Below are 57,671 nucleotides of genomic sequence, written 5' to 3'. Positions count from 1 at the left end.
GCCTTTTTCTTCTGCAATCGCGTTCAGAGCGTCCGACTTGTCATTGTAGTACTGGATTTTGCCGTCGCCGTTCTTGTCTTCCCAGTCCAGCAGACCGGTTTTCTGCCACGTGGCCATCCAGTCATAGCGCGCGTCATTGTCGATCTGTTCAACCGAAACAGCGCCACCTTCGATGCCACCATTCGGCCACATCATTTCACTGATGTTCAAACGGGCCATGGCACCAACAGCAGGAGCGGTCAGGTACAGCAGCGCGATGAAGACCAACGCCCAGCCAGCGGACCAACGTGCGTCAGACACTTTCGGTACGGTGAAGAAGCGCATGATGACGTGGGGCAGACCCGCAGTACCGATCATCAGCGACAGGGTGAACAGCACCATGTTCAGCGTGTTCGAGTGGTGCGTGGTGTATTCGTTGAAACCCAACTCGGTCACGATGGCGTCCAGCTTGGTCAGCAGGGGTTCACCGCTTGCAGTGTCACCAAACAGACCCAGCGCCGGAACAGGCGTGCCGGTCAGTTGCAGCGAGATGAAGATTGCCGGGATGGTATAGGCAGTGATCAGCACGCAGTACTGAGCGACCTGAGTGTAGGTCACGCCTTTCATCCCACCAAACACCGCGTAGGCAAAGACAACACCCGCGCCAATCAGCAGACCGGTTGTGTTGGACACCTCAAGGAAGCGGCCAAAGGCCACGCCAACGCCGGTCATCTGACCGATAACGTAGGTAACCGAGGCAACGATCAGACAGATCACCGCAACGATACGGGCCGTTTGGCTGTAGAAGCGGTCGCCGATGAATTCCGAAACGGTGAACTTGCCGAACTTACGCAGGTAAGGGGCAAGCAGCAGAGCCAGCAGCACGTAGCCACCGGTCCAACCCATCAGGAAGGTCGAGTTGTCATAGCCGGTGAAGGCAATCAGGCCCGCCATCGAGATGAACGAAGCCGCAGACATCCAGTCCGCCGCTGTCGCCATACCGTTGGTGACCGGGTGAACGCCGCGACCGGCGGCGTAGAATTCAGATGTGGACCCCGCACGGGCCCAGATCGCGATGCCGATGTATAGCGCAAAGGATGCGCCAACAAACAGCAGGTTGATGGTAAACTGATCCATAATCCCCGCTCTCCCTTAGTCTTCTTCCACGCCGTGTTCGGCGTCCAGCTTGTTCATGCGCCAGGCGTAGTTGAAGATCAGCACCAAAAAGACCAGGATCGATCCCTGCTGGGCAAACCAAAAGCCCAGATCGGTGCCGCCAACCGAGATGCCGGACAGCAGCGGACGCAGCAGAATGCCGAATCCAAAAGACACCAGCGCCCAGATCGCGAGGCTGATGTAGATGAGACGCAGGTTGGCCTGCCAATAGCCCTTATCGGCCTCGGCAGTCTGCGCGGAGTTTGTGGTGTTATCCGCCATTGCGGGTTCCTCCTTCGCTACCTCGTTGGCGGCCCGTTGCCCAACTCCTCCAGTGCGTTGGACCGCTTCTCGAATGTGCCAAACGCCCCGTGACGTCCGGCAAAACTTCTCTGGTCCGCCAAGGCGGGTCCATTGAAGTATTCTGTTTTAAGGATCAAAGCCCGGTTTGGGCTTATCTCCTCCCCTTAACTCATGACCCCGCGCACAAGCCCTTGCAGGTCGTTGGCGATGGCGTCGATTTGGCCCATGGCATCAATGCCTTGCAGCACACCTTGGGACCGGTAGTAGTCAATCAGCGGCGCCGTCTGCGCGTGATACGCGGACAGGCGCGACGCAACGGTTTCCGCGTTGTCATCCGCGCGACGCTTGAATTCGGTGCCGCCGCAATTGTCGCATTTGCCTTCAACAGCGGGCACTTTGAACGTGTCGTGATAGCCTTCTCCACACATGGCGCAGGTGTAACGGCCCGAAATGCGCGCGACCATTTCAGCGTCCTGAACCTCAAGACTAATCGCCGCGCTGATCTTTTGATCCGATGTGGCCAGCAGCCCATCCAGCGCCTTGGCCTGAACGGTGGTGCGGGGGAAACCATCAAGGATGACCCCTTTCTGGCAATCCGGCTTGGCCATTCGGTCGCGCAGGATGGCGATGACGATCTCGTCGCTGACCAGATCGCCCGCTTCCATAACGGCTTTGGCGGCTTTACCTGCCTCGGTGCCTGCGGCAACGGCCTCACGCAGCAGGTCGCCGGTGCTGAGCTGAACCAGACCGAATTTATCTTCCAGCATCCGGGCTTGCGTGCCCTTCCCGGCGCCCGGAGGGCCGAGAAGGATCAGAACAGCGGGGGTGGTGGTAACGGCAGCGTCCATCATTCCCTCACTTATTCGCCCGGTTTTCGATCAGGTCTTCGACGACCGACGGATCGGCCAGTGTCGAGGTGTCGCCCAGAGAGCCAAAGTCATTCTCGGCGATCTTGCGCAGGATTCGACGCATGATCTTGCCCGAGCGCGTCTTCGGAAGGCCCGGCGCCCATTGAATTACGTCCGGCGAGGCAATCGGCCCGATTTCGGTCCGTACCCAGGTGCGCAGCTCTTTCATCAGCTCATCTGAAGGTTCACGATCATTCATCAAGGTGACGTAGCAATAGATGCCTTGCCCTTTGATTTCATGCGGGTAGCCGACCACGGCGGCCTCGGCCACGGCCGCATGTGCCACCAGTGCACTTTCGACCTCGGCCGTGCCCATACGGTGGCCCGAGACGTTGATCACGTCATCAACGCGGCCTGTGATCCAGTAATCGCCATCTTCGTCCCGACGGCAACCGTCGCCGGTGAAGTAGTAGCCTTTGTAATCCGAGAAATAGGTCTTCTCGAACCGTTCATGGTCGCCCCAGACGGTGCGCATCTGACCGGGCCAGCTGTCCTTGATGCACAAAACACCTTCAACGCCGTTGCCGTTGATTTCGACACCGGATTGCGGATCCAGCACCACGGGCTGCACGCCAAAGAAGGGTTTCATCGCCGAGCCGGGCTTGGTCGCATGTGCGCCGGGCAGGGGGGTCATCATGTGGCCGCCGGTTTCGGTCTGCCACCAAGTGTCTACGATGGGGCATCTGCCCTTGCCGACAACATCATTGTACCAGTTCCACGCCTCTGGGTTGATCGGCTCACCCACAGTGCCCAGCAGACGCAGATCGCCGAGGTCGTGCTTTTCAACGAACTCATTGCCCTGACCCATCAGGGCACGGATCGCAGTAGGGGCGGTGTAGAACTGATTGACCTTGTGCTTGGCGCACACCTCCCAGAAACGACCGGCGTCGGGATAGGTGGGCACGCCTTCGAACATCAGCGTCGTCGCACCGTTGGCCAGCGGGCCATATACGATATAGCTGTGGCCCGTGACCCAGCCCACATCCGCCGTACACCAATAGATGTCGCCCTCGTGGTAGTCGAACGTGACCTCATGAGTCAGCGCGGCATAGACAAGATAGCCGCCGGTTGTATGCACGACGCCCTTGGGCTGACCGGTCGACCCGGAGGTGTAGAGGATGAACAGAGGATCCTCGGCATTCATCTCAGCCGGGGCGCAATAATCGTCTGCCTCAAGCGCCATTTCGTTGTAATCATAGTCGCGATCGGCAATCCAAGTGGTTTGACCATTGGTGCGCTTGACGACCAGACATTTGACGGTGTCCTTGCAATGCAGCAATGCCGCATCCGCATTGGATTTCAGAGGGGTTTTGCGGCCACCGCGCGGGGCTTCATCCGCGGTGATGACAACCTTGGCGTCGCACCCATTGATCCGCGCTGCCAATGCGTCCGGAGAAAATCCCGCAAAAACAATCGAGTGGATGGCGCCAATACGGGCGCAGGCCAACATGGCATAGGCTGCTTCGGGGATCATCGGCAGGTAGATGACAACGCGGTCGCCTTTGCGCACGCCCAAGGATTCCAGAATGTTGGCCATCCGGCAGGTGCGGCGGTGCAACTCGGCATAGGTGATGTGCTGAGCCGCGTCGTTTGGATCATCCGGTTCCCAGATGATGGCGGTCTGATCGCCGCGTGTTTCAAGATGGCGATCCAGGCAGTTGGCCGAAACGTTCAGCGTACCATCAGCATACCAGTTGATGCCAACCGAACCGAAATCATAGCTGACATCCTTGACCTGCGTGAACGGTTTGATCCAGTCGACACGCTTTCCCTGCTCGCCCCAAAAGGCGACAGGGTCGTTGACGGAGGCTGCGTACATCTCGGAATATTTGTCAGCATCGACATGTGCACGCGCAACGGTTTCTGCAGTTGGCGGATAAGCTTTGGCATCTGCCTGGGCAGCGGTTGTCATTCTGAGGCTCCTCCCTCTAGGACTGAAATTGACGGGCTCGATTTTGCCTGCTGATTTGGCAATGTCGACCCGCATCCTCCCCGTACCGAATAATACGGAGAACTGAAAACAAGGGAATAAATTACAGAAAACTAAGGATTAGTTTGTAAATAAATTTCTTGATTCCCGTCAAATTAGAAAACAAATTTATAAAATGGATGAAAAATAAAATAGAAACATATAGTTGATTGTAACAAGTGAAAAGCGTGACAGCTGGCTTCTGATCCATAGGCAATAGGTATTAGAAACTCATCTTTTAGTTGTTAGCGCCAAACGGAACCGAGGAACACGGGCACGCGTCCCGCTCTGGGGGTTGGCACTTTAAGATGTTGGCGCTAGCTTTGCTTGCAAGCGCCCTGGAGAAGGGGCGCAAAAAAGGGAGAGATCACAATGAAAAAGATGCTGAGCGGTGCGGCTGTTGCCGCTTTGACCGTCGCCTTCGTGTCTGAGGCCGCAGCAACCGAATGGAGCGCTTCGGTCTGGGGTAAACGCCGCGCCTTTACTGAGCACGTTGAAAAACTGGCCGAGTTGGTCAGTGAAAAGACTAATGGCGAGTTCACCATCAATGTCAGCTATGGCGGCCTGTCCAAACCGCGCGAGAATCTCGATGGGATTGAGATCGGCGCGTTCGAGATGGCGCAATTCTGCGCGGGCTATCATCGCGACAAGAACCGGGCCATCACGGTGCTGGAGCTACCGTTCCTCGGGGTGAACAACCTGGAAGAAGAGGTGGCCGTCAGCCACGCTGTTTACGATCACCCGGCGGTGAAAGATGAGATGGCTCAGTGGAACGCGCGTATCATCATGACCTCGCCCATGCCGCAGTATAATCTGGTCGGCACCGGCGATCCGCGTGACAAGCTGGCTGATTTCGACGGCATGCGTGTGCGTGCGACCGGTGGTCTGGGTCAGGCATTCGAAGCGGTCGGAGGTGTCCCGACCTCGGTTCCCGCGACCGAGGCGTTCAATGCGATGGAATCGGGCGTCGTCGACACGGTGGCCTTTGCCCAACATGCTCACCTGTCTTTCGGCACAATAAACGAGGCTGATTGGTGGACCGCAAACCTCAACCCCGGCACAGTCAACTGCCCGGTGGTAGTAAATATCGACGCCTATGAAGCCCTACCGGCCGAACATCGAGAGGCACTGGACAGTTCGATTGATGAGGCGATTGATCATTACCTCGCCAACTATGGTGGCCTGCTGGAACAGTGGGACAGCGTCCTATCCGAGAAGGGCGTCGCAAAGGTCAAAATCGACGATGCGGTGATCGAAGAATTCCGTACCAAGGCGGCAGATCCGATCCGCGAGCAGTGGATAGCGGACATGTCGGCCCAAGGTCTGCCTGCGCAGGACCTCTATGATCTCGTTCAGGCCACGCTGAAACAACAGCGCGGCGGCAACTGATCGTATCGTCCGGGTGCCTCATCGGCGCCCGGACACCCATAAAGACAATAGGGGATCACCGGCATGGCAGGACAGGCCACGGTGCTTGAGGATGGCAGTCGTCTCAGCCGTCTGGATCATCAATTATTGCGATTGGAACGGTTCCTTGCCCTGATCAGTGGGATAGCTGTATTTGGGTTGATGGTTTTGGCCGTGGTATCGGTTAGCGGGCGTAACGCGTTCAACGCACCTTTGCCTGGCTATGTGGACTGGATCGAACAGGCCATGCCACTGATCGCGTTCCTTGGCATTTCCTTTGTCCAGCGGGATGGCGGGCACATCCGAATGGATATCGTCATCTCGCGCCTGCACGGGCGGGCGCTGTGGCTGTTCGAACTGATCTCGGTCGTATTGATCCTTGTTCTGATGCTAGCCCTTGTCTGGGGCAGCTGGTCCCACTTCGACCGCTCGTTCGACTTTGGCGCACCGTTGTGGAGCCGTGACAGCTCAATCGACATCGGTATTCCGCTCTGGCCTGCCAAACTGTTGGCTCCGGTTGCTTTCTCGGTGCTTTGCTTGCGGCTGATCCTGCAAATCTGGGGTTATGGCCGCGCCTTTGTCTTAGGGCTGGAGAAACCAGTGGCCGTGCCGCTGATACAGGATGTCGCCGCCCAGGCGGCTGCCGAGGCCGAGCAATTCGAAGGGCAGGACTAGATGGACACGATTGATATCGGCCTGTGGGTCACAGGCGGCCTTCTGGTTCTGGTCGTCACTGGGATGCGCGTGGCCTTTGCGGCAGGTTTGGCAGGTCTGGTTGGGCTGGTCTGGATTTTCTGGGCCAAGTTCGGCTATGATCCCGACCGCTTTGGCAAAGCACTGACCGTGGCTGTCAAAACGGCGGGGCAGGTGCCTCATTCCAAGGTTGCGGCCCATACGCTCAGCCTGATCCCGACCTTTATCCTGATTGGCTATCTTGCCTACTATGCAGGTCTGACCCGAGCGCTATTTGAAGCTGCCAAACGCTGGGTCGCCTGGGTGCCCGGCGGGTTGGCGGTGTCCACCGTCTTCGCCACGGCTGGCTTTGCGGCAGTGTCGGGCGCTTCGGTCGCCACTTCTGCCGTGTTTGCGCGCATCGCCATCCCCGAGATGCTGAAGGTCGGATACAATAAACAATTCGCGGCCGGCGTCGTCGCTGCTGGCGGAACGCTGGCCTCGCTGATCCCGCCATCTGCGATTCTGGTGATCTATGCGATCATCGTTGAACAGGATGTCGGCAAACTGCTGTTGGCCGGTTTCATCCCCGGCGCATTTTCAGCGGTCATTTACGGTCTGCTGATCGTTGGCATCGCCGTGATCTTCAAATCAGTTGGTCCACCCGTTACTGGGTTCACTTGGAAGCAGCGCTTTGCGGCACTGCCCGGTTCGTTCCCAATCGTCGCCGTGATCCTCATCATCATCTGCTTCGTCTACAACCCTTTTGGCGACAAGGCCTGGGGCACCCCCACCGAAGGCGGCGCGATCGGAGCCTTTATCGTCTTTTGTTTTGCGCTGTTTCACGGAATGCGCTGGACCGAGCTGAAATCGGCCCTGCTGGAAACAGCAAAGCTGACGGCCATGATCTTCTCGATCATCTGGGGGGTTCTGATCTATGTTCGGTTCCTCGGGTTCGCGGATCTGCCCGGGGCATTCTCGGACTGGATCACATCGCTTGAGATGTCGCCAATGCTGATCCTGATCTGCATCCTGCTGGCTTACGCGGTTCTGGGCATGTTCATGGACGCCATCGGGATGCTGCTGCTGACGTTACCGGTGGTCTACCCCGCAGTAATGGCCTTGAATGGCGGTGAAACCGTCAGCGCGGCTGAAAGCGCCTTTGGGATGTCTGGCCCGATGTGCGCCATCTGGTTCGGTATTCTTGTGGTGAAAATGGCCGAGTTCTGCCTGATAACCCCACCCATTGGGCTCAACTGCTTTGTGGTTGCAGGAGTCCGCCCGGACCTGAGCGTTCAGGATGTTTTCAAAGGCGTGACACCGTTTTTCATCGCAGACGCCGTCACCATCGCGTTGTTGGTGGCGTTCCCTGGTATCGTGCTCTATCTGCCGTCCTTGGCTGGGTAGCAGGTAATTTGCGAGGCTCTGCCTCGCGCTCCGGGATATTTTTAGCCAGATGAAAAGCGGATCCGTACTTCATCTGGCCCCAAATATCCCGGGGGAGTCGCCCGCAGGGCGGCGGGGGCAGAGCCCCCTGTTTAGCTTGCCCGCATCAGCATACCATAGAGATCTCGGGGATCGTCCGGGTCAGCGAGCATATCGAGAGCTTCGAAATAGTCGGTACCTTCGATTGCTGATTTGATATAGCAAAGGGCCGAGAAGTCCTCGATTGCGAAGCCCACACTGTCAAAAAGGGTGATTTGTTGGTTGTCCTTGCGACCCGCAGCTTGACCGGTCATGACCTGCCAAAGTTCAGTAACGGGATGATCGGGGTTCAGCGCCTGAATTTCGCCTTCGATGCGCGTTTGTTCGGGGTACTCGACAAAAATGTCCGAGCGGAGCAGGATGTCTCGATGCAGTTCGGTTTTACCAGGGCAATCGCCGCCGATGGCGTTGATGTGCACGCCAGGGCCGACCATGTTGTCGGTCAGGATTGTCGCGTATTTCTTGTCGGCCGTACATGTGGTGATGATCTGAGCACCCTCGATGGCGTCTTCGGGCGTTTTGCACAGCACAACCGTCAGGCCAGAGTTTTTTAGGTTCGCCGCACATTTTTCGGTTGCAGCGGAATCGGTGTCGTACAGACGTACCGAGGTAATTCCACACATGGCCTTGAATGCCAGGCACTGAAACTCGGATTGTGCACCATTGCCGATCATCACCATGGTTGTCGCGCCCTTTGGTGCAAGGTAACTGCCGACCAGGGCAGATGTGGCAGCGGTACGCAGGGCGGTCAGCAGGGTCATCTCGGTCAGCAGGGTAGGGTAGCCGGTATAGACGTCCGCAAGTAGGCCGAAGGCGGTGACCGTCTGAAGCCCTTCGGATGTGTTCTTGGGATGGCCGTTTACGTATTTGAACCCATAGGCCTCGCCATCAGACGTCGGCATCAGCTCGATCACGCCATGGGGGGAATGAGCGGGAATACGGGGCGTTTTATCGAAACTTTCCCACCGCTTGAAATCTGCTTCGATGCGGGCGGCGATCTGGGTGATCATGCGCTCAAGGCCGATATGGTGTACAAGGCGCATCATATTGTCGACTGATACAAAGGGCACGAGGGCTTTGTCTGAGGGTTGGGTCATCAGAAACTCCGGGTCGGGCGGTCGAAGATGCGCCGCCCCATCAGCGACGCAGCCAAATCGACCATCAGTTTTGCAGTACGGCCGCGCTCATCCAGAAACGGGTTGAGCTCGACCAGATCGAGCGAGCAGACCAGCCCGCTTTCGTGCAGCAATTCCATCACCAGATGCGCCTCGCGCTCGGTCGCGCCGCCGGGAACGGTAGTGCCGACCGCCGGGGCGATGGAGGGGTCGAGGAAATCAACGTCGAGCGACACATGAAGCAGGCCATTTGCGGCGCGGACTCGATCCAGAAAGGCCATTAGCGGGGCCTTGATCCCGTGTTCGTCGATGCTGCGCATATCGGCCAGCATAGCACGGTCCTGTTCCAGGCGCGCGCGCTCGGCCGGGTCTACAGATCGCAGGCCGATCATGCCAACGCGATCGGTCGGCACGGGGGTTGTGATCTTGGGAAAGGCGTCGAAACCCGATTGGCCGGTGAAATAGGCGACCGGGGTGCCGTGCAGGTTGCCGCTATCGGTGCTGTCGGGGGTATGGAAATCGCTGTGGGCGTCCAGCCACAGTACAAAGAGGGGACGGTTCAGCTGTTGAGCGTGCAGGGCCATGCCCGAAACGGTGCCCATCGACAGCGCGTGATCGCCACCCATGAAGATCGGCACGCCTTTGGGTGCTGTTTCAAGCGCGGCGCGCAGCAGTGCTTTGGTCCAGCCGACGCATTCCGGCAAAGCGAAAAGGTGCGCGTGTTCCGCCAGATCGGTTTGGTCGGGTCGGACATCTCCGGCATCGAGAACCGAGTGGCCGAGGTCTGTCAGCGCCGTCTTCAGCCCGGCGACGCGATAGGCGTCTGGGCCCATCCGGCAACCTTGGCGGCGTTTACCGGCATCCATGGGGGCACCGACGAGTATGATGTTTTCCGTGGTCATGTTTCTATCTAGCCATTCTCTTTGACTTGCGAAAAGCCATCAAATTGTTCAAAATGAAAGCTGGTCATCCGAAATGGGAATGAGCAATGGACGATCTGGACAATCGCCTGCTGAGCGCTTTGCACCGTGATGCCCGTGCCTCTCTGTCTGAGCTGGCCGAGACGTTGGGCGTGACCCGCACAACGGTGCGCAGCCGGTTGCAGCGCCTCAAGCAATCGGGCGAGATCGTAGGGTTTACTGTTCTCACCCGGCGTGACGTGGCGCAAAGTCCGGTGCGCGGGTTAATGATGCTGGAAATCGAAGGGCGCGGAACCGAACGCACCATGTCGCGAATTGCCGCGATGCCACAAGTGCGCGCGGTGCATTCCACCAATGGAAGCTGGGATCTGATTGCCGAGATCGGAACCGATACGCTGGCCGAGTTGGACGCAATCCTGTTCCAGATCCGCCGGATGGAGGGGATCACCCGGTCCGAGACCAATCTGTTGCTGTCCACGCGGAAAGGCCGGGTGTAACCCCTTCTGACGCTTTGCGCTTTTGCGAAACTATGCGAAGGTCCCCCTGCGCGACTGTTGCGCGCCAATGACGATTGTCACGCCTTTGAGCAGAGGGATGGAATGACCACGCAGGACACTGAGCAAGAGCTCTGGGCTGTACGCTGGGCCGAGAAGATTACCGGCTTTCTGGAAAAGCCGCTGGTACGGATCGCGGTTCCGATTCTGGTGACGTTGATCGCACTGGTTGTTCTGCATGAACTATCTGCCCACGTGAAATGGGGGGATGTTCAGACCGATGTGGCGAACACATCGTGGAAGCTGATGTTCTTCGCTCTGTGTTGGACGGCGTTCAGCTTTCTCGCGTTGTCGATGTATGATGTTCTGGCGGTGCAAAGCGTGGCGGATGGTGAGGTGCCGTTGCCGGTGGCTGGGATGGCGGGGGCCTGCGGCTATGCCGTGTCGAATTGTCTGGGCTTTTCCTACATTACCGGGACGGCGATCCGGTATCGCATCTATGCGTCGCTGGGGCTGGACCTCAGCCGGGTGGCGGGTGTCATTGCGACGTCGTGGATTGCGTTCTGGTCAGGCATGGTGCTGCTGCTGGGCACACTGCTGACCATGCACCCGGACGGGATTTCGAAAATCCTGCCGATCAGCCCAACGCTTGAGACCGTGATCGGCGTGACGCTTCTGATCGCGCTGGCGGTTCTGCTCTTCTGGCTGGCTAAAGGTGGGCGCAGGCTGGCTTATGGAGGGCTGGGCTTCAACCTGCCCGGAGGTCGGCTGGCCGGGCTTCTGACCGTAGCGGCCATCTGCGATCTGTTCGGGGCGTCGATGACTCTCTACGTGCTGATGCCGGATGATCTGGGCGTTGGTTTCCCGTTCTTCTTTGCGATCTATATCGGCGCGATTGCGGTTGGAATTCTCAGCCATGCGCCGGGGGGTATTGGCGCCTTTGAGGCGACGCTGATCGCTGGTTTGGGCGCCTCAGGGCGCTCGGACGTGATTGCGGCATTGTTGCTTTATCGTTTGGTCTATACGTTCTTGCCTTTTGCCATCGCCGCTGTCTCGATCGCTGTGGTTTCGGGGATCAGCCATCGACGCCACATCACGGGCGCAGCCACATGGGTTTACCGCCTGATGCGCCCGATCGTGCCAATGGTTGCCGCAGGCGTGGCCGCCGTGGCTGGGGCCATATTGCTGCTGTCCGGTGCGCTGCCTGCGAGCAGTCAGAAACTGGGCGTTCTACGGGATGTGCTGCCCTTGTCCTTTGTTGAGGCTTCCCACCTGGCTGGCAGCGCCATCGGAGTTCTGTTGCTGTTGGTTTCGCGCGGGTTGTTTCGCAAGCTCTACCGCGCGTGGATCGTCGCCATGCTGTTGATGGTGGCGGGGTTTGTTGCCTCGTTGACCAAGGGGCTGGACACGCATGAGGCGATTGGCATGGTCGCGGCCATCGCGTTGCTGGCCACGTTCAAGGACGCGTTTTATCGGGTCAGCGGCGCGTCGATCTTTCGCCTGAACATCCCCTGGCTGATCAGCGTTTTTGCCTTGCTGGCCGTGATCTTCTGGATCGGCCTGTTTGCCTATTCTCATGTGGAATACCAAAACGCCCTGTGGTGGGAGTTTGCCTGGAACGGTGACGCCTCGCGATTCCTACGCTCCAGCCTTGTGGTGGCGCTGATCCTTGGGGTGGTGGCTGTGATGTCTCTGTTCGGGCGTGAAATCCCTGTGCCGGAACGCACCGAGATCCCTGCGGTGGTCGAACGGTTGGTGATGGAGAGCGAGGATACCGAATCCCAGATTTCCCTGACCGGGGACAAGCAGTTCCTGATCGCCCCCGATGACAGCGCCTTTCTGGCCTATGCCGATACCGGCAACGCGCTGATCACCAAGGGAGAGCCTGTAGGCGATGAAAAAGCGGGGCAGCAACTGATCTGGCAATTGCGCGAGATGGCGGATCGCGAAGGCAAGCTCTGCGCGTTCTACAGCGTCTCGACCAAATACCTGCCGACCTTTCTGGACCTCGGCCTGTCGATCCTGAAAATAGGAGAGGTCGCGCGGGTGCCGCTGAAAGATTTCTCGCTGGACGGCAAGTCGCGCAAGCGCTTCCGGCAGGCCAAGAACCGGGCCGAGCGCGAAGGTTATGTGTTCGAGATCATCCCGAAAGAGGACTTGGCCCCATACCTGCCAGAACTGCGTCAGGTTTCAGACGACTGGCTGGCGCAGAAAGCGGGCGAGGAAAAGGGCTTTGCCCTTGGTGGGTTTGACGATGCCTACCTGTCCTATTTCGACCACGCCGTGCTGCGCGACAAGGAAGGGGGGCGGATCGTGGCCTTTGCCAACCTGTTCCAGGGCGGTCAAAAATCCGAGCTATCGCTGGACCTGATGCGCTATGAACCCGATAGCCCCAGCTTTGTCATGGACGCGCTGTTCGCCGAGATGATGTCATGGGGCTCTGAGCAGGGCTTCCAATGGTTTTCACTGGGCGCGGCACCGTTTTCGGGGATTGAGAACCGGCAACTGGCCTCGATCTGGAACCGGATCGGAGGGTTCGTTTATGAGCATGGCGAACAGTTCTATCACTTCGAAGGCTTGCGCAGTTTCAAGCAAAAGTTTGATCCGGAATGGAGCCCGAACTATCTGGCCAGCCCCGGTGGTCTGGCTGCACCTCGTATTTTGTATGAGGTGAATATCCTGATCTCGGGCGGGTTGCGGGGCCTCACCAAATAGGCGCTAATTCAGGCTGGCTTGCTGCGGTGTCTCCCGCAGCAAATCACCCCAATCGGTTCGATAGGCCATCTCGGCCAGAACCGTTTCGGGCAGGAATTCCTGATTTTGCCGAATCTGCCAGCCGCCACCCAGCCCTTTGTAGACCGCTACCAGATTGCTGGACACCTGCTGACGCGCTTCGATCAGGTTTGCCTGCGAATTCAGCAGCGCGGTCTGCGTGTTCAGGATGCGGGAATAGTCCGCGATCCCGTCTCGGTATTGATCCACCGCGATCTCGGCTGCCCGGCGCGAGGCGGCGACGCTGTTTTCATAGAACCCCACCTGTTTGCGCGATTGGGTATAAGCGACCATGGCGCTTTCGACCTCGGAATAGGCGGTCAGCACAGTGTTCTGATAATTCGCGATCAGCGCCTGATAGGCGGCGTCCTGCGCCCGGACATTGTTCTTGATCCGCCCGTAGTTCAGCACGTTCCACACCACGCCCGCATTGGCCAGTCCTGTGGAACTGGCCGAGGTGAACAGGTCACGCCCACCGGACGCCTGCACCCCGATCGAGCCGGACAGGATGAACTGCGGATACAGATCCGCCATGGCGATCCCGACCTGCGCAGATTGCGTGGCTGCCGCCAGTTCCGCTGCGCGCACATCGGGACGGCGACGTAGCAGTTCGGCCGGAACACCCACGGCGACGTTTGACCGGGCCGAGGGGATACGCCCTGAATTGCCCAACAGACTGGTCATGCGCGAGGGTGTCGCGCCCAGCAGAACCGCCAGCGCATTCTTGGTTTGTTGCAGATCGCTTTCCAGCGCGGGCACCAGTGCTTTAGTGTTGTTCAGAAGGGCGGTGGATTCCTGCACATCCAGTTCGGTCGTGACACCATTGTTGAACCGCAACTGGGTCAGGTCCGCCGATTCCTGTTGCAGCCGGATGTTTTCCCGCGCGACCGCCAGCGATTCCTGCAAGGCGCGGATATTGACATAGAGCGCGGCAACATCGCCCGTCAGCGTCACCAGCGCGTCGTCGTAATTGGCCACCTGCAACGCAAGATTGGACCGCGCCGCCTGCACGCCGCGCCGTTGCTGGCCCCAGACGTCCAGTTCCCACTGCGCGTCAAACCCGGCTTGCGATGTTGAAAATTCGGTGTCCAGCGGGATGATCTCGCGAATATCGGCAATCGGGCCGAGGTTTTCGCTGACCTGACGCCGCTCGATCGAGGCGCCGATGGCCTGTGATTGCGGGTACAACTCGCCAAACGCAATGCCCAACTGCGCACGGGCCTGCAATACGCGAGCCCCGGCCACCTGCAGGTCGAGGTTCTGGGCATAAGCCTCGTTGATCAATCTGTTGAGAGTTGGGTCATTGAATGTCTCCCACCATTTGACCACGGGCGCGCTGCGCGAGGTCAAACCGCTGGGTCCGGCACTGGGGCTGTTGACCTCGATCCATTCCTTCACGACCGGAGAGTTTGGGCGCACGAAATCCGGCCCTACCGGTGCGCATCCGGCCAACAGGGCGGCGCATAGCACGGTGCCCATCAGTTGGCGGATCAGGAGGGTTCGTTTCATGCGCTATGTCCTCAGATATCCAGCGGGCGGATGAAGTTCGCGAATGAGTAGAGGCGAATGTTGATGCGCCGCAGAAACTCAAAGCTTTTGCCCTGACCGGTATAGATCGCGACCGCCGCGTGGCCGCCTGCGGGGAAGGTGTGACCATCCGGAATATCGACCGAGATTTGCACCGCAATGCGGCCCGGCAGTTTAGGCAGCTCAAAGCCGGGCAGGCGACCCGAGGGCAGGTATTGACCCTGACGGGTAGCCCACCAGATCGCCTCGACCTTACCGGTAAGGATTTCACCGGGATAAAGGTCCAACGCGACCTCAACCTCTTGCCCCGGCTCGACGAATTTTAAGTTCTGCTGGCGGTAAGTCGCCAGAATATAAGGGTTGTCGGTGGTGACAAAGCTGGCAATTGCCCCCAGACGCAGGTCACCGACGACAAGCCCGGGTCGGGCCTGCTGTGAAACGATCATGCCATCTTCGGGCGCGTAGATCGTGGTGTTGTCCAGATAATACTGCGCCTTGTCCAACTGTGCCTGCGCCTGAAGGATACCGGTATTCACCCCGTCGATCTGCGATGCCTGTGCCAATTCGGCCTTTTCCAGATTGGCTTGTGCCTCTTTGATCTTGGCCTCATCTTCCGTGACTTGCTCGTTCCAGCGGTCCAGCTCATCCTGGCGCGCACCGCCTGCGGGGACAAGGTTCTGATATCGCGTCTGCTGGGTCAAAGCGTATGCAAGCTGCGCATTGGCGCGTTCGACCGCTTCGCCTGCCGCGATGACATCTTGTTCAAGGATCTTCGCATTCTGCTGCGCGGCTACAAGCTGGGCCTTGGCTTCATCCACCTCAAGCGAAAAGACAGTGTCATCAAAACGATAAAGGGGGTCGCCCTTTTTCACTTGCGTGTTCGGCTCGACCAGAACTTCGGTCAGCAGGGTGGGGCCGGTCAGACGCGGTACAATCTGGATGGTCGAACGCACCACATGGCTGTCGATGGAAAACGGCTGGAAGAAGCGCAGGGCAACCAGAAAGATCAACAGCAGATGTGCGCCGACCCAGAAGGACACGATCCCCCACGCAATGTTGAACTTCAGCCATTGCAGTTTGAAGAAAATGAGCCAAACGAAAATGAGATAAAAAAGCGTAATGCCGAGGGCGACAAACATCGTGTGGAGGGTCCTTTGGCCTTAGCTTTTCTGCGGCTCATCCGGGTCAAGCGGATCGCGGTATTCCTCATTCAAGGTACCACCCAACCGTTTGATCTCTTTGCGGATCGCGTCGCGTTCGTCGTCTGGCATCCGGCGGATATCGACTGTGGTTCCATCATGGAAGGCCCAGATGAAGGCATGCACCCAGGGCACGATGGCCAGAAAGCCCATCCAGCCCATGATCTTGACGGCCTCGGCATGCGGATGGTTGCGCTTGATCGCGATGCGACCGGGCAGCCCCATGATGAACAAAAACAACGCCATGACTGCGCCCAGCAGCAGGATCAACGCGACAAAAGTCAGATAATCGTAGTAGCCAAGGGGTTGGCCCAACAGTCCCATGCTCGTGCCTCCTTGTTGGAAGGTTGTCCTATCCTCAGACGTCGGCACGGGGTTCGTCAATTAAATTATCGGTTGCCGCCCCGTCAGGCGCACAGTTTGACCTTCGTATTCCATTCCGCGCATTTCTTGGCCAGGTCTTCTGCCAAAGGTTGATCGGTGTAAAACACATCGACATTGGTCAGCGAGGCGATCCGCGCGGGCGCGGTTCTTTGGAATTTCGAGTGGTCGGCGACCAGCAGGCTGTGTCGGGCTTGGGCAATGATCGTCTGGCTGACCTTAACCTCCTGAAAGTCGAAATCCAGCAAATCGCCCGCCGCATCCAGGGCCGAGCATCCAATCACTGCGTAGTCAAACTTGAATTGCTCGATCGTCGAGATCGTCAGATCCCCCACCAGCCCACCGTCCGAGCGGCGCAGCACGCCCCCGGCGACAACGATCTGGCAGTTTGGGTTTTCGACAAGGATATTGGCGACATTCATGTTGTTGGTCACCACCATCAGGTCTTTGTGGTTCAGCAGTTGACGCGCGACGGCCTCGGTCGAAGTGCCGATATTCATGAAGAGGGACGCACCGTCGGGTATGTCCTGCGCGCAGGCTTGTGCGATCTGAACCTTGGTGTCGGCGTTGAGCGCCCGGCGGTCTTCGTAGCCGATATTCGACACGCCCGACCGCAAGACCGCACCTCCGTGAACGCGGTCCAGCTTTCCCATGTCCGCCAGTTCAGAAAGGTCGCGGCGGATGGTTTGTACAGTGACATCAAATCTTTGCGCCAGTTCTTCGACCATGACACGGCCATCCTGTCGTGCAACTTCCAGAATGTCGGATTGGCGGAAGGACAGGGACATTTGAGACTCCGATAAGGGAATGTTCGATTTTATTCCTTTCCAACCTGTTTGCGGGAGGTTTCGGTAAAACTGCAAGGCCATTTTGCCAAAATTTCCATTTTGATGCAAAAAACGAACAATAACGAAAGTAAACATTGACGACCCGAGCGTTTATCGGGTTAATGGCGCTGAGTTTTCACGTCATGGGCATCTTGAGATATGACTCAGCACAATCAGCAAGTGACCGACCTTTTCATTATTGGTGGCGGGATCAATGGCTGCGGTATCGCGCGGGATGCCGCCGGGCGCGGATTGTCGGTCGCGCTGGCCGAAATGAACGATCTGGCTTCGGCTACATCCTCAGCCTCGACCAAGCTGTTTCACGGCGGGCTGCGTTATCTAGAGTATTTTGAGTTTCGACTGGTGCGCGAGGCTCTGATCGAACGCGAAACTCTGCTGCGGGCGATGCCGCATATCAGCTGGCCGATGCGGTTTGTGCTGCCTTATCACAAAGACATGCGGTTTGACTCTGAGACGCCGACCTCACGGCTGCTTGGCACTGTGATGCCGTGGATGAAGGGGCGCCGTCCGGCATGGCTGATCCGTCTGGGACTGTTTCTTTATGACCATCTGGGCGGGCGCAAAATCCTGCCGGGGACCAGCGCGTTGAACCTAAGCACAGCGGCCGAGGGTGCTCCGTTACAGGATCGGTTCCAGACGGCCTATGAATATTCCGATTGCTGGATCGAGGACTCGCGGTTGGTTGTCCTGAACGCGCGGGATGCCGAGGCGCGGGGTGCGCAGATCATGACCCGGACCGAAGTTCTGTCGGCAAAACGCGTGGATGATCTCTGGGAGATCACGCTCAGCGACAAGCGGTCAGACGAGACCCGCACAGTGCGGGCAAAGATGCTGATCAATGCGGGCGGTCCCTGGGTCGGCGATATCATCCAGACTAAAATCCACATGAACTCACGCGAAGGGGTTCGTCTTGTGCGCGGTAGCCATATCGTAACGCCACGGCTGTTCGACCACGAAAAATGCTACTTCTTTCAGGGTGAGGATGGCCGCATAATCTTTGCCATTCCTTACGAACGGGATTTCACGTTGATCGGCACCACCGATCAGGACCATGCTGACCCGTCTGAACCGCCTGTCTGCACTGAGGCTGAGCAGGATTATCTGTGTGCTTTCGCCTCGCGCTATTTCAAATCGCCGGTGACGCGGGATCAGATTGTCTGGACCTATTCGGGTGTGCGCCCGCTTTATGATGATGGGGCTAGCAGCGCCACAGCGGCCACGCGAGACTATACGCTGAAGGTGAACGCCGTGGGCGGGGCACCTGTGTTGAATGTGTTTGGCGGCAAGATTACCACCTATCGGCGTCTGGCCGAAAGCGCGCTTGAGAAAGTGGCGGAACACTTCCTTGATCTTCCGGGGCCATGGACGGCAGGCGTGGCCTTGCCGGGCGGAGATTTTCCGGTGGATGGTGTGGAAAAACTGATTGGCCAAATTCAGGCAGAGTTTACGTTCCTTGATCGCGGCTGGGCCGAGCGGCTTGTGCGCGCCTATGGCACCGAAGTACGCAACATATTGGGTGATGCGAAAACAACCAGTGATCTGGGCGAAGACTTCGGCGCGACACTGTTCGCGCGCGAATTGGACTGGCTGATGACCCGCGAATATGCCCGCACTGCCGAGGATGTGGTCTGGCGACGCAACAAGCTGGGGCTGAGGCTTACGCCCGAGCAGATTGCGCGCATTCAGGCGTGGATGGATCAAAAACTGGCTTGAACGACCTGTACACAGAAAAAAGCCCCGCTGGTCGAGCGAGGCTTTTGGTTCAGGCTGTTTCCTCGGATGGGCCGGGGTCGTTCTTGGTGCCCTTGATCCATTCTCGCAGTCCCTGCATCAGGGCATAGAGAACCGGAACCAGAATGACACCGATCAGCGTCGCCGCCAGCATTCCTCCGAACACGGCAACACCGATGGCCTTCTGGCTGGCCGCACCGGCGCCATTGGCGGCTAGCAGCGGCACAACACCAAGCAGGAAGGACAGCGCCGTCATCATCACCGCGCGGAAACGCTGATGCGCAGCTTCGGCAGCTGCTTCCTTAATCGACAGGCCGTTGGCGCGTTGCTCCATCGCAAATTCGACGATCAGAATGCCATTCTTCGAGGCGAGCCCCACAAGCATGATCATCCCGATCTGTGTATAGAGGTTGATGTCACTACCGACGATAGCCACCGCCGCCACCGCCCCGAACAAGGCGACGATCACAGATAGCAGGATCGAGACTGGCAACGACCAACTCTCGTACTGACCCACAAGGAACAGATACCCGAACAAGATTGCCAGCCCCAGGATCACGATCACCAGACCGCCCGAAGCCAGCTGCTGCTGCGCTGTGCCGGTCCACTCAAACGCATAACCGGGGGGCAGGGCGTTGGCGGATTCCTCGGTCATGACAGTGATTGCATCGCCGCTGGACAAGCCGGGGGCAGGAACCGCCGTCACCGTGGCAGACCGGAACAGGTTGTGCCGTTTCAGCAAAACCGGACCCAGCACATTTTCCACGTCGATCAACGTTCCCAAAGGAACCATCTCACCCTTGGTCGAGCGAACATAGAGGTTCGCGATGTCGTCGACCTTGGTCCGGTATGACCCTTCGGCCTGAATCATCACGCGGTAGACCCGGCCGAACAGGTTGAAGTCATTCACGTAATACGAACCCAACTGCGCCTGCATGGTCTGGAAAATCTCGGCCACCGAGACTTGCAGTGTTTTGGCCTTTTCCCGATCCAGATCGACAAACAACTGTGGAACATTGGCGCGGAAGGTTGTGTAGGCCTGTCCGATCTCAGGTCGTTGGTTCGCCGCATAGACAAACGAACCCACGGCCGAGGCCAGATCCTGAGGCGAGCCCCCTCCGGTCTGCTGTACCTCCATCTCGACACCCGCCGACATGCCCAGACCCTGAATGGGGGGTGGGTTGAACGCCACGATCGAGGCTGCAGATTCGCCGTTTGCAATTGCCAGAACTTTGCTCAGGATCGCGTCGGCGGTGAGGTCCGGCTCTTGCCGCTCTTCCCAGTTCTCAAGGTTCACAAAGATTGCGGCCCCGTTGGTCGTCGTGCCGTTCAGCAACGAGAACCCGTTGACTAGAACGGTACTGGCCACCCCCGGAATTTCGCGGATCTTGTCGTCGACGCGGCTGGAGACGGTTTCGGTCCGCTCTAGTGTAGCAGCGTCGGGCAGTTGGATGTCCACGAATAGATATCCGTTATCCTCAAGCGGGATAAAGCCCTTGGATGTGGTGCCCATGATCGTACCGGTGCCCATCGCCAGAACGACGATGACACCTAAAGCCACCACCGGCAGGATCAGCATCTTGCGCACGATGGCGACGTAGCCGCTGCGCACGGTACCGATGAAGTTTTCGAACATCGCCAGCAGCCCTTTTGGAGGACCGGACCGCGCCCGCAGCACCAGACCGCACAGGGCAGGGGACAGTGTCAGTGCGTTGATGGACGAAATCACAACAGCGGTCGAAATCGTCACTGCGAATTGTGAATAAAGTCTTCCTGAGATGCCCGGCATAAAGGTTACAGGCACGAAAACAGCCAGTAGAACCAGGGTGGTCGCGATCACCGGCCCGGTGATCTGGCCCATCGCTTTGCGGGTCGCCTCGGCGGGGGGCAGGCCTTCTTCGGCGATGATCCGTTCTACGTTCTCGACAACCACGATGGCGTCATCCACCACGATCCCGATGGCCAGCACCAGCGCAAACAGCGAGATCGTGTTCAGCGACATCCCAAAGGCCAGAAGGAATGCGAATGTCCCGATCAGTGAGACAGGGATGGCCACCGCTGGAATGATCGTTGCCCGCCAACTGCCCAGAAAGACAAACACCACTGAGATCACCAGAATGAAGGTCAGGATCAGGGTCGAGACCACGTCATTCAGCGATTGCTCAACGAAATCGGTGGTGTTGAAGGGCACTTGATATTCAACATCCGTCGGGAAGGATCGCGACAGGCGATCCAACTCGGCCTGAACGCGTTCAGACACGGCCAACGCGTTCGCGCCAGGAGCCTGGTAAATGCCGATGACAGTAGCAGGCACAGCCTGGAAATAACCCGAGGCCGAATAGAACTGAGCGCCCAGCTCGACCCGTGCGATATCTTTGACCCGAACAATCGATCCTGCCTCACCAGTACGGATCACGATATCACCGAATTCATCGGCCGAGGTCAGTCGGCCCTTGGTCTTGATGGTGTACTGAAATGTTTGGCCCTCTGGCACAGGCGGAGACCCGATAGACCCTGCAGAGACCTCGATATTCTGTTCCCGGATGGCACTGATCACATCGCCCGGCGTGATCGACAAGGCGGCCATCTGATCAGGGTCCATCCAGATTCGCATTGCGTATTCCAGGTTGGTCAGAACATCAGCCTTACCAACGCCCTGAACCCGCGCCAGTGCGTCTTTTAGGTTGATCGACGCATAGTTCGACAGGAAGACACTGTCATATGTCCCATTGGGCGATGTCAGCGTGACCAAGAGCAGCATGTTGGTCGAAGCTTTTTGCGTGACGACGCCCGAAGAGGTCACTTCGGTAGGCAGCGAAGACATCGCCTGTGCCACGCGGTTTTGCACGTTGACTGATGCGATGTCGGGGTCGGTTCCGACTTCAAACGTAATATTCAGCGAATAGGAACCGTTGTCGGACGAGGTCGACGTCATATAGATCATGTCGTCCACGCCGTTGACCTGCGCCTCGATCGGGGCGGCGACGGTGTTTTCGACTGTCTCGGCATTTGCACCGGTATAGGTGGTCGTAACACTGACCACGGGCGGGGTGATGTCGGGGAATTGCGCCACCGGCAGCACCATGTAACCGATGCCGCCCATGATGGTCAACACCAGCGAAATGACAAGCGCCAGCTTGGGCCGGCTGATGAACAGGGCAGAGAACATCCGTTATTCTCCCGGCTGCTCAGAGGCGACAACCGCATCAACGGCAACACCCGGACGCACCCGTTGCAAGCCCTCGACAATCACGCTTTCCCCTGCGCGCAGCCCATCCTTGACGATGATAGCGGTCTCAACCGTGTTGCCGGTGGTTATATAGCGCTGTTCGACCATTTGCTGATCATTCACGACCAGCACAAACTCGCCCCTCTGATCGCGCTGCAAAGCGGCTTGCGGGATCAACACCTCAGTCGTTGGTTTCAATGCCTCGATCTGCACGCTTAAGAATGCACCATCGACGATCAGACGCTTGGCGTTGTCGAATTGAGCCCGCATCCTGATCGCCCCGGTCAGCGGGTCTATTCGGTTGTCGACAAAGACGATTGTACCTTCCTCATCCAGTTCGGTCCCGTTGGGCAGGACAACTTTCACCACTGGGCTTTTATTGCTTTCCGCAAGCGAGGCGGCGTTTTCACCCACCGCTTGCAGAACCGACGTGAACTCCTTTTCGTTCAGCGAAAAATTCACATAGATCGGGGCTTCGCTGACTATATTCACCAGTGGTGGATTATTCGGCCCAACCACATCCCCGACACTTGTAGTAGCGCGACCGATACGTCCGTCGAAGGGAGCGTGGATTTCCGTATAGCTGAGATCAAGTTTGGCTTGTTTAATCGCGGCCTGCGCGGACTTGACCTCGGCTTCGGCCACCAGTTCATTGGCGCGGGCAATGTCGCGTTCGGATTCTGGGGTCGCGTCACGCTCGTACAATTCCTGTTTACGTGCGAGCTCCACCTTGGCCAGTTCCAGATTGGCCTGCGCCCGGTCCAGATCGGCATTTCTGGCATCCAGCGTGGCCTGATAGAGGTCAGGCTCGATGGTAAACAGCAGATCGCCTTCCTTAACCAACGCACCATCTTCCACGTTCTGACTGTCCAGAAACCCGCTGACCCGAGCGATGATATCCGCCTTATTCAGCGCCTCGGCCCGACCGATAAAGGTTGCTTCCTCGGTAATGTCCTGAGTGTAGGCGGCCGCGATTGAAACCTTGGGCGGTTGCGCATCGCCAGTGTCTTGCGCTGTGCTGGGATCGGCAAGTGTAATCAAGCCCAACGCGGCAGCGCAACTGAGAGCTTTGAACGACCGGCCACTCTGCAAAGGTTTCAAAAAGTTTGGATCAAAGAACATGGCGAATGCCTCGTGATGGTCTAACAAAAATCGACCCGACCACCCACTTACAGGCCGAGTCGATTGCACTTTGAGACGAGGATGACGGGTTTGCGATTTTTTCTCAAGCGTATTGAGGTTTTTCGCTGGGGATAAGATCTAGAAAAAATGCTGGAAGTGCGGTTGTTTACGTGGTGTTTTTCGCTTTTTCTCTTTTGGGTTTGGGGTCGTGTGCGAACAGGCGGGCAAGAAAAAAGGGGCCGAAAGGCCCCTTTGTCTTGATCCTTGTTGGCGCCTAGATGCGTGTGCCCGCGAAGCGGGTCTCCCAATCTTCGCGCTGCTCGTCGGTGATCTTGGCGAACAGCACATCCGGCACCGTGAACGCGTGACCCGCAGGTAGCGCTTCCAAAGCCTCGGCCACTTGATCGGGCCAGCTTGTGTCCAGCGTCTTCATCGCGCTGAGCATCCGGGCCGAGGTTTCGGGGATGAACGGCGCGCTGAGCACCGCGTAAAGGCGAATCAGATTCAGGCCCAGGCGGACCTGCCCGGCGGCTTGTTCAGGGTCTTCCTTGAAGGTCGACCACGGCGCCGCAGATTGCAGATATTCATTGCCTGCCACCCAAATCGCGCGCAATTCTTGCGCTGATTTGCGAACCTCCATCGCCTCCATGAACCCTTCATAGGCACGGACGCGGCGGGTGAGCTCCGCGATAAGCTCTTGTTCACGATCACCAAATGTGCCGCCCTCTGGCACCGCCTCACTGAATTTTGAACGGCAGAACTTGGTGATCCGGCTGACGAAATTGCCCAGCACGTCAGCGAGGTCCTTGTTCACCGATTGCTGGAAATTCTCCCACGTGAACTCGCTATCGCTGCTTTCCGGCGCATGGCTCAGCAGCCACCAGCGCCAGTAATCGGCGGGCAGGATCTCAAGCGCCTGATCCATGAAAACGCCGCGGCCTTGGCTGGTCGAGAACTGGCCGCCATCATAGTTCAGATAGTTGAAGGATTTCAGGTGATCGACCATCTTCCACGGCTCGCCCGAACCCAGAATTGTGGCGGGGAAGCTGAGCGTATGGAAGGGCACGTTGTCCTTGCCCATGAATTGTACGTAACGGACGTCATCCGCACCTTTGTCGGTGCGCCACCAGCGTTCCCACTCTGCATCCGTTTTGCCGCTGGCATCGGCCCATTCCTTGGCGCAGGCGATATATTCGATCGGCGCGTCGAACCAGACATAGAAGACCTTGCCTTCCATCCCCGGCCAGTCCTGATCGCCTTTCTTCACCGGCACACCCCAGTCCAGATCACGGGTGATGCCGCGATCCTGCAGGCCGTCGCCGTCATGCAGCCACTTCTTGGCAATCGAAGTCGTCAAGATCGGCCAGTCGGCTTTGCTGTCGATCCATGCATCCAGCTGATCTTTCATCGCGGATTGGCGCAGATACAGGTGCTTGGTCTCGCGGATCTCTAGATCAGTCGAGCCGCTGATGGCGCTGCGCGGCTCGATCAGGTCGGTTGGGTCTAACTGCTTGGTGCAGTTTTCGCACTGATCGCCGCGCGCGCGGTCATAGCCGCAGTTGGGGCAGGTGCCCTCGATATAGCGGTCAGGCAGGAACCGGCCATCGGCGTTGGAATAGACCTGTTTCTCGCTGACCTCACGGATCAGCCCGGCCTCGTCCAGCTTGCCAGCGAAATGCTGGGTCAGTCGTTTGTTCTGATCGCTGGAAGACCGCCCGAAGTGATCGAAGCTCAACCCAAAGCGGTTCGCGATATCGGCCTGAACGGCGTACATATCGGCGCAATAGTCTGCCACCGGTTTGCCCGCCTTTGCTGCGGCCAACTCTGCTGGCGTGCCGTGCTCGTCGGTGGCACACAGGAACATGACCTCATTTCCTCGGCCGCGCTGGTAGCGTGCATACAGATCAGCTGGCAATTGCGAGCCGATCAGGTTGCCGAGGTGCTTGATCCCGTTGATGTAAGGGATCGCCGAGGTGATGAGAATCCGAGCCATTTTGCGTTTCCACGTGTCTAACTGCGCGACCGTCTACCTTATGTGACCGCCCAGCAAAACCCCGGCTTTTACCCACATGTCATTTTAGACACGCATCTATCAGAAAACGCGCCACTGATGCGGCCGCCGATTGTACCCGGATGACAGCGCGCAATACCCATAGGTTGTAAATTGGAATCACAACCTCTTGAATTTCGAGAAATGACTTCCCATATGAAATGTATACCAAAGTATACAATAACGAGGGCGATCCGCTGATGTTCGACTTTTTGCTCGAGGGTGCTTTTGTGCCCTTTACCTTTTCGCTTGCGCTGCTGTTCGGTCTGCTGGCGCTAGAGCTTGTGGCTTTGGCGATCGGCGGCAGCATATTGGCGGGTGAGGGCGAGGTTGACCTGGATGCGGTTGATGCGCCTGATCTGGATGTGGCCGACCTTGATCTGGACATCGACTCGGATGTTGATCTGGGTGACATTGAGCTGGCCGAGATCGAGGCTGATGCGCTGGGGACCGAACCGTCCGGGCCTATGGCATGGTTGGGTCTGGGCAAGGTGCCCTTCATGATCTGGCTGGCGGTGCTGCTTGCGGGCTTTGGCCTGTCGGGCATGGGCCTGCAACTGGCGCTGCACGACCTGCTGGGCTTTGACATGCCATCTTGGATCGCCGCCATCCCGGCTGGCGCATTCGGACTGTGGTTCGCACGCGGCTTTGGCGGTGTTTTTGCCCGCCTTCTGCCCAAGACCGAGACCGAAGCGATGTCGGAACGGATGCTTGCTCGCCGTCGTGGTGTGATCACCCAAGGCACCGCATCGCGCGGCCGACCGGCCGAGGTGCGCGTCATGGATCGCTTTGGCAACACGCATTACCTGCGCGCCGAGCCACTGCAGGACAAAGAGATGCTGGAGCAGGGCACGGATGTCCTTGTTCTACGCGACAGACGGCGCGACCGGTTCGTTCTGGTCGGCTTGTCAGACTAACCAAATTTCAAACCCCAACTCGGAGGATTTTGCATGGAAGTTCAATTCCTGGCCGTCACGGTTGTGACTATTCTGGCCGTACTCTTGTTCATTGGCCTTGTGCTGGGCCGTCTCTATCGTCGCGCTACGCGTGAAGTCAGTCTGGTGAAAACCGGGGCAGGCGGCAAAAAGGTCATCATGGATGGCGGCGTCATCATTGTGCCGCTGCTGCACGAGGTTAGCCCCGTCAACATGAAGACCCTGCGCCTGGAGGTGCAGCGCAGCGGTGAGGCCGCGCTGATTACTAAAGACCGGATGCGCGTGGACGTAGGTGTCGAGTTCTACGTCTCGGTCATGGCGACCGAAGAGGGTATCGCACGTGCCGCGCAAACGCTGGGCGACCGCACTTTCGACGTTGAGCAACTGCGTGAGATGATCGAAGGCAAGCTGATTGACGGCTTGCGCGCCGTGGCGGCTCAGATGACCATGGATGGTCTGCATGAGAACCGCGCCGACTTTGTGCAAGAGGTGCAGAATGCGGTGTCCGAAGACCTGTTGAAGAATGGTCTGTCGCTGGAATCTGTCTCGCTGACTGCGTTGGATCAGACACCGTTCGAGGCGCTGGACGAAAACAACGCCTTTAACGCCGTGGGTATGCGTAGGCTGGCCGAGGTAATTGCCGTGTCCAAAAAGGAACGCGCGCAGATCGATGCTGAGGCCGAGGTTGAAGTGCGCCGCGCCGCGATGGAGGCGGAACGCCAAAAGCTGCTGATCGAACAGGATGAGGCGCAGGCACGGATTGAGCAGGCCCAAAAGGTCGAAACCATGCGCGTGGCGCAAGAGGCCGAAATCGCAGCCCGGACCGAGGACTCGGTGCGCGAGACTGAACGCGCCCGGATCGCCCGTGAAGAAGCCATCCGTTCGGCCGATATTGAGCGGGAGCGTAAAATCCGCGATGCCGAGATTGCCAAGGAGCGTGAGATTGAAGTGGCCGAACAGGAACGTCAGATCATCATCGCGCAGAAATCCGAAGAGGAAAGCCGCGCGCGTGCGTCTGCCGACTTGGCCCGTGCCGAGGCGACCAAGGCAACCGAAGCCGTCGCGACCGCCCGCGAGGTGGCCGAAGCCGAGCGGATCAAGCAGATCGCTCTGATCGAAGCCACGCGTGAGGCCGAACGTCAGGCGACCGCGATCCGGCTGGCCGCGCAGGCCGAGAAAGAGGCCGCCGCGGACCGCGCCGAAGCCCGCCGCGAAGAGGCACAAGCCGAGGCAGACGCGCTGAACATCCGGGCCGAGGCCAAGAAAAACGACATGCTTGCCGAAGCCGAAGGCAAGCGCGCCATTGTCGAGGCCGACAATGCTCTGTCCGCGGCCCAGATCCGCATGAAGGTCGATATGGCGCGGATTGAGACGATGCCATCGATCATCTCGGAGATGGTCAAGCCTGCGGAAAAAATCGACTCGATCAAGATCCATCAGGTGGGCGGCATCGGGGCCGGGGCCTCGGGCGGCGCGGCCAACAGCGACAAGCCGGTGGTCAATCAGGCACTGGATTCGATCATGGGCATGGCGGTGCAGATGCCCGCGCTCAAGAAGCTGGGCGAAGAGCTTGGCCTGTCGATGGAAAACGGTGTCGGCGGCGTAGTGAACGGAGCGCTAGAGCAGACGCAGGACCCCGTCGAGGGGCTGGAGGACGAGACGCCTCCGACCCAGTAACAAAAGGAAGGGCCGGGATTTCCCGGCCCTTTATTCTTCGCGCGACCGCTTCAGCAGTCGCCCGATGGTGAAGGATGTGCGTGGAGCATAGACATAGTTCGTGCGTTCGTCCGGGGTTGGGCGCGACCGCATCCGCGCTAGACCGAACACGATCAGCCCCATATGACCTACTGCCACAAAGGCAAACAAGGCACCCGGCCCATACTGCTGGATCAGCGTGGATGAGATATAGGGTGAGGCAATAGCCCCCAGCGCGTACCAAAACATCAGCGCGGCAGAAAGCTCAACCCGTTGTTCGGTCGTGGCAAAGTCGTTGGCGTGGGCAGAAGATACCGAGAAGATCGGGAAGGTGGTCAAGCCAAAGAACCCAGCTGCCAGCATGACGCCGAGGGTACCGGACCCGCTTGCCGCCATAGTGATGCCGCAGCTGAGCACTGCAGCGGCGGACAGCCAGATCAACACCCATCGCCGATCATATTTGTCGGCCAGCCATCCCAGTGGATATTGCGCCAGCGCGCCGCCAAGAACGAAGGAAGCGAGGAAGAAGGCGATCTGATCCACACCCAGCCCGACCTCTTGCCCATAAACCGGGCCGACCATGCGAAACGAGGCAGAGCTAAGCGCCGACACAATCACTCCGGCCACCGCCAGAGGTGAGTTTGTCCAGGCCAGTCTGGGGCGCAGGCGGGGCGCGTCGGGCGTCTTAGGCTGGCTGGCCCGGGTCAGGGCCAGAGGCAACAGCGAAGCACAGCACAAGATGGCCAGCAGGTTGTAAGACACATAAGACGCGGGTGGCAGCACGGCGATAATCAATTGCGCGCAAAGCGACGCGCCCAGATCGGCGATGCGATAGCTGCCCATCACGCGGCCACGCGACTCGTTTGTGACCTTGGCGTTCAACCAAGCCTCAATCACTGTATAGCAACCAGCAACGCAGGTGCCTGACGCGATCCGCAGTACGGCCCATATGTTCGGGTTTTCAGTCAGAGTATGGCCCAGCAAACCCATCGCACCCAAGGCCGTACACACAGCAAATGCGCGCGAATGTCCGACGCTGCCCATGAGGCGAGGTGCCCACCAGCAGCCAACAAAGAATCCTATGAAATGCGCGGACCCCAATAAGCCGATCTGCTCGGTCGAGAAATCCAGTGTCAGGCCCGAGATGGCGTCAAGCGGGCCGACGCCTCCGGTCGAGAGCTGTAGCAAAATGACCGAAAGAAACAGGGCGGCAAAGGAAATCATCGTGCGCATAACGCCCCCACCTTGCGGCATCCGGCATAGGAATCGCGCTGCTTATCGACTTTGTCGCGTCGTTTTTTTGCTATTGGGTCCGTTGAATCTCTGCTCTGATATCCAGCCCGACCGTATCCTGAACCAGATCTGCAAAACCTGAGGCGCCGAAGTCGTGCCGGTTCAGCTCGCCTGTCAGGCGGATGGACAGGTCATCCAGACTGTCCGCAGCGCTGCCGGGCGCGCGAAACAGGTCGGCCTTCAGTTCGATCGGCATGGTGACTCCGCGCACTGTAAGGTCTCCGTTGATGATGGCCCCGTTCGAGATACGACCGCCCTCACCAAGCTGAACACTGGTTGAGACGAAATGGATGGTTGGATATTCCTTTGCCGCCAGCACACTCTCGCTGAGCATGGGTTTGCGGGCGAAGGGCAGTTTGGTGCGCGCTTTGGCGACGTTCAGGATCACGTCCACCCGACTGTTGAGAAGATCATTCAGGTCGATCTGTATGTCGGCAGACTCGATTGGCATGGTGCCGGATTGGGAAATGCCGGACAGGTCAAAGGTGAAATCGACGGATGTCTCTTCGGGGACCAGTTGATACGTGCGTGGCGCAGCCAGCGCCGAACTCGCAAGAGTCAGTGCAATCAGGCTGGCCAGGACTGTGCGTCGAGTTAGTTGGGTCATGCCATGACCTCCTGCCTGCGGGGGCGCGATCGTTTCAGCAACATCAGCAGGATTGCGATGTTCAGCCCGTTCCAGAGAATGCCGTTGATAAAGGCCAGTTGATAATTTCCGGTTACGTCGTAAATCCAACCCGACATCCAGCCGCCCAAGGCCATGCCCATGATGGTCATCATCATGACAAAACCTACGCGGGCTCCGGCCTCTTGCGGGGGCATGTATTCACGCACGACCAGCGCATAGCTGGGCACGATGCCGCCCTGTGCCAGCCCGAACATGAGGCTGATGATGTACAGCGAGACCATGCCGTCATAGGGCAGGAACAGGAACAGCGCGATACATTGCAGGATCGACCCGATCAGCAGGGTCATCAGCCCGCCCAGCTTGTCGGCCACCATCCCGGAAATCACGCGGCTGACCACGCCGCCCAGCAACATCAGCGACAGCATCTCGGCTCCGACAGCGGGGCCATAGCCCAGCCCGACGCAGTATGAGACAATATGGACCTGCGGCATCGACATCGCGACGCAGCACCCGATCCCGGCCAGACCCAGTATGTATTGCAACCCGCGTGGTGAGATCCCGACGCTGCTGGCCTTGATGCTGGCGCTGGCGGCTGCGGTCTGATGCGCCTCGGCCGGGACCTGACGGCGCAGCAACAAGGACAGGGGGATGACGATGGCAGGCGTGATCATGGCAAGCGTCAGGTAGACCTGCTGCCAACCGTCACGCGCCAGAATATCCGACAGAAGGGTCGGCCAGATCGCACCCGACAGGTAATTGCCGCTGGCCACCAGTGCCACAGCAATTCCGCGCCGCTGCATGAACCAGTGCGAGATATCGGCGATCAGCGGCCCAAACCCGATGGAGGTGCCCAGCCCCACCAGCAAATGTGCCAGTGACAGGGTGATCATGTTCGGCGCCAGCGTTGCCAGCACATAGCTGACGGTGCTGAGTATGGCGGCCCCGATCAACGCTTTGGTCACACCCAGCCGATCGACCAGTTGCCCCAGCCACATGTTTCCCAACGCAAAGCCTACCATGGTCAGAACGTACGGCAGCGAGGCTTCGGCCCGTCCGGCGTCGAACTGTGTCTCAATCGCGGGCATCACCACGATCACCGCCCACATGCCGACATTCGCCACCGTAGCGATGGCAAGCGTGATCGTGAGGCGTAGCCAAGAATAGCGGCTGTCGTGGATTGCGTGGCTCATTCCCGGAACGCTAGGGCGCAGGGTGGGGGTTGGCTAGTCACTTCTTTCGTGATCACGTGGTGGTGTCACGCCGATACCTCGTCGGTTGCCGTTCTTTGCAGGTTCAATCCGGCGCGCGGTTTGGTCTGGGTGGCCTGCCATGTGACTGGGGGCAGGGCGCGGGCACGGCGGCGGGTTAGGGTCCAGCGGCGCGCCTCTTGAGTATGGTTCGCGGCCATGTGCCAGCGCGTCTCAACCCCTTGCGCGCCGCCGTCGCCGGGTGTCAGCAACAGCCCCAGTGGGGCCCGTCCCATCGCGCCGCCCTGTTCGGCCGCCAGATGCATCCGCCGCACGGGCGTCAGCCCCGGCGCGCCGGGCAGATCACCGATCACCAGCGGAACGGCCCCGCTGCGCAGTGCCTCTTCCAGACACCACAAGATATCCTCGGCGCGGGTGGGGTGGACAAAGATGAACCGGGCGGGGTCGACAAAGGGCATCATGCCGTCGGGGTTCAGCTGGCCCGGCTCCCACGCGGGGGAAATCCACAGCACGGGGCCTTGCGCCTGACCAGCCAGCCAGACGGCGAAACTGCGCCGGGCAGGGCCGCAGGCTTCGTGCACGCGGCCCAGTTGCAAGGTGATCTGAGGGTGCAGCGCCAGCCCCGGTATATCACGTGCGGGTTTGCGGCCAAGAAGCGTTGTGGACATGCCGACAATCTAACATGTTCTTATTTTGTTCTCAATCCTGAAATATCTCTAGCGAGACAGGATCATACGCCCGTCCGCGAATTGGATGTTCGAAAACAGATGCAGGTAATCCATCCCCAACAGCGACTGGTGCAGCTCGCCCTCATTCACCCAGGCCGAGATATTCTGATCGGTGATCGGGCCCAAAGTGACCGTTTCCAGCCGTACAGGCGCGGTGCGTACCTCGCCATTCGCAGTCAGAGCGCGTCCGAAATAATTCAATTGGTTCAGGTCAACGCCGATCCGTTCAGCGTCGCGGGAGCTGAGAACTATCTGGCTGGCACCGGTATCCACTAGGAAAGTGATCGTCTGACCATCGACCTCGACCGGCAGGTAATAATGGCCATCTGCCGAGCGGGGCACTTCGATCGTTTCGCCGGTCACGGTCAACTGCGGCACCGGGCTGATGGTCGAGCGGATATCTTCCCACAGGCCAACGACGGCGATTACGCCGATGAAGATGAATACCCAGGCCATGGCCTGTTGCAACGTCTTGTTCAGCGTCTGCCGGTTTTGCGAGATGAACCACGCGACAACCGCCACGCCCAACAGGCTAAGATACGCCAAACGTGCAATGCTATCCCCATCCATACCGATATCCTAACGGGTTGACCTGACACGTATATGGGGGGTCAGGAGGCAAATCCAAAGGCCTTGAGGCCATCCAGAATGAATTGAACCGACAGCGCCGCCAGCAGCATCCCCAACAAACGGGTCAGCACATTCAACCCGGTCTTGCCGAGGATGCGCGCGATCACGCCGCCTGACAGGAAAAAGATCAGAACTACCGCCATGACGGCCAGCATGACGATACACGCTTCGACAATGCCCAGAACGCCGGGATGCTGCCCCGCCAGCAGGATGATCGTGGCAATCGAGCCCGGCCCCGCGATCAGCGGAATGGCCAGCGGGAACACAGACGGGTCGGGATGTTCCTCTTCCTCGGCCCGGTCCTCGCGCCGTTTGGTGCGGCGGTCGAACAGCATGTCGAGCGCGGTCAGGAACAGCAGCGCGCCGCCTGCGACGCGGAAGGCCTCCATCGAGATTCCGACAAAGCCAAGCACGGCCTCACCAAACGCGGCAAAGGCGATCAGGATGCAAACGGCAGTCAGGCAACTGCGGATCGCCGTTTTGCGGCGTGTCGCGGCGTCCATATCCTGTGTCAGAGCCACGAAGATCGGCGTGGTGCCGAACGGGTCGATCACCACGAACAAGGTGGTGAAAGCGGTGATGAAGAAGGCCAGGTCGATCATTCTGCGGCACCGCGCTGAAGTTCTGTCAGGATTGCCACGGCCTTATCGGCCTGATCGCTGGGAACGTAAACGTGGTCATGGTGATACCCCGCGACCATGTTTGCCGGAATGCCGGCTTGTGCAAGTGCGCTTGAGACAGCAGCGGTGAGGCCCACACCTTCCAGCGAGGAATGCACCTGCAGGGTAATGCAGCGCATAGGGACTGCGCCGGTCTGTGCTGCCTCGAAGGGAACGATCAGCGAAAGGCCCTCGACCTCGATACAGCTGGCCCTAGTGCCATTTGGCCATTCTGCGTCGGACGGCCAGACAACAAAGGCATATTCACCGGGCTGTAGCGCGGGGCGCATACCGGCAATCATGGCTTTGGTTTCGGTCACGGGGGATGTCATGACGCTTCGGCTTCCTCCAAACGTTCTGCGGCGGCGACCCACAGAGCTTCGGCTTTTTGCATCGCTTCAACCACCTCGGCGAATTTGCGGTTCCAGGTTTCCAGATCGTTGATCCGATCATCTTCATACAAGGCTGGATCAGCCAGTTTGGCAGACAGCTTTTCATGCATATCCGTCAACTTCTCAATCCGGTCCTCGCATTTGCGCAGATCGGCGCGTAGCGCCAGAATTGCATCGCGTGAGGGGCGTTTGGGTTTCGCAACTGCAGGTTTTTCCTTGACCGGCTTGTCGCGGGCCAGCAACAGGGCGCGATAGGCTTCCAGATCGCCCTCGAACGGTTTTACCGTCCCGTCCGAGACCAGCCACAGCCGATCCGCAACCAGCGACAGCAGGTGCATGTCGTGGCTGACCAGCACCACCGCGCCGGAATAGGCGGTCAGCGCCTCGACCAGCGCCTCGCGGCTTTCGATGTCCAGATGGTTGGTCGGTTCATCCAGGATCAGCATATGCGGCGCGTCGATCGTGGCCAGCAGCAGCGACAGGCGTGCTTTCTGGCCGCCCGACAGACGCCCGACCTCTGTATCCGCCTGGTCGGCATTCAGGCCAAACCCGGCCAGACGGGATCGCCACTTGCCCGGTGCCTCATCCGGGCGCAGGCGGCGTAGGTGGTCCAGAGGGGTCTCGTCCACATACAGCTCATCCACCTGATGCTGCGCGAAATAGCCGATCCGCAGCTTGGAACTGCGGGTCATCTTGCCCGCCATCAGGGGCAGGCGGTCGGACAGCAGCTTCGACAGGGTCGATTTACCCTGACCGTTCTTGCCCAGCAGGGCGATGCGATCATCCTGATCGATGCGCAGGTTCAGGCGGCGCAGCACCTCGGTGTCGCCATACCCCGTGATACCGCCCTCAAGATGGATGATCGGGGGCGACAGCTCCTCGGGCTCGGGGAAGGAAAACGCGCGCAGGGCTGCCTCTTGCGGGGTCGAGACTAGTTGGATGCGCTCGATCATCTTCAGGCGCGACTGTGCTTGCACGGCCTTGGTGGCCTTGGCACGGAACCGGTCCACGAAGCTTTGCAGATGGGCGATGCGGGCCTTGGCCTTGGCGTTTTCCGATTCCGCCTGCGCGATGCGTTCGGCGCGGCGTTCGGCGAACTTGTCGTAAGGCACCGCGTAATAGGTCAGCTTGCGGTCTTCCAGATGCAGGATCGACCCCACCGCGCGGTTCAACAGTCCCCGATCGTGGCTGATGATGATGACCGTATGAGGGTATTTGGCCAGATAGCTTTCCAGCCACAGCGCGCCTTCGAGGTCCAGATAGTTGGTCGGTTCGTCCAGCAACAGCAGGTCGGGCTGCGAAAACAGAACCGCCGCCAGCGCCACGCGCATCCGCCAGCCGCCCGAGAAATCCGAGCAGGGTTTCAGCTGATCCTCATCATCGAAGCCCAGACCTTTGAGGATCGAGGCTGCGCGGGCTTCGGCGGACCAGGCGTCGATATCGGCCAGACGGGTCTGAATCTCGGCAATGCGCGAAGGGTCGGTGGCGCTGTCGGCCTCGGCCATCAGGGTGCTGCGTTCGGTATCAGCCGCCAGAACGGTATTGATCAGCGAGACATCGGAGGAGGGCACCTCTTGCGCCACACCGCCGATCCGTGCGCGTTTGGGCAGCACGATATTGCCCGATTCCAACGCCAGTTCGCCCCGGATCAGGCGGAACAGAGTGGTCTTTCCGGTGCCGTTTCGGCCCACAAGACCCACCTTGTGCCCATCGGGGATGGTTGCACTGGCCCCGTCGAACAAGGGGCGGCCTTCAACGGCGTAATTGATGTCTTCGATCCGTAGCATGGGCCGCTCTTAACAGAGGTATGATGCCGCCGCCAGCGGCTTGGCATGTTCAACACGGGATCAATGTGATAGCGCTGCCATGTTTGAATGAAGTGGAATGTTTGATGCGGCCTGCGCAGTCCCCTCCGTCCTTGATCACATTGGTTTTGCTGACGGCGCTTTCGGTTCTGTCGCTGAACATGTTCCTGCCATCGCTGCCCAGTATCGGCGCGGCACTGGAGGCGGAATACGGCCTGGTGAACCTGTCGATCGCTGGTTATCTGGCGCTGTCGGCAGTCCTGCAACTGATCATGGGGCCGTTGTCCGACCGGTTCGGACGCAGGCCGGTATTGCTGATCTGTATGGTCATCTTCGTCGTTGCTTCGGTCGGATGTGCGTTGGCGCAGTCGATCTGGGTGTTTCTAGGGTTTCGGATGCTGCAAGGTGCCGTCGTGGCCGGGCAGGTTCTGGCACGAGCCGCGATACGGGATATGCATCCACCGAATGAGGCCGCGGCAAAGCTGGGTTATGTCTCGATGGCTATGGCGCTAGCACCGATGCTGGGGCCGATGCTGGGCGGTCTGCTCGAGATGCTATTCGGCTGGCGCGCCGGGTTTATTTTGTATCTTCTTCTGGGCGCGGGCCTCTTGGCGTTGATATGGGTCGATCTGGGTGAGACCAACACTAACACAACCGCTACCTTCGCCGCGCAGATGAGGCTCTATCCGCAGCTTTTCAATTCACGTCGGTTTTGGGGCTATTCCTTTTGTGCGGCGTTTTCGATTGGAGGGTTCTATGCGTTTATCACCGGTGCGCCTTTGGTTGCAGCAACGTGGTTCGATCTGAACCCCGCGCTATTAGGGTTGGGGATTGGGATCATCACGCTGGGGTTCATGGCGGGCAGCTATCTGACCGGGCGTCTGGCGGCGCGGGCCCGGCTGAATAATATGATTCTTTTTGGGCGTGTGATTGCCTCGGTTGGGCCACTTGTGGGTCTTGTGGTGTTCGCAGCCGAGGGCGGCAGCGTCTGGACCTTTTTTGGTTCAGCCATTCTGGTGGGGTTCGGCAACGGGCTGACCGTCGCCAATGCCACCGCCGGTCTGATGTCTGTACGTCCGCAATTGGCGGGTAGCGCTGCGGGGCTGTCTGGCGCGATGACTGTGGCGTTGGGGGCCGTGCTGACCATGGCCACCGGGGCCTTGGTTACTGCCGCGAATGCCCCATTTATCGTTCTTGGCATGATGTGCCTCAGCAGTTTCGCAGGACTCCTGTCCATCCTCTATGTTCGGCGGGTCGACCAGTTGGACCCATTGCCGGACACGATCTGAGCGCCGCGCCATATAACACTTTTCTTGGGCCACATACCGTGCTAGGCGGCGCGCGATGGATTTCGGCGCACACCACGCGCCACATTGTAAGGAGAGGCCGATATGGCACTGGAACGCACATTCTCGATCATCAAACCCGATGCAACCCGCCGCAACCTGACTGGCAAGATCAACGCCAAGTTTGAAGACGCAGGCCTGCGCATCGTTGCGCAAAAGCGCATCCACATGACCAAGGAACAAGCCGGTAAGTTCTACGAAGTTCACGCCGAGCGTCCGTTCTATGACGAGCTGTGCGAGTTCATGTCGTCGGCTCCGGTCGTCGTTCAGGTTCTGGAAGGCGAAGGCGCCATTGCCAAGAACCGCGAAGTCATGGGCGCAACCAACCCCGCAGACGCGGCCGCCGGCACCATCCGCGCCGAGTTCGCTGAATCGGTTGGCGAAAACTCGGTCCACGGTTCCGACGCACCTGAGACCGCAGCGGTTGAAATCGCCTACTTCTTCTCGGGCATTGAACTGGTCGGCTAATCTTTAACCACAATAGAATTCAGGGCCGCTCCCGTCACCGGGGGCGGCCTTTTTCATTCGGGTTTGAGGTCCGCAGCCGAGACCCGCACGCCGATCGCATCCAGATCAGCGATGATCTGCATCTCAGGCGCGGTGCTGACACTGGCCTTGATCGCATCGAACCGTTTGCGCAGCGCCTTCTTCTCCTCGCCTTTGCAATCGTTCCATGGACGCCCCTGAAGGCCCATGACCAGCACGTAGTACCCGATGAAATGCGGGCGAGAACCCGACTGCAATAGTTTCGTGTAGGCCGCATCTGGTCCCAATTCCCGCAATCCTTGCGCCGAGTGTATCCCGGCACGAGCACAGGCCTGTTCGAAAGCGGGGCCGAGGTTGCGTATGGATGAGACGGGATCGGACATGTGAAAAGTCTTATGATACGGTGTATCCTCTGTCATCCGAATTTCACCGTGAATGCCTCCCGGTCGTAGTACCTTTGCCTGCAGGACCAAGTTAAGATTTCACGGGCAAATACCGTCATGAGGTCCTTTCGTGCCCAAGACTATGAAAATCGCTGAAAAACAAATGCTTACCTGCAAGATGTACATGCGATCCGGGCGGCTGGAGGGTTTTTGATGGGCAAAGAAAGTTCGGTGTTCATCTTGTCAGGTCGGTTTGACGAAAAAGCTATCGAAGGGGTGCTCAAGAATCATTGGAACTTGACGATCGGCGAGTCATCAAAACGGCTTTTTCACATCCTAGATTGCCATGACCAATCTCTTGTGTCCAAAGGCAAACTTTTGATTGAAACTGATGGAAAGTTGCATCTGTTTTCCTTTAAGCGACATGTGACGCAGCAGGGCAGTGGCGCCGGACAGTTCGTTCAAAATCTACCAAACGGCGCGGTTCGGTCAGGATTGTCAAAGTTTCCCACGCTTCGGGCACTGATCCCGATTGCGTCTGGAACTGTGAAGGTGCGCAAGTTCTCGGTTCTCGACGACTTGCGAAAGACACGTGTTCAAGGCCAGGTGGTTGATCTTGTTTCGGATCATGGACGTGCGACGATTGTGGTTTTGTGCCAAGTGAACGGGCCATCTTCAAGTTTCAAAAATATCCGTAAGTCGATTGAAAAAAACAAAGATATACGAAACGCAACTGGGGTTTTCACTGCGCTGTCTCCGGACACGCCGCGTTATCAGGCCAAACCCGATATCCCCCTCGCTCGAGCAGAACCCACTGTAGATGTGGCGACCAAGATTATTGGGACCTATCTGGCGGTGGCGCGCCAAAACGAAAATGGTGTGATCGCAGATTACGATACCGAGTTCCTGCATGACTACCGTGTCTCACTCCGGCGCATCCGTTCGGTACTCAGCCTGTTCAAAGGAGTTTTTTCACCTCATCAGACGATGGGCTTGAAGAGAACGTTTTCCGATCTTATGGCCCCGACCAACCGGTTGCGCGACCTTGATGTCTATCTACTTGAGAAAAATAACTATTACAGCATGATACCGGAAAACCTTCATGTTGGTGCCGAGATCATGTTTGCACAGTTTGAGGCAGAGCGTAAAAGGTCATGGAAAGTTCTATCTCAGAAATTCAGAAGTGTGTCCTATAACCGGTGTATGTTGGAACTGAGCAGACAAATCACCGATCCAAAGAGTGTGCAGACCGGCCCGAACGCAGAGCTTGCAGCTTATGACTTCGCCTGCACCATGATCTGGAAACGCTATCGAAAACTGTGCAGACGGGCGCGTCGGATTATGCCGAATTCGCCCGATACCTTGGTCCATGACCTGAGGATCGAAGGGAAGAAACTCCGTTATTTAATGGAGTTCTTTGGTCCTTTGTTCAACCAAAAATCTTTAAATACCATGCTTAAACCGCTGAAAAAACTGCAAGATAATCTAGGCCGATTCAACGACTTCTCGGTTCAGCAAAAAGCGTTGCTGGAATTGGTGGATCGACAGGTTGAAACCGAACAGCCCGAAATCGCCCAGCTCGCTCTGTCCGCAGGCGGGGTGATCACTGTGCTAAAACAACGCCAAGAGGCAGAACGCCAGCGTGTGATCGCGCATCTCCGTGGTTTGGACAACCCCGAGATCAAACATCAGTTCTGGAGGCTGTTCCAATGACAGCCTGCGAGCCCCCTCGGTTCGGTGGCAAAGCCTTTTCTCATATGAGATAGTTACTAGTGATGAGGTTGGCCGTCGTTGATAGCAATGTAGGTTCATAGGCATGGGCACTGAAATCGAACGGAAATTCCTGGTTTCTGCGGTTCCAGACTTGCAGCATCTGGACCGGGCCGTGATCCGCCAGGGCTATTTGACTGCGCCTGAGGATTCCACTGAACTGCGGTTGCGGCAAAAGAATGAACGCTATTTCCTGACGCTGAAGGGTTGCGGAGAACTAGTGCGGGTAGAACGCGAAACCGAAATCTCGGGCGAGCAGTTCGAAACCTTCTGGCCCGAGACCACGGAACGGCGGGTTGAGAAGGAACGTTACACTGGAACGCTGTCCGATGGGCGCGTTTTTGAGTTGGATGTTTTTCAGGGTGGCCTGACGCCGTTGCACATGGTCGAGGTTGAGTTTGAGACCGAGGCAGACGCCAAATCCTTTGTTCCGCCCGAATGCTTCGGCGCGGAAGTCACAGAGGATAAACGCTATAAGAACAAGACCTTGGCGATCAAAGGTGTGCCAGTTTGATCGTCGCTTTCAGACCGGGGGCCGCGTCCTGCGGCAGGAATTCTCCACCGTGCATATGCGCGATGGCCGATACCAGCGCCAGACCAAGTCCTGCATTGCGTTCGGTCCGGGCTGGATCGAGGGTCACAAAGGGCACTTGAAGGCGTGAAAGATCCTCGGGCGCAACGCCCGGCCCGCGATCGCGGACGCTTAGGTATGTCTCCTTACCATCATCGGTCAAAGTGATTGTGATTTCAGTATGTTCCGGTGCGTAGCGCAAGGCGTTTTCAAGCAGGTTCGACAGGGCCTGGGACAGCAGGGGTTTATGCCCGCTCAGCGGTGCGGCGGTTCCTTCAATTACCAGACGAATGTTCTCTTCTGCGGCGACGGGATCGTAAAGGTCGACCACATCTCGTACCAGTTGTTCAAGTTCAACTGTTTCGAACTGTTCCCGCCCCACGCCGGCTTCGGCGCGGGAAATCTCGGTCAATTGGCCCAGGACGCGCAGTACATGGTCGATCTCGGTTGTTGCGCGGGCTACGTCGATATCGCGGTCTTGATCGGTTTTGGTGGGATCCGATAGCGCTTCGACGCGTTGCTTTAGACGGGACAGTGGGGATCGGAGGTCATGGGCGATTGAGTTGGAGGTGGTGCGCAGGTTGCTGATCAACTCTTCGATCCGGTCCAGCATCGAGTTCAGCGTGCCGGCGACCTGATCGAACTCATCCCCGGTTCCACGCATTGGCATTCGGCGAGACAGATCCCCGGAAACGATATCCTCGGCGGTGTTTGCGATGTCGGACAGGCGGGAAAAGACCAGACGCGTGAACAGCCACCCGGTCAAGATGCTGAGTGCTAGGGCAATGACCAAGACGATCCCAACGGTGCGCAAAAGGACCCGGTCAAACTGCTGTCGCGCCAGCGCGTCTCGCCCGACCAATAGGCGCTCACCGCCGGGTAGACGGATTGAGGCCGCTGAGATGGGTACAAGTTGGTCATTGTCCGCACGGCGCAGTTCCAGATCGACCCAACCGCTGCCAGCCGCGATGTCTGCTGGCCATTGCTTGAGGTTTCCGGCCAGTGTCGCCCCAAAGCGATCTGTCAGCAGGTACATCGCATCCCGCTCGGCGGCGGATGGCAGGCGGCGTTCAATCGCTGTTAGCAGCCCGATCAGCCCGCGTCGTTCATATTCATCCGCCAATCCGGTGAGTTCGGCCGATACGACCGAACGCGTCTCGCCCTCGATGCTTCGATTGGCGGTGACGTAGACCAATGCCAGAACCGTCGCGGTCAACAATGTGCTGAGCACCATGCTGGCCAATATCAGGCGCGTGCGTGAATTATTGAACGACAGCTGTACGTTATCCATCAGATATCATGTAACCCGCACCGCGAACGGTTTCAATCAGCGGCGGCCCACCGCCTTCGTCCAGCTGACGCCGCAGCTTCGAGATATGGACATCGACGACATTCGTATTTGGGTCGAAATGATAGTCCCACACCCCTTCAAGCAACATGGTGCGAGAGACCACGCGGTTCTTGCGGCGCAGGAAATATTCCAAAATCTGGAATTCGCGCGGGGTCAGAGTAACTTCGTGCCCATCGCGTGTGACCTTGCGAGTCAGCAAATCCATTTCAAGATCGCGGCAGGTCAGGATGGCGCTTTCCTCGGATTCCTGCGGACGCCGCAGAAGTGCTTCAATACGGGCATGTAACTCCTGAAAGGAAAACGGTTTTACCAGGTAATCATCCGCCCCCGAACGCAAACCTTTGACGCGTTCGTCCACCGCGCTCATGGCGGTCAGCATCAGGACCGGTGTCTTCAGCCCCGCGGCCCGCAAGGACCTGATCAGGGACAACCCGTCCAGCCCCGGCAGCATTCGGTCCAGCACAATGGCATCAAACCCGCCATCGGTGGCATGGTATAGCCCCTCGCGGCCATCAGCAGCTTGTTCGACCACGTAGCCTTCTTCGCCAAAACCTTTGGCGATGAAGTCGCGCGTATCTTGGTCATCTTCGACGATCAGCAGACGGCGGCTCATGATCGGACCTCCTTTCCATCGGGATTTAAACACAAATTTCCGGGTAAGGCACCGGGTTTGATGGGATACGTGCCGGGTGCGTTGCGGCGCACCCGGCAGTCCCGGCAGAGAGCGGACAAGACAAACCGCCGGGGAGGCGCACGCCAGATATTCCCCATCACGTGGCGCGCGCGGGTGTCAGATCAGGCGATTTCCACCGCAACGAAGATCTGGTTTCCGGCCCGGTTGATCAGCACCAGCGCGGGATCGGTCTTTTCGCTGTCCAGCGCGGCTTTCAGCGCGTCGGGCGTGTCGGTTTCCTGGCTGCCCAGTTTGACGATGACATCACCGCGCTGCAGGCCGGCTTTGGCCGCAGGGCTGTCGGGCTTGAGGTCGGTCACGATCACACCGTTGACCGAGTCGGACACACCGATCTCGGAGCGGTTGGTTTCGGTCAGCGGGGCGACGATCACACCCAGTGCGGTGCCCGAGGTCGCCTCGGCCACCGGGTCTTCAACGTCCAGTGCCGCGCTTTGGTGCTGGCCGATGGTCAGTTCCAGCTGCTGTTCGGTCCCGTCCCGCAGCACCGTCAGGGTGCTTTCGGTGCCAACCTTGGTAGTGCCCACCAGAAGCGGCAGGTCACTGCTGGAGTCCACGGCCTCGTCATTGAAGGTCAGGATGATATCGCCCTGTTGCAAGACGCCTTCGGCGGGGCTGCCATCGACCACATCCGACACCAACGCGCCGGTTGAGGTGTCAATGCCCATGGCTGCGGCAATTTCGGGGCTGACATTCTGGATCGAGACACCCAGCCATCCACGGCTGACCTGACCGTCATCGCGCAGGTCGGCGGCGATATGCTCGACGATGTTCGAGGTTACCGCAAAGCCCAGACCCACAGATCCGCCGCTGGGCGAATAGATAGCCGAGTTCACGCCAACCACTTCGCCGTCCATGTTGAACAGCGGCCCGCCCGAGTTGCCCTTGTTGATCGCCGCATCCGTCTGGATAAACTCGGCATAGGGCCCTTGCGAGATGTTGCGCCCCTTGGCCGAGACAATCCCTGTAGTCACGGTCGAGCTAAGCCCGAACGGGTTGCCGATGGCCACCACGTCCTCGCCTACGCGGATCACGTCGCTGTCACCCAGTTCAACGGCCTGCAATCCGGCGTCGGCGTCAATCTTCAACACGGCGATGTCTGTCAACGGGTCGGTGCCGATGATTTCAGCATCGAATGTGCGGTCGTCATACAGGCGAACGGTGACGGTCGTGGCGTTATCGACGACGTGGTGATTGGTGATGATGTAGCCTGCCTCGTCCAGCACGAAACCGGATCCCAGACCTTGTGCCGGTCCGCGCTGTGGTGTGTTGAAGCCCTCGGGCGTGCCGAAACGTTTGAAGAATTCGCCAAACGGGTGGGCCTCAAAGTCAAAGTTCTGACCCTGTGCCGGTGTCGGCTTTGCCTCTTGTTCCGCGATAATGGTCACAACCGAGGGAGACACGCTCTCAACCAGGTCAGCCAGGGCTTCGTCCGCTTTCGAGGGCAGGGCGGTGGTGGCCAGCAGCGCGGCGCTCAGGGCGCTGACGCCGATCCAGCCGGACGTGCGCGGCACGAGAAGAGAGGATTTACGGATGCTCATTTTGGTCTCCTGTTTTATCGCGCGGTTCCGTTCGCGCGTTAAGTCAGGAGGTGGCGCACCAGTCTGATCATTTCCTGTGCCAAAGGTTAAGAAATCTTAATTTTGCCATAAAGACACGGTGGTATGACGACCGGTCGGTCATACGACTCGGGTCAACGGAGCGAATCGCGTGGCTCGAATCGTGAGATTGTCCGCTATTGCCGGTCCAATCCTCCAAAAGACGCGAATTGATTCAATTTGATGAACAAATGATCAAGCCAAGGTGGTGTTGGCTTGGGGTTCGACTATTGGTTGTGGAGATGTGTCAAAACATATTGGTCGCACAGGTATAATCGTAGATTTTCGGTGGGTATACATGTCAAATGTGCATGTTTAACCTGCTATTTTCCTTAAATTTCAATAGCAGAATGCAACCTAAGGGAGAAGTCAATATTCAGAGATGTTGCTGAAAAACCATTCCGATACATCCTAAATGACCCGATCTTTCCAAATTTACGTTGTTTGCCCTCAACCAATCGGTGACGATGATCAGGCCCAAGCGAGGGGAAGCCGACGGCACTAGGGGGTGCCGAAGGTTCGTCACGATCACTGGAAGCGCTGAGCGGCATGTTAACGAGGGGGTCTTGTTTAGGTTCGGCAGCGGATAGCCGAGGTGCCTTATAGGCAGCTTTGGCCGCGCTTTCAGGGTTGATGAAAAGTGGTAGTCCTGTTTTGGGCACCGGCCCGGTCTGCAAAGACCGGGCCGTGTTTGTTTTACGGACCTGCCTTACAAGCTGTGCCGCGCCCGCCATGCCGCCCAATCTTCGGGCGTATCCAAGTCCAGCAGTGCGTTCCGATTGGGCAAGGGGTGAAGATGCACCTTGTCGGAATGCGCGCGCACAACAGTTTGCGCACCTTCATCGCCGGTCAGGCGGCGCAGCTCCGCGAACAGAGATTTGTCAAAAATAACCGGGTGACCGGGTTTTCCATCCTTAGTTGCGCCGCGCCATATCAACTTTTTCGGGTGTTCTGAAACCGAGCTGACCACACTGTTTAAATCCTCGGCCGTGATGTCGGGAAGGTCCGAAAGCAGGACCATTGCGGCTGTTGCTTCGGCCGGCAGATGGGTCATGGCACCCCGTAGGCTGGCATTCATACCTTCGGCGGCATCCGGGATCTCGACCAGTGTCAGGTCTAGCCCGTCCAGCGCTTGATAGCGCGGATGAGGGAGCGGGGGCAGGGCGACGATCACCGGCCCAACCTGCCGGGCCGTCATGGCTGAGCGGCGCAGAAGAGGAGTATCTCCGACGTTTTGCATCAGCTTATCCGTGCCGCGCATACGGCTGGATTGCCCAGCGGCCAAAAGGATGATCGGGATGAGACTCATTTATTTAAGATGGCCGCGTTCCGCCCCGCTGTCATCCCCGCATTCGCGAGCCATCCGCATCAAAAAGTGGGGTTGAAATCATCCGCGCGCGGCGGCGTTGCCCCAGTATCTCGATCTCGACGTCCTGACCGTCTGTCGCGTATTCGACGGGCAGGAACCCCATAGCAATCGACTTTTCCGCAAAATGGGAATAGCCGCCCGATGTGCAGAACCCGACCACCTTGCCGTTCAACCAGATCGGCTCATAGGCGTTGACGTCGGCGTCCTCGGCATCGACCTGGAATGCGACAAGCCTTCGGGAGGGGCCGTTTTGCGCCTCACGTTCGACCGCCGCACGCCCTATGAAATCGACGGGTTTTGCGAAGGATATGAACCGATCCAACCCGGTTTCAGCCGGTGTGTAGTCGGGAGAATACTCCCGCATCCATGATCCAAAGAACTTGTCCAGACGTAGGCTCATCATGGCGCGCATGCCGAAGGGGGTCAGGCCCATCGGCTCTCCGGCTTGCCACAGCGTCCACCACAGCTGCCGCTGCGCCATCGGATCACAATAGATCTCGTACCCCAGGTCACCGGTATAGCTGACGCGTTGGACGATGCAGTCGGTCATGCCCACGGTCATGCGGCGCACATCCATGAAGCGCAGCGCCGAGACATCATCGCGGGTGCAGGCGGCCAGAACCTCTGCTGCCTTCGGGCCTGCGATCTGGAATCCATTCAGCCGGTCGCTGATATTTTCGATCTGCAAGCCGTCTTCGCGATGTTGCAGGAACCACCGCATATGGAACGCCTGCGCCCCGTATGAGGCGGTCAGGCGGAACTCGGTCTCATCCAGGCAAGAGACAGTGAAATCCCCGATCAGCTTACCCTTGGGCGACAGCATCGGCGTCAACGACAGGCGACCTGGTTGCGGGATGCGCCCGGCCATGATCCGATCCAGCCAAGCCCGCGCATTGGGACCTGTGATGCGGTACTTACCGAAATTGTGGACTTCGTTGATGCCCACGGCAGTGCGCACAGCACGAATCTCGCGCCCGGTGGCTTTGAAGGCATCGGACCGGCGGAATGAGGGCGTCTCATAGTCTGGTTCATCGCCCTGAGCGAAGTAATTGGGGACCTCCAGCCCGTATTGCTGGCCCCAGACAGCGCCCAGATCGGTGAAGATGTCATACATCGGGGTGGTTCGGTTGGGGCGGGCGGCGGGCAGTTCTTCGTTCGGATAGGCGACGCTGAAGCGTTTTTGGTAATTCTCGATCACCTTGGGGCGGGTGTAACCGGGACTGATCCAGTCGCCAAAGCGGGCCACATCCATAGCAAAGACGTCTCGCTCAGGCTCGCCCTCAATCATCCATTGAGCCAGCGTCAGGCCAACGCCACCACCTTGGCTGAACCCGGCCATAACTCCGCAGGCTGACCAATAGTTGCGCAGCCCCGGTACCGGTCCGACCAGAGGGTTCCCGTCCGGCGCAAAGGTGAACGGACCATGGACCACCGATTTCACTCCGGCTTCGGCCAGAACCGGAAAGCGACGATAGGCGAATTCAATACTGTCGGTGATCTTGTCATAGTCGTCGGGCAGCAACTCGTGCCCGAACTCCCACGGGGTTCCGTCCACGGCCCAGGGCTTGCAGGGTTGTTCGTAAAAGCCGATGCACAAGCCCCGGCCTTCCTGCCGCAGATAGCTTTCGCCTGCGGGGTCCATCACATGCGGATGTTCTCCGCCTGCGTCGATGATGGCCTCGATCTGAGGGATCGCGTCGGTGACCAGATACTGATGCTCCATCGGGTGCAGCGGGAAATAGACCCCTGCCATTGCGCCGACCTCACGCGCCCATAGGCCACCTGCGTTGACCACATGTTCGGCGTGGATGGTGCCCTTGTCTGTCACCACATCCCAAGTGCCGTCGGGGCGCTGGTTGGTCTCGTGCACCATGCAATGGGTTTCGATCGCGGCCCCGCCCATCCGGGCCGCTTTGGCATAGGCGTGGGTGGTGCCAGAAGGGTCAAGATGGCCGTCCAGCGGATCATAGAGCGCGCCAAGGATGCCATCGGTATTGGTGATGGGTGCGATTTTCTTGATCTCGTCAGGGCCAATGATCTCTGTCTCTAGCCCCATGAACCGGTGTTTGGCGCGCTCGGCCAACAGCATGTCGAACCGGTCCTGATTGTCGGCCAGCGTTACCCCGCCCACATGGTGCAACCCGCAGGACATGCCGGTGATCTCTTCCAGTTCCTTGTAAAGGCGGATCGTATAGCCCTGCAAAGCGGCCATGTTGGTGTCGCCGTTCAGCGTGTGAAACCCGCCCGCCGCGTGCCAGGTGGACCCGCTGGTCAGCTCAGAACGTTCCAGCAGCACCACGTCTGACCAACCCAGCTTGGTCAGGTGGTATAGAACCGAACATCCGACAACACCGCCACCAATCACTGCCACCCGCGTTGTCGATTTCATGCCCGTGCCTCCGCTTTGTATCTGGCCAAAGCGTGCAAGGGCAGACCGGGGCTGACTGTTCCGTTTCCGACGCGACATGTCGCACGAGACGTTTTACAGTGGACGGATTTTCAACTCAGTGATGCGGTTACCTTCACGGGTGGTAACTTCGAACCGGAAACCGTGGAACGAGAATACCTGACCCACTATGGGGATCATCTGCGCCTCGTGGATGACCAGACCAGCCACGGTATTGGCCTCGTCGTCAGGCAGCGTCCATTCCATCGCGCGGTTCACATCCCGGATCGTCATCGCTCCTTCAACAAGGTACTGACCATCTTCGGTTCGGGTGACGGGGACGTCCTCATCAATGTCGAACTCATCGGCGATCTCGCCCACGATCTCCTCAAGAATATCTTCCAGAGTGATCAACCCCCGCAGCGAGCCATATTCGTCCACCACCAACGCAAAATGACTGTGCATCCGCAGGAATTCCCGCATTTGATCGTCCAGAGTGGTGGTTTCTGGCACGAAATACGGATCATTGGCCACCTTCGAGATATCGAAGCTTTCCAGCCGGTTGGCTTCGCTTTCACTGTCGCCGGCATGCGCGTACATGGCGCGGAACAGGTCTTTGGCATGAACGACACCCACGATGTTCTCGGGCTCGTCCCGAAAGACGGGCAGGCGGGTATGAGGGCTTTTCAGACACTGCTGCAAGATTGCCTCGGGCGCGTCGTCGGCGTCGATCATCTCGATATTCGAACGGTGCAGCATGATTTCCTCGACTGCACGGTCCGCCAGATCCAGCGCGCCCAGAATACGATCGCGGTCTTCCTTTTCTACCACGCCTTCCGAATGACCCAGTTGCAGCGCACCGGCGATCTCTTCCCGCACGGCAAGGATGTTGCTGTCTGGGTCGATCTGTACCCCAAATAGCCGCAGAACACCCCGCACCAAAAGTCGGACGGCGGCCACGACCGGGGAAAAGACGGTCACCACTACGCTGATGATCGGGGCGACCAGCGCGGCGGCTTTCTCGGCATTGGTGATGGCATAGGTTTTGGGCAGTACCTCGGCGAAGATAAGCACCAGCAAGGTCATCACCAGTGTCGCAAGCGCTACGCCGCTTTCGCCGAACAGCTTGGTAAACAGCGCCGTCGCCAGTGAGGCCGCCAGGATGTTCACGAGGTTATTGCCCAGTAGGACCGAGCCGATCAGACGTTCATTGTCATCGGTGATATCCAGCGCCTTCTGCGCCCCGCGCGAGCCTTTGTCGGCCTGCGCCCGTAACTTGCCGCGCGACGAGGCGGTCAATGCTGTTTCGGAACCTGAAAAAAATCCTGAAAGGACAAGTAAAAGCAAAATGGCGCCGGTCGTAAACCAGAATGCGCCGTCGATCATAGAAGCAGAGGGTTCCATCGGTCCTTGGTTGTTTGGGTTGTTGTCTTCGTTATGGGGGTGCGGCCCCTGCGGATCAAGAGGTTAGCCCTTATCACCGGGGTCTTTCGCCAACGGGTGATGCTCGAGCACCAGCTCGGCCAGACGTTCGTCCAGCACATGGGTGTAGATTTCCGTCGTGGCGACATCGGCGTGCCCCAGCAATGTTTGGATCGAGCGTAAGTCGGCCCCGTTCGCCAAGAGGTGGGTCGCAAAAGCATGGCGCAATGTGTGGGGCGTCACCTTTTCAGGCGATACGCCACCCTGCACGGCCAGGTCCTTGATCAGGTGGAAGAACATGTGCCGGGTCAGATGCCCGGACTTGCCCCGCGACGGGAATAGGTACCGAGAACGCTGACCGCCATTTGAAACTGCGTCGTCCTCGGCGGCGTCTCTCGTCTCAAGCCACAAAGCCAGCGCGTCGCGGGCCGGAGGGGAGAGGGGGACCATCCGTTCCTTGCCGCCTTTACCCAAAACCAGCAGCATTCGAGGATCGCCCCGCGCCGAAGAGACCGGCAGTGACACCAGTTCGGTCACGCGCATGCCGGTGGCATAAAGCAGCTCCATCAGGCAGGTGTTGCGGATGCGGTCGGCCTTTGAGCGGCCGGTTTCGCGCGCGGCTTGCAGCAAGCGATCGACCTCGGGTACATCCAACGTCTTGGGTAGGCGTTTCTGGCGGCCCGGACCCTTGATCTGGATTGCCGGATTGGTGTCGCGCCAACCTTCTTCAAACGCGAACCGGTATATCTGCTTGATCGCAGACAAGCGGCGGGCGCGGGTCGACTGGGACAGGCCCTGCGCGTCGCAATCGATCAGATAGCGCTCGATCAAGTCGCGGTCTGCTGCGGTAAATCCCATCTTGCGGCGTTTCAGCCAAGCGGCAAAATCCTTCAGGTCGTTGCCATAGGCCAAAAGGGTGTTGTTGGCCGCACCTAGCTCGGCGGCCTGAGCTTCCAGAAAGGTCGAAATCCAAATCTCGGCGGAGGCAGGGGCGGCCATGATCAGGTGCCTTGCAGGATCAGCAGGTTCAGTGCAGCGCGGCGGGCGGTATCCTCAAGCCCGACGCGGCGCAGGGTGGCGATGGCAGCAGTCAGGTCCACGAGGTTCCCGCGAGAGCCATGAGCAAACAGGTTCATCGCTTCCAAAATCGCCTCACCCAGCTGGCTGTTGTTTAGTAGCGTTTCGATATCTGACGGCACAGGTGCGGCCCAGGCAAAGCCTTGTGCAACCGCATCGGCTAATGGCGATGGCGAGCGCGCGCGCCCCGGATCCCCTTGGGCTAGTGCGGCCAAAAACTGGTTCTCCTCGCCTTTGTCCGGGACGGATAGGGCGGCGCTTTCATAAAGGTCCGAGAGCAGCAGGATACGCCACCGCAAGGTCTCGGCTTCGGCATCCGTCAGTGAAACCTGCGTCAGCCGGTCTGCGAAAAGTTCGGCAAACGGGACCTCAAGCCCGACGCTGCGCATTTGGGTCCAGACATCGAGAAGGGCGGGTGATATGGCCTCGGGCTTGCCGGAATCCAGCGCGGTTTCGAACCGCTGTACCGCCGCGACGCGATCCCAAACCGCACCTGAAGCGGCAGGCGAACGTTCAGTATAAAGCCCCAACAACTGGTTCGGCGTCAGCGCACCCACACGGGTCAACCGCTCGGCCGCCTCGATCTGGGCTTTCCAGCCCGCCACATCCCGCAGGTCGGCATTGGCAAAGGCCCGCGGCAATGGGGCCGAGGGCAAACGCTCGCCAATCGCCTCATAAAGGCGGAAGGTCAGCGGATCAGGGTCATCAGGTTGCGGCAGGTATTCGGCGTCTTCGAATAGTTCGGGGCTGAGGAAGCGGTCCAGAACGGCCAAATCCTCATCGGGCAGCACTTGCAGCGCAAGGGCCGCCTCAAGCGTCAGCGCTGCTGAGGCCCAGTCGCCGCGTCGCGCTTTGCAGAAAATCTGCGCCGCGTAATCCTGTGACAGGTGCGGTTGCGCGATCAGTGCGGTGCAACTGCGATCTTCGTCGCCCGTCAGCAGCGTCGCGTCAAACCAACGTTGAAACCGGTCGCGGCTGTCGGTCGGACCAGCCAGTTGCACCAGCGATTGCGCAGGATCGGCCGCGCCCAGTTGCATCAACCGATCCAGTCGCGCCAGCAGCAATATCTCTTGGGCATTGGGGCCGGATGGCGCACGCGCCTCGGACAGCAGCAAGGTGAACAGCAGGCGCTGCATTGCCGGATTATACCGGACGGGCACATCGGCGATCAGCTCGGCCAGCCTGCCTGGGTCGCTGTTTTTCCACATATCGACCGGCAGGCCTGTCACCGAGGACGACACCAACCCCAAGGGCGGCAACAAAGCCTCAAGCGCTGTGACCTCGACCCCCGGCTGCAGGCCGGTCTGTGACACGGGCGGTTCCAGCAAAACGGTGCCGGGCAAGTTTTCCGGAGGTTGGGTCAGCCATTCGATCGCAGACAGGGGTTCCTGCTGCGCCTGTGCGGCTCCGGCCAGGAAAAGCGCGGCAACTGCGCTCCTACTCCACATTCAGGATGACCGGTTCGCGGACTTCATCCTGCGGGGCCGAGAAATCCACCCCGAAGAACGGGCCAAGATAGGCATAGCCCACCAGCCCGATAAAACACAGGCAAACCAGATATATCAGCAGTTTGATCAGACGGCCCATTGCTCAACGTCGCCTCAATTTTTTCTTTTGTCCCAGTTATAGCTGGCATTTTTCTTAAGATCACGTCATTCACGGTTAAATGAGCGAAATAAAGCAAAACACTGACACGGTTGCCCCAGTCCAGCACCTTGTGTTGCACAAAACCGTAGTTCTGGTGGGGATGATGGGGGCTGGAAAGACCGCCGTGGGCCGTGCATTGGCCTTACGTCTGGGTGTCCCGTTCCTTGACAGTGATGCCGAGATCGAATCGGCAGCAAACATGACCATCCCCGAGATTTTCGAACGCGACGGCGAGCCGTTCTTTCGCGCCAAGGAAAGTCAGGTCATCGGGCGGCTGCTGGATGAGGAAAAGGGTATTCTGTCTACCGGCGGCGGCGCGTTTCTGTCCGAGCAGAACCGCAAGATGATCACCGAACGCGGCGTGTCCGTCTGGCTGAATGCTGATCTGAGCGTGTTGTGGAACAGGGTCAAGCACAAGGATACCCGGCCCTTACTGCGCACCGACGACCCTTATGCGACATTGCGCGGGATATATGAGGCGCGCGTGCCGGTTTACCAGCAGGCCGATTTGACTGTGACCTCGGACGGTGAGATTTCGATCGACAATATGGTTGGCCGCGTTGTCGAGGCTTTGCTCAAGCGGCCTGATGTTCTGGAACAAAAATAAATGCACCAAACCGTACATGTTGAGCTGGGCGAACGCGCGTATGATGTCGAAATCGGGCCAGACTTGCTGGCGCAGTCCGGCACGCGGATCGCGCCCTTATTGCACCGGCCCAAAGTCGCCGTCCTGACGGATGAGAACGTGGCCGCGCTGCACCTGGATGGGCTGCGCGAGGGGTTGGCGACAGCCGGGATCGAGATGTCGACACTGGCCTTGCCTGCGGGTGAGGCGACCAAGAGCTGGCCTCATTTCGAACGTGCTGTCGAGTGGCTGCTGGCCGAAAGGGTTGAGCGCCGGGATGTTATCATCGCGTTGGGCGGTGGCGTGATCGGCGACCTTGCGGGCTTTGCCGCGGCCGTTTTAAGGCGCGGTGTTCGGTTCGTACAAATCCCGACCTCGCTGCTGGCGCAGGTGGACAGTTCCGTCGGGGGCAAGACCGGCATCAATGCACCACAGGGCAAGAACCTGATCGGAGCCTTCCATCAGCCCTCGCTGGTGCTGGCCGATACCTCGGTGCTGGGCACGATGACAGATCGGGATTTCCTGTCCGGCTATGGCGAAGTCGTCAAATATGGCCTGCTGGGGGACGCCGACTTCTTTGAATGGCTCGAAGACAACGGAACCGATGTGGCGGGGGGCAATATGGCGGCGCGGGTGCGGGCCGTGACCCGCTCGGTGCAGATGAAGGCCGATATCGTGGCACGGGATGAGACCGAGCAGGGCGACCGTGCGTTGCTGAACCTCGGCCACACCTTCTGTCACGCGTTTGAGGCTGCAACGGGTTATTCCGACCGGCTGCTGCATGGTGAAGGCGTGGCCATCGGCTGCGCGCTGGCGTTCGAGCTGTCCTCGCGTCTTGGTATGTGTTCTCAGGAAGACCCCAGCCGCGTGCGTGCGCATTTGCGTACGATGGGCATGAAGACCGATTTGGCGGACATTCCCGGAGAACTTCCAGGCGCTGAGGCTCTGGTTGATCTGATGGCGCAGGACAAGAAGGTGATCGACGGTCAGTTGCGGTTCATTCTGGCGCGCGGAATCGGCCAGGCATTCGTCACCTCTGACGTACCGCGTGATGCAGTACTGTCGGTGCTTCAGGACGCGCTGGCCACTGCCTGATCAACGCCCGTTGAGCACCATCAGCTCGCCGATATTCTCGCGTGTGATATAGCCCACCATCGCCCCCGAAGCAGTGCAAACCGCAATGGCCGGGGCGCCTTTATGCAGCCCGTCCAGCACGGCCTCCAACCCGTCGGTCAAGCGAACTTTTGGAATGTCCGGTTCCATGATCGAAGTGGCCGGATTGGACCGGGGTGTTTCATCGGCAAGGGCCGCGAACAGACGATTGCGCGTGACAAAGCCTTGCAGCTTGCCATCGGGGGACAGCACCGGAAACTCATGCTGCGTGGTATGGATGACGGCCTGCGCGGCGGTCGCCAGCGTGTCGTCGGGGGAAAGAGCGTGAAATTCGGTGATCATCGCATCGCGCGCCAGCACGCGCCGCGCGACCGAGCGCATGGTCACGTCCTGACTTTCGGCATTTGCTGCTACGAAGACGAATACCGCGATCAGCACCAACAGCGCATTCCCGGTGCTGAGCCCAAGGAACCCGAACCCGACCGCCACCGCCTGTCCCGCCAGCGCGGCGACCCGTGTGGCTTTGACGCGATCCATTTTCAGACACAGCAGGGCACGGAACACACGCCCGCCATCCATCGGAAAGGCGGGGATCATGTTGAACGCGGCCAACAGCAGGTTCACATAAGCCAGACGGTTCAGCAGGCCGGGGCCGGTGCTGTCGATCTGAGCCATGGTTTCAAGAGGCATTCCCGCGCCCAGAAGAACCAGCAAGACCCAGATTACAACATTGACCGCAGGGCCTGCCAGCGCCACCCAAACCTCTTGCATGGGGTTTTCCGGCATCCGCTCGAGCCGAGCCAGCCCGCCGATTGGCAATAGGGTAATGTCAGGCGTTTTGATCCCATAGCGCCGGGCCATCAGCGCATGGCCAAATTCATGGGCGACCACACAGGCAAATAGCGCCAGCACGAAGATCAGGTTTTCAACCGCGGCCGCCAGACCTCCGCTGGAATAGGCGGCAAACCCGACCCAGGCCAGCAACAGGAAAAAGGTGACATGGACCCTCAGTTCCGACCCCAATATCCGGCCGAGTGAGAAGGACCATGTCATGATATTTCTCCGTCTTGGTTAGAACGGAATCTCGTCGTCGTCGATACCGCCGGATGCAGGTGCCGGAGAGCCGGACGGCCCACCATAAGGATCCCCATAGCCGCCACCGGCCTGACCGCCATAGCCGCCACCGGATTGGCCGCCGCCATAGCCACCACCGCCGCCACCTTCACCGCGCGCGTCCAGCATGGTCAGTTCACTGCGGTAAGGGCGCAGAACCACTTCGGTCGAATATCGATCCTGTCCGGACTGATCCTGCCATTTGCGGGTCTCAAGCTGGCCTTCGATGTAAACCTTGCTGCCTTTGCGCAGATACTGCTCGGCCACGCGCACCAAGGGCTCCGAGAAGATGGCGACCGTATGCCATTGCGTTCGGTCCCGGCGTTCGCCGGTATTGCGGTCTTTCCATGTCTCAGACGTGGCGATGCGCAGGTTGCAAACCTTTCCACCATTCTGGAACGACCGAACCTCAGGGTCGGCACCGAGATTTCCGATCAGAATGACTTTGTTGACTGAACCCGCCATATATTCCCTCGTTCTTGTCTGACTGAGCAGTGCCCGAATCTGGCACCTGTTATTTCTGCGACCCTATACGGCCTGCGCTTTGGTTGAAACATGGTTGATGACGCGAAAATGAGCGCGCTAATTCTTTAGGCATGATTTACCAAGCTTTCATTCTTTGCTGAAATATCTATACTCGTTCAGGTTCGTAGAGATCGGGATCGGCATTTATGCGGTTGTTGTTAGCGAGTTTTTCGGTGCTATGCTGTGCACTGGTCTCAGCCCCGGCTGAGGCGGATACCTTGTCGACGAAAAGCCGCAAGGACATTTTCCTCAAGCAATCCAAGGTGTTGGATTCGCGAGCGGCCACACAATACCGCAATTCCGAGCGCTATAAGCCAAAGACGCCGAGGCGTCAGTTCAGCCAGCGTTATAATGGGAAATACAAAGGCCAGTATCTGACCATCGCGCGGCAAGCGGCGCGTAAGCATAACGTCCCCGAAGACTTGTTCTTGCGGTTGGTGCAGCAGGAAAGCGGCTGGAACCCCAATGCTGTCTCGCATAAGGGAGCACTAGGTTTGGCACAGCTTATGCCTGCGACAGCAAGAACGCTTGGCGTCAACCCGCTGGACCCACGGGAAAATCTGGAAGGTGGCGCGCGCTATCTGTCCGCTCAATACCGCAAGTTCAAATCCTGGCGTCTGGCGCTGGCGGCATATAATGCTGGTCCGGGCGCGGTGGAAAAACATGGTGGCGTTCCGCCGTATAAAGAAACGCAGAATTACGTCAGGGTGATCTGGGGCGGTTAAACTCCGCTTCCCGTCCCAATAGGTAAAAGGCCAACCCTGCGGCTGGCCTTTGTGTTTTATTCGGCTGCAATCTTGATGACCGGCTCCATACGTTCCAGGACATCCTCGGCCAAATGACATTTGACCTGATGTCCCTCGGCCAGAGTTTTCACCGGCGGAACGCGCTGTTCGCACAAGCCACCCGGCACCTCGGACTTCCAGCGGCACCGCGTCTGGAACGGACAGCCCGGAGGCGGGTTCATCGCAGAAGGAATATCGCCTTCTAGCACGATATGCTGTTTCTCGATTGACGTATCAGCGATGGGCACCGCGCTCAGCAACGCTTCGGTATAGGGATGATAAGGCGGGGCAAAGACCTGATCGGTGGTGCCCAACTCGACCACATGGCCCAGATACATGACCATCACCCGGTCGCTGAGATAGCGTACAATCGACAGGTCATGGCTGATGAACAACAGAGTCGTTTTGTGTTCACGCTGGATCTCCATCAACAAGTCCGTCACGGCCGCCTGCACGGACACATCCAGTGCCGAGACCGGCTCATCCGCCACCACGATCCGCGCGTCCCCGGCAAACGCACGGGCAATGCCCACACGCTGTTTCTGACCGCCAGACAGCTGGCGAGGCATCCGATCGGCAAAGGCGCGCGGCAGCTTCACCAGATCAAGCAGCTCCAGCATCCGCTTCTTCCGCTCGGCTTCCGAGTTGCCGACACCGAAAATCTCAAGCGCGCGGATGATCTGGCGGCCAACGGTCATCGACGGGTTCAACGTGTCAAACGGGTTCTGGAATACCATCTGAACTTCGCCCACCGTCTTGGCGTCCCGCTCTTCAATCGGCACGGCCTCGATGTTGCGATTGTCCAGAAGGATTTGCCCATCCGTCGCCGTTTCCAGCCCCATCAACACCTTGGCAAACGTAGACTTGCCACAGCCGGATTCGCCCACAATGGCCAATGTCTCGGATTCATGCGCCTCGAAGCTGAGCGTTTCGTTGGCCTTCACCACCTTAGTCTCGCCGCCGCCAAACAGCGCATTCGCCGCGACCTCATAGTATTTCTTCAGATTGTCCATCTTCAGAACTGTGCGGCCAATCGCAGCCTTTTCCTTTTGTTCCCCAACGGTGATCGGTGCGTTCCAGTCAATCTCCTGGAATTTCAGACAGCGCGTATGGTGTCGGTCATTTCCGGGCACAGCCTGCATCAGGATATCCTGAGCATCACAACGCCCTTCTTCGAAATAGTCACAGCGCGGCCCAAAGTTACAGCCCGGCGGGCGCTCATGGGGCAGGGGGAAGTTCCCCGGAATGGCCACCAGCGGGCGCGTGTTCTTGTCGGCCCCAGGCAAAGGGATCGAGCGGAACAGCGCCTGTGTATAGGGGTGCTGCATCTCGTCAAACACATCCTTGATCGAGCCGCGCTCGACCGCCTCACCCGAATACATCACGCAAAGCCGGTCGCAGGTTTCCAACACCAGCCCCAGATTGTGCGAGATAAACAGCATCGAGGTGCCGTATTTCTTGCCCAAATCCTTGACCAGTTCGACCACAGCCGCTTCAACCGTCACGTCCAGCGCGGTCGTTGGCTCATCCAGAATCAAAAGCGCCGGTTTCGACATCAATGCCATGGCGATCACGATGCGCTGCTGTTGTCCGCCAGAGAGCTGATGCGGGAAAGAATTCAGCATTCGCTCGGGGTCGGGCAGGCGCACATCGGTGACAACCTCCAACGCGCGGGCATAAGCCTCTTCCGCGCCTACGCCTTCGTGGATCATCGGCACTTCCATCAACTGCTTACCGATCTTCATCGCTGGGTTCAGCGATGCCATCGGTTCCTGATAGATCATCGCGATCTCATTGCCGCGAATGTCGCGCAACTCCTCGGTAGTCATCTCACCCAGATCACGCCCTTTGAACTTGATCGAGCCGCCAACGATGCGCCCGTTCTTGCCCAAATCCTGCATGACACCCAATGCAACCGTGGACTTGCCACAGCCAGACTCACCAACCAGCCCCACAGCCTCACCAGGTTGCACGCTGACCGAGAAATCCATAACGGCGGGAATTTCCCTCAACCGGGTAAAAAACGAGATCGAAAGCTTGTCGATCTCAAGAATTGGCCCGTCATAGTCCGCCAGTTTGTTCATCTTGTTACTCCTCGCGAGAGTCAGGGGGATCCCTTCATCTGGCTAAAAATATCCCGGGGGGGCCGGGGGGCTGGCCCCCCGGCCTCGATC

General features: G+C 58.7%; 49 protein-coding genes (1 of these 49 running past the window's edge). 15 read left to right on the top strand and 34 right to left on the bottom strand.

All coding sequences use genetic code 11. The features are described from left to right. The 4 genes from ACR0L1_RS00245 to acs all read right to left on the bottom strand — a co-directional run. Positions 1-1,116 carry the 5' portion of a sodium:solute symporter family protein gene (locus ACR0L1_RS00245; protein ID WP_480856543.1) on the bottom strand. 669 nt of this gene lie to the left of the window's left edge, so only the first 1,116 of its 1,785 coding nucleotides appear in the window; it begins with the start codon at positions 1,114-1,116; its stop codon lies off the left edge, out of view. Between the two features lie 15 nt (positions 1,117-1,131). Further along, positions 1,132-1,416 carry a DUF4212 domain-containing protein gene (locus ACR0L1_RS00240; RefSeq protein WP_170769493.1) on the bottom strand — a complete coding sequence of 95 codons (285 nt, stop codon included), beginning with the start codon at positions 1,414-1,416 and terminating at the stop codon, positions 1,132-1,134. 185 nt (positions 1,417-1,601) lie between these two features. Then, entirely contained in the window at positions 1,602-2,285 is a 684-nt protein-coding gene (locus ACR0L1_RS00235) for an adenylate kinase (RefSeq protein ID WP_170788535.1), read from the bottom strand. Between the two features lie 7 nt (positions 2,286-2,292). Further along, the gene (gene acs / locus ACR0L1_RS00230) at positions 2,293-4,257 is read right to left on the bottom strand and encodes an acetate--CoA ligase (RefSeq protein WP_480856541.1); all 1,965 of its coding nucleotides are present in this window, start codon (positions 4,255-4,257) and stop codon (positions 2,293-2,295) included. A gap of 429 nt (positions 4,258-4,686) precedes the next feature. Here acs and ACR0L1_RS00225 point away from each other — a divergent pair, with 429 nt between their 5' ends. The 3 genes from ACR0L1_RS00225 to ACR0L1_RS00215 all read left to right on the top strand — a co-directional run bounded on the left by ACR0L1_RS00225 (position 4,687) and on the right by ACR0L1_RS00215 (position 7,800). Next, complete coding sequence (locus ACR0L1_RS00225; protein ID WP_480502967.1) at positions 4,687-5,703, top strand: C4-dicarboxylate TRAP transporter substrate-binding protein; 1,017 nt, start codon at positions 4,687-4,689, stop codon at positions 5,701-5,703. 63 nt (positions 5,704-5,766) lie between these two features. Continuing rightward, the gene (locus ACR0L1_RS00220) at positions 5,767-6,396 is read left to right on the top strand and encodes a TRAP transporter small permease subunit (RefSeq protein WP_170788537.1); all 630 of its coding nucleotides are present in this window, start codon (positions 5,767-5,769) and stop codon (positions 6,394-6,396) included. After that, positions 6,397-7,800, top strand: coding sequence for a TRAP transporter large permease (locus tag ACR0L1_RS00215; protein ID WP_480502966.1), 1,404 nt, complete (start codon positions 6,397-6,399; stop codon positions 7,798-7,800). A gap of 131 nt (positions 7,801-7,931) precedes the next feature. Here the strand turns inward: ACR0L1_RS00215 and ACR0L1_RS00210 are convergent, their stop codons facing one another. Together ACR0L1_RS00210 and rocF are read right to left on the bottom strand one after the other, a co-directional pair. After that, a complete protein-coding gene (locus ACR0L1_RS00210) occupies positions 7,932-8,975 on the bottom strand; it encodes an ornithine cyclodeaminase (RefSeq protein ID WP_480856538.1) in 1,044 nt (347 codons plus the stop codon). Beyond that, the gene (rocF, locus tag ACR0L1_RS00205; RefSeq protein ID WP_480856536.1) at positions 8,975-9,895 is read right to left on the bottom strand and encodes an arginase; all 921 of its coding nucleotides are present in this window, start codon (positions 9,893-9,895) and stop codon (positions 8,975-8,977) included. Before rocF ends, ACR0L1_RS00210 begins: the two co-directional genes overlap by 1 nt. A gap of 86 nt (positions 9,896-9,981) precedes the next feature. Here rocF and ACR0L1_RS00200 point away from each other — a divergent pair, with 86 nt between their 5' ends. Together ACR0L1_RS00200 and mprF are read left to right on the top strand one after the other, a co-directional pair. Continuing rightward, positions 9,982-10,410, top strand: coding sequence for an Lrp/AsnC family transcriptional regulator (locus ACR0L1_RS00200; RefSeq protein ID WP_170769501.1), 429 nt, complete (start codon positions 9,982-9,984; stop codon positions 10,408-10,410). A gap of 102 nt (positions 10,411-10,512) precedes the next feature. Next, on the top strand, positions 10,513-13,122 hold the full coding sequence (gene mprF, locus ACR0L1_RS00195) for a bifunctional lysylphosphatidylglycerol flippase/synthetase MprF (RefSeq protein WP_170769502.1): 2,610 nt from the start codon (positions 10,513-10,515) through the stop codon (positions 13,120-13,122). 3 nt (positions 13,123-13,125) lie between these two features. On the opposite strand, the gene ACR0L1_RS00190 is transcribed toward mprF, so the two are convergent. From ACR0L1_RS00190 to ACR0L1_RS00175, 4 genes are all read right to left on the bottom strand, one after another. Beyond that, entirely contained in the window at positions 13,126-14,688 is a 1,563-nt protein-coding gene (locus ACR0L1_RS00190; protein WP_480856534.1) for an efflux transporter outer membrane subunit, read from the bottom strand. 11 nt (positions 14,689-14,699) lie between these two features. Further along, positions 14,700-15,845, bottom strand: coding sequence for an HlyD family secretion protein (locus ACR0L1_RS00185; protein ID WP_170784529.1), 1,146 nt, complete (start codon positions 15,843-15,845; stop codon positions 14,700-14,702). Between the two features lie 21 nt (positions 15,846-15,866). Further along, positions 15,867-16,229 (bottom strand): DUF3302 domain-containing protein, encoded by a 363-nt coding sequence (locus ACR0L1_RS00180; RefSeq protein WP_170784531.1) that lies wholly within the window; start codon positions 16,227-16,229, stop codon positions 15,867-15,869. Positions 16,230-16,312: 83 nt separating this feature from the next. Then, a complete protein-coding gene (locus ACR0L1_RS00175; RefSeq protein ID WP_480502961.1) occupies positions 16,313-17,074 on the bottom strand; it encodes a DeoR/GlpR family DNA-binding transcription regulator in 762 nt (253 codons plus the stop codon). A 198-nt stretch (positions 17,075-17,272) separates the two neighbouring features. Between ACR0L1_RS00175 and glpD the strand changes: the two genes are divergently transcribed. Next, positions 17,273-18,847, top strand: coding sequence for a glycerol-3-phosphate dehydrogenase (gene glpD / locus ACR0L1_RS00170; RefSeq protein WP_480502960.1), 1,575 nt, complete (start codon positions 17,273-17,275; stop codon positions 18,845-18,847). A 49-nt stretch (positions 18,848-18,896) separates the two neighbouring features. Here glpD and ACR0L1_RS00165 read toward each other — a convergent pair whose 3' ends face one another. The 3 genes from ACR0L1_RS00165 to metG all read right to left on the bottom strand — a co-directional run bounded on the left by ACR0L1_RS00165 (position 18,897) and on the right by metG (position 25,209). Next, on the bottom strand, positions 18,897-22,034 hold the full coding sequence (locus tag ACR0L1_RS00165; protein WP_170769508.1) for an efflux RND transporter permease subunit: 3,138 nt from the start codon (positions 22,032-22,034) through the stop codon (positions 18,897-18,899). A gap of 3 nt (positions 22,035-22,037) precedes the next feature. After that, a complete protein-coding gene (locus ACR0L1_RS00160; RefSeq protein WP_170769509.1) occupies positions 22,038-23,216 on the bottom strand; it encodes an efflux RND transporter periplasmic adaptor subunit in 1,179 nt (392 codons plus the stop codon). A 274-nt stretch (positions 23,217-23,490) separates the two neighbouring features. After that, positions 23,491-25,209 carry a methionine--tRNA ligase gene (metG, locus tag ACR0L1_RS00155; protein ID WP_480856530.1) on the bottom strand — a complete coding sequence of 573 codons (1,719 nt, stop codon included), beginning with the start codon at positions 25,207-25,209 and terminating at the stop codon, positions 23,491-23,493. 218 nt (positions 25,210-25,427) lie between these two features. Between metG and ACR0L1_RS00150 the strand changes: the two genes are divergently transcribed. Then, positions 25,428-26,183 carry an OB-fold-containig protein gene (locus tag ACR0L1_RS00150; protein WP_480856528.1) on the top strand — a complete coding sequence of 252 codons (756 nt, stop codon included), beginning with the start codon at positions 25,428-25,430 and terminating at the stop codon, positions 26,181-26,183. 33 nt (positions 26,184-26,216) lie between these two features. Next, positions 26,217-27,878, top strand: a complete 1,662-nt coding sequence (locus tag ACR0L1_RS00145) for a flotillin family protein (RefSeq protein ID WP_170769511.1) — start codon at positions 26,217-26,219, stop codon at positions 27,876-27,878. A 30-nt stretch (positions 27,879-27,908) separates the two neighbouring features. Here the strand turns inward: ACR0L1_RS00145 and ACR0L1_RS00140 are convergent, their stop codons facing one another. From ACR0L1_RS00140 to ACR0L1_RS00105, 8 genes are all read right to left on the bottom strand, one after another. Then, positions 27,909-29,129, bottom strand: a complete 1,221-nt coding sequence (locus ACR0L1_RS00140) for an MFS transporter (protein WP_480856526.1) — start codon at positions 29,127-29,129, stop codon at positions 27,909-27,911. A 70-nt stretch (positions 29,130-29,199) separates the two neighbouring features. Beyond that, a complete protein-coding gene (locus ACR0L1_RS00135; RefSeq protein ID WP_170769513.1) occupies positions 29,200-29,796 on the bottom strand; it encodes a YceI family protein in 597 nt (198 codons plus the stop codon). Further along, entirely contained in the window at positions 29,793-31,007 is a 1,215-nt protein-coding gene (locus ACR0L1_RS00130) for an MFS transporter (RefSeq protein WP_480856524.1), read from the bottom strand. Before ACR0L1_RS00130 ends, ACR0L1_RS00135 begins: the two co-directional genes overlap by 4 nt. 65 nt (positions 31,008-31,072) lie before the next feature. Next, positions 31,073-31,693 (bottom strand): ImuA family protein, encoded by a 621-nt coding sequence (locus tag ACR0L1_RS00125; RefSeq protein ID WP_170769515.1) that lies wholly within the window; start codon positions 31,691-31,693, stop codon positions 31,073-31,075. Positions 31,694-31,741: 48 nt separating this feature from the next. Then, positions 31,742-32,323 carry a retropepsin-like aspartic protease family protein gene (locus tag ACR0L1_RS00120; protein ID WP_480502953.1) on the bottom strand — a complete coding sequence of 194 codons (582 nt, stop codon included), beginning with the start codon at positions 32,321-32,323 and terminating at the stop codon, positions 31,742-31,744. Positions 32,324-32,364: 41 nt separating this feature from the next. Next, positions 32,365-32,985 carry a MarC family protein gene (locus tag ACR0L1_RS00115; protein WP_170769517.1) on the bottom strand — a complete coding sequence of 207 codons (621 nt, stop codon included), beginning with the start codon at positions 32,983-32,985 and terminating at the stop codon, positions 32,365-32,367. Continuing rightward, positions 32,982-33,374: an ACT domain-containing protein gene (locus ACR0L1_RS00110; RefSeq protein WP_480856522.1), complete on the bottom strand. Its 393-nt coding sequence runs from the start codon at positions 33,372-33,374 to the stop codon at positions 32,982-32,984. The genes ACR0L1_RS00115 and ACR0L1_RS00110 overlap by 4 nt, the downstream gene beginning before the upstream one ends. Beyond that, entirely contained in the window at positions 33,371-35,221 is a 1,851-nt protein-coding gene (locus ACR0L1_RS00105; RefSeq protein WP_480856520.1) for an ABC-F family ATP-binding cassette domain-containing protein, read from the bottom strand. Before ACR0L1_RS00105 ends, ACR0L1_RS00110 begins: the two co-directional genes overlap by 4 nt. A gap of 104 nt (positions 35,222-35,325) precedes the next feature. Between ACR0L1_RS00105 and ACR0L1_RS00100 the strand changes: the two genes are divergently transcribed. Continuing rightward, positions 35,326-36,528: a Bcr/CflA family efflux MFS transporter gene (locus ACR0L1_RS00100; RefSeq protein WP_480856518.1), complete on the top strand. Its 1,203-nt coding sequence runs from the start codon at positions 35,326-35,328 to the stop codon at positions 36,526-36,528. A gap of 102 nt (positions 36,529-36,630) precedes the next feature. After that, entirely contained in the window at positions 36,631-37,053 is a 423-nt protein-coding gene (gene ndk / locus ACR0L1_RS00095; RefSeq protein ID WP_170352964.1) for a nucleoside-diphosphate kinase, read from the top strand. A 53-nt stretch (positions 37,054-37,106) separates the two neighbouring features. On the opposite strand, the gene ACR0L1_RS00090 is transcribed toward ndk, so the two are convergent. Further along, positions 37,107-37,454 carry a TfoX/Sxy family protein gene (locus ACR0L1_RS00090; RefSeq protein WP_170769521.1) on the bottom strand — a complete coding sequence of 116 codons (348 nt, stop codon included), beginning with the start codon at positions 37,452-37,454 and terminating at the stop codon, positions 37,107-37,109. A 213-nt stretch (positions 37,455-37,667) separates the two neighbouring features. Here ACR0L1_RS00090 and ACR0L1_RS00085 point away from each other — a divergent pair, with 213 nt between their 5' ends. Together ACR0L1_RS00085 and ACR0L1_RS00080 are read left to right on the top strand one after the other, a co-directional pair. Continuing rightward, positions 37,668-39,167 carry a CHAD domain-containing protein gene (locus tag ACR0L1_RS00085; protein ID WP_480856516.1) on the top strand — a complete coding sequence of 500 codons (1,500 nt, stop codon included), beginning with the start codon at positions 37,668-37,670 and terminating at the stop codon, positions 39,165-39,167. Positions 39,168-39,270: 103 nt separating this feature from the next. Next, the gene (locus ACR0L1_RS00080) at positions 39,271-39,738 is read left to right on the top strand and encodes a CYTH domain-containing protein (protein ID WP_480856514.1); all 468 of its coding nucleotides are present in this window, start codon (positions 39,271-39,273) and stop codon (positions 39,736-39,738) included. On the opposite strand, the gene ACR0L1_RS00075 is transcribed toward ACR0L1_RS00080, so the two are convergent. The 9 genes from ACR0L1_RS00075 to ACR0L1_RS00035 form a co-directional block, all read right to left on the bottom strand. Further along, on the bottom strand, positions 39,719-41,086 hold the full coding sequence (locus ACR0L1_RS00075) for a sensor histidine kinase (RefSeq protein WP_480856512.1): 1,368 nt from the start codon (positions 41,084-41,086) through the stop codon (positions 39,719-39,721). The genes ACR0L1_RS00080 and ACR0L1_RS00075 overlap by 20 nt on opposite strands. Then, the gene (locus ACR0L1_RS00070; protein WP_170769525.1) at positions 41,079-41,759 is read right to left on the bottom strand and encodes a response regulator transcription factor; all 681 of its coding nucleotides are present in this window, start codon (positions 41,757-41,759) and stop codon (positions 41,079-41,081) included. Before ACR0L1_RS00070 ends, ACR0L1_RS00075 begins: the two co-directional genes overlap by 8 nt. A 182-nt stretch (positions 41,760-41,941) precedes the next feature. After that, on the bottom strand, positions 41,942-43,378 hold the full coding sequence (locus ACR0L1_RS00065) for a DegQ family serine endoprotease (protein WP_480856510.1): 1,437 nt from the start codon (positions 43,376-43,378) through the stop codon (positions 41,942-41,944). 766 nt (positions 43,379-44,144) lie between these two features. Further along, positions 44,145-44,744, bottom strand: coding sequence for a nucleotidyltransferase family protein (locus ACR0L1_RS00060; protein WP_480502943.1), 600 nt, complete (start codon positions 44,742-44,744; stop codon positions 44,145-44,147). A 31-nt stretch (positions 44,745-44,775) separates the two neighbouring features. Beyond that, on the bottom strand, positions 44,776-47,193 hold the full coding sequence (locus tag ACR0L1_RS00055; protein ID WP_480856509.1) for a GcvT family protein: 2,418 nt from the start codon (positions 47,191-47,193) through the stop codon (positions 44,776-44,778). A 93-nt stretch (positions 47,194-47,286) separates the two neighbouring features. Next, positions 47,287-48,594: an HlyC/CorC family transporter gene (locus ACR0L1_RS00050; RefSeq protein ID WP_480502941.1), complete on the bottom strand. Its 1,308-nt coding sequence runs from the start codon at positions 48,592-48,594 to the stop codon at positions 47,287-47,289. A 63-nt stretch (positions 48,595-48,657) separates the two neighbouring features. Continuing rightward, positions 48,658-49,611 carry a site-specific tyrosine recombinase XerD gene (locus ACR0L1_RS00045; RefSeq protein ID WP_170788562.1) on the bottom strand — a complete coding sequence of 318 codons (954 nt, stop codon included), beginning with the start codon at positions 49,609-49,611 and terminating at the stop codon, positions 48,658-48,660. A 2-nt stretch (positions 49,612-49,613) separates the two neighbouring features. Further along, positions 49,614-51,137: a hypothetical protein gene (locus ACR0L1_RS00040; RefSeq protein ID WP_480856508.1), complete on the bottom strand. Its 1,524-nt coding sequence runs from the start codon at positions 51,135-51,137 to the stop codon at positions 49,614-49,616. Then, positions 51,127-51,276: a hypothetical protein gene (locus ACR0L1_RS00035; RefSeq protein ID WP_170769532.1), complete on the bottom strand. Its 150-nt coding sequence runs from the start codon at positions 51,274-51,276 to the stop codon at positions 51,127-51,129. Before ACR0L1_RS00035 ends, ACR0L1_RS00040 begins: the two co-directional genes overlap by 11 nt. A 79-nt stretch (positions 51,277-51,355) precedes the next feature. On the opposite strand from ACR0L1_RS00035, the gene ACR0L1_RS00030 reads away from it, so the two are divergent. Further along, positions 51,356-51,943 carry a shikimate kinase gene (locus ACR0L1_RS00030; protein ID WP_480856507.1) on the top strand — a complete coding sequence of 196 codons (588 nt, stop codon included), beginning with the start codon at positions 51,356-51,358 and terminating at the stop codon, positions 51,941-51,943. Beyond that, the gene (aroB, locus tag ACR0L1_RS00025; RefSeq protein ID WP_480856506.1) at positions 51,944-53,056 is read left to right on the top strand and encodes a 3-dehydroquinate synthase; all 1,113 of its coding nucleotides are present in this window, start codon (positions 51,944-51,946) and stop codon (positions 53,054-53,056) included. Here the strand turns inward: aroB and ACR0L1_RS00020 are convergent, their stop codons facing one another. Both ACR0L1_RS00020 and ssb read right to left on the bottom strand, forming a co-directional pair. Continuing rightward, a complete protein-coding gene (locus ACR0L1_RS00020; RefSeq protein WP_480856505.1) occupies positions 53,057-54,127 on the bottom strand; it encodes a site-2 protease family protein in 1,071 nt (356 codons plus the stop codon). Between the two features lie 18 nt (positions 54,128-54,145). Further along, positions 54,146-54,652: a single-stranded DNA-binding protein gene (gene ssb / locus ACR0L1_RS00015; protein WP_170769536.1), complete on the bottom strand. Its 507-nt coding sequence runs from the start codon at positions 54,650-54,652 to the stop codon at positions 54,146-54,148. Positions 54,653-54,858: 206 nt separating this feature from the next. On the opposite strand from ssb, the gene ACR0L1_RS00010 reads away from it, so the two are divergent. Beyond that, positions 54,859-55,437, top strand: a complete 579-nt coding sequence (locus tag ACR0L1_RS00010) for a lytic transglycosylase domain-containing protein (RefSeq protein ID WP_170769537.1) — start codon at positions 54,859-54,861, stop codon at positions 55,435-55,437. A gap of 56 nt (positions 55,438-55,493) precedes the next feature. On the opposite strand, the gene ACR0L1_RS00005 is transcribed toward ACR0L1_RS00010, so the two are convergent. Then, complete coding sequence (locus ACR0L1_RS00005; protein ID WP_170784581.1) at positions 55,494-57,581, bottom strand: dipeptide ABC transporter ATP-binding protein; 2,088 nt, start codon at positions 57,579-57,581, stop codon at positions 55,494-55,496. Positions 57,582-57,671: the final 90 nt, after the last annotated feature.

It is taken from the genome of Ruegeria sp. J8 (genome assembly GCF_056531925.1).
This window is presented reverse-complemented; position numbering and strand designations above follow the sequence as displayed.

Excerpts from the sequence above, each read along its gene's own strand:
- ACR0L1_RS00240 (WP_170769493.1), bottom strand. The coding sequence starts at position 1,416 with ATGGCGGATAACACCACAAACTCCGCGCAGACTGCCGAGGCCGATAAG.
- ACR0L1_RS00235 (WP_170788535.1), bottom strand. The coding sequence starts at position 2,285 with ATGGACGCTGCCGTTACCACCACCCCCGCTGTTCTGATCCTTCTCGGC.
- acs (WP_480856541.1), bottom strand. The coding sequence starts at position 4,257 with ATGACAACCGCTGCCCAGGCAGATGCCAAAGCTTATCCGCCAACTGCA.
- ACR0L1_RS00225 (WP_480502967.1), top strand. The coding sequence starts at position 4,687 with ATGAAAAAGATGCTGAGCGGTGCGGCTGTTGCCGCTTTGACCGTCGCC.
- ACR0L1_RS00220 (WP_170788537.1), top strand. The coding sequence starts at position 5,767 with ATGGCAGGACAGGCCACGGTGCTTGAGGATGGCAGTCGTCTCAGCCGT.
- ACR0L1_RS00215 (WP_480502966.1), top strand. The coding sequence starts at position 6,397 with ATGGACACGATTGATATCGGCCTGTGGGTCACAGGCGGCCTTCTGGTT.
- ACR0L1_RS00210 (WP_480856538.1), bottom strand. The coding sequence starts at position 8,975 with ATGACCCAACCCTCAGACAAAGCCCTCGTGCCCTTTGTATCAGTCGAC.
- rocF (WP_480856536.1), bottom strand. The coding sequence starts at position 9,895 with ATGACCACGGAAAACATCATACTCGTCGGTGCCCCCATGGATGCCGGT.
- ACR0L1_RS00200 (WP_170769501.1), top strand. The coding sequence starts at position 9,982 with ATGGACGATCTGGACAATCGCCTGCTGAGCGCTTTGCACCGTGATGCC.
- mprF (WP_170769502.1), top strand. The coding sequence starts at position 10,513 with ATGACCACGCAGGACACTGAGCAAGAGCTCTGGGCTGTACGCTGGGCC.
- ACR0L1_RS00190 (WP_480856534.1), bottom strand. The coding sequence starts at position 14,688 with ATGAAACGAACCCTCCTGATCCGCCAACTGATGGGCACCGTGCTATGC.
- ACR0L1_RS00185 (WP_170784529.1), bottom strand. The coding sequence starts at position 15,845 with ATGTTTGTCGCCCTCGGCATTACGCTTTTTTATCTCATTTTCGTTTGG.
- ACR0L1_RS00180 (WP_170784531.1), bottom strand. The coding sequence starts at position 16,229 with ATGGGACTGTTGGGCCAACCCCTTGGCTACTACGATTATCTGACTTTT.
- ACR0L1_RS00175 (WP_480502961.1), bottom strand. The coding sequence starts at position 17,074 with ATGTCCCTGTCCTTCCGCCAATCCGACATTCTGGAAGTTGCACGACAG.
- glpD (WP_480502960.1), top strand. The coding sequence starts at position 17,273 with ATGACTCAGCACAATCAGCAAGTGACCGACCTTTTCATTATTGGTGGC.
- ACR0L1_RS00165 (WP_170769508.1), bottom strand. The coding sequence starts at position 22,034 with ATGTTCTCTGCCCTGTTCATCAGCCGGCCCAAGCTGGCGCTTGTCATT.
- ACR0L1_RS00160 (WP_170769509.1), bottom strand. The coding sequence starts at position 23,216 with ATGTTCTTTGATCCAAACTTTTTGAAACCTTTGCAGAGTGGCCGGTCG.
- metG (WP_480856530.1), bottom strand. The coding sequence starts at position 25,209 with ATGGCTCGGATTCTCATCACCTCGGCGATCCCTTACATCAACGGGATC.
- ACR0L1_RS00150 (WP_480856528.1), top strand. The coding sequence starts at position 25,428 with ATGTATACCAAAGTATACAATAACGAGGGCGATCCGCTGATGTTCGAC.
- ACR0L1_RS00145 (WP_170769511.1), top strand. The coding sequence starts at position 26,217 with ATGGAAGTTCAATTCCTGGCCGTCACGGTTGTGACTATTCTGGCCGTA.
- ACR0L1_RS00140 (WP_480856526.1), bottom strand. The coding sequence starts at position 29,129 with ATGCGCACGATGATTTCCTTTGCCGCCCTGTTTCTTTCGGTCATTTTG.
- ACR0L1_RS00135 (WP_170769513.1), bottom strand. The coding sequence starts at position 29,796 with ATGACCCAACTAACTCGACGCACAGTCCTGGCCAGCCTGATTGCACTG.
- ACR0L1_RS00130 (WP_480856524.1), bottom strand. The coding sequence starts at position 31,007 with ATGAGCCACGCAATCCACGACAGCCGCTATTCTTGGCTACGCCTCACG.
- ACR0L1_RS00125 (WP_170769515.1), bottom strand. The coding sequence starts at position 31,693 with ATGTCCACAACGCTTCTTGGCCGCAAACCCGCACGTGATATACCGGGG.
- ACR0L1_RS00120 (WP_480502953.1), bottom strand. The coding sequence starts at position 32,323 with ATGGATGGGGATAGCATTGCACGTTTGGCGTATCTTAGCCTGTTGGGC.
- ACR0L1_RS00115 (WP_170769517.1), bottom strand. The coding sequence starts at position 32,985 with ATGATCGACCTGGCCTTCTTCATCACCGCTTTCACCACCTTGTTCGTG.
- ACR0L1_RS00110 (WP_480856522.1), bottom strand. The coding sequence starts at position 33,374 with ATGACATCCCCCGTGACCGAAACCAAAGCCATGATTGCCGGTATGCGC.
- ACR0L1_RS00105 (WP_480856520.1), bottom strand. The coding sequence starts at position 35,221 with ATGCTACGGATCGAAGACATCAATTACGCCGTTGAAGGCCGCCCCTTG.
- ACR0L1_RS00100 (WP_480856518.1), top strand. The coding sequence starts at position 35,326 with ATGCGGCCTGCGCAGTCCCCTCCGTCCTTGATCACATTGGTTTTGCTG.
- ndk (WP_170352964.1), top strand. The coding sequence starts at position 36,631 with ATGGCACTGGAACGCACATTCTCGATCATCAAACCCGATGCAACCCGC.
- ACR0L1_RS00090 (WP_170769521.1), bottom strand. The coding sequence starts at position 37,454 with ATGTCCGATCCCGTCTCATCCATACGCAACCTCGGCCCCGCTTTCGAA.
- ACR0L1_RS00085 (WP_480856516.1), top strand. The coding sequence starts at position 37,668 with ATGGGCAAAGAAAGTTCGGTGTTCATCTTGTCAGGTCGGTTTGACGAA.
- ACR0L1_RS00080 (WP_480856514.1), top strand. The coding sequence starts at position 39,271 with ATGGGCACTGAAATCGAACGGAAATTCCTGGTTTCTGCGGTTCCAGAC.
- ACR0L1_RS00075 (WP_480856512.1), bottom strand. The coding sequence starts at position 41,086 with ATGGATAACGTACAGCTGTCGTTCAATAATTCACGCACGCGCCTGATA.
- ACR0L1_RS00070 (WP_170769525.1), bottom strand. The coding sequence starts at position 41,759 with ATGAGCCGCCGTCTGCTGATCGTCGAAGATGACCAAGATACGCGCGAC.
- ACR0L1_RS00065 (WP_480856510.1), bottom strand. The coding sequence starts at position 43,378 with ATGAGCATCCGTAAATCCTCTCTTCTCGTGCCGCGCACGTCCGGCTGG.
- ACR0L1_RS00060 (WP_480502943.1), bottom strand. The coding sequence starts at position 44,744 with ATGAGTCTCATCCCGATCATCCTTTTGGCCGCTGGGCAATCCAGCCGT.
- ACR0L1_RS00055 (WP_480856509.1), bottom strand. The coding sequence starts at position 47,193 with ATGAAATCGACAACGCGGGTGGCAGTGATTGGTGGCGGTGTTGTCGGA.
- ACR0L1_RS00050 (WP_480502941.1), bottom strand. The coding sequence starts at position 48,594 with ATGGAACCCTCTGCTTCTATGATCGACGGCGCATTCTGGTTTACGACC.
- ACR0L1_RS00045 (WP_170788562.1), bottom strand. The coding sequence starts at position 49,611 with ATGGCCGCCCCTGCCTCCGCCGAGATTTGGATTTCGACCTTTCTGGAA.
- ACR0L1_RS00040 (WP_480856508.1), bottom strand. The coding sequence starts at position 51,137 with ATGTGGAGTAGGAGCGCAGTTGCCGCGCTTTTCCTGGCCGGAGCCGCA.
- ACR0L1_RS00035 (WP_170769532.1), bottom strand. The coding sequence starts at position 51,276 with ATGGGCCGTCTGATCAAACTGCTGATATATCTGGTTTGCCTGTGTTTT.
- ACR0L1_RS00030 (WP_480856507.1), top strand. The coding sequence starts at position 51,356 with ATGAGCGAAATAAAGCAAAACACTGACACGGTTGCCCCAGTCCAGCAC.
- aroB (WP_480856506.1), top strand. The coding sequence starts at position 51,944 with ATGCACCAAACCGTACATGTTGAGCTGGGCGAACGCGCGTATGATGTC.
- ACR0L1_RS00020 (WP_480856505.1), bottom strand. The coding sequence starts at position 54,127 with ATGACATGGTCCTTCTCACTCGGCCGGATATTGGGGTCGGAACTGAGG.
- ssb (WP_170769536.1), bottom strand. The coding sequence starts at position 54,652 with ATGGCGGGTTCAGTCAACAAAGTCATTCTGATCGGAAATCTCGGTGCC.
- ACR0L1_RS00010 (WP_170769537.1), top strand. The coding sequence starts at position 54,859 with ATGCGGTTGTTGTTAGCGAGTTTTTCGGTGCTATGCTGTGCACTGGTC.
- ACR0L1_RS00005 (WP_170784581.1), bottom strand. The coding sequence starts at position 57,581 with ATGAACAAACTGGCGGACTATGACGGGCCAATTCTTGAGATCGACAAG.